This window comes from Paenibacillus hunanensis (assembly GCF_014645615.1).
Classification (GTDB): domain Bacteria; phylum Bacillota; class Bacilli; order Paenibacillales; family Paenibacillaceae; genus Saccharibacillus; species Saccharibacillus hunanensis.
Genome location: NZ_BMMB01000001.1, coordinates 519,043 through 576,713 on the forward strand (window position 1 = coordinate 519,043; position 57,671 = coordinate 576,713).

At 46.9% G+C, this 57,671-nt stretch carries 51 protein-coding genes (2 of these 51 only partly in view); 31 read left to right on the forward strand and 20 right to left on the reverse strand.

The genetic code is table 11. From position 1 onward, the window contains the following. The 3 genes in view from IEX62_RS02200 to IEX62_RS02210 are tightly spaced (at most 21 nt apart) and all read left to right on the forward strand, a layout consistent with a single transcriptional unit that may run on beyond the window. Positions 1-269, forward strand: the 3' portion of a protein-coding gene (locus IEX62_RS02200) for a DUF4261 domain-containing protein (RefSeq protein ID WP_188773758.1). The gene continues 709 nt to the left of window position 1, outside the view; only the last 269 of its 978 coding nucleotides appear in the window; its start codon lies off the left edge, out of view; it ends in the stop codon at positions 267-269. After that, entirely contained in the window at positions 269-769 is a 501-nt protein-coding gene (locus IEX62_RS02205; protein WP_188773759.1) for a hypothetical protein, read from the forward strand. The genes IEX62_RS02200 and IEX62_RS02205 overlap by 1 nt, the downstream gene beginning before the upstream one ends. 21 nt (positions 770-790) lie before the next feature. Further along, the gene (locus IEX62_RS02210) at positions 791-1,162 is read left to right on the forward strand and encodes an immunity protein PIM1 family protein (RefSeq protein WP_188773760.1); all 372 of its coding nucleotides are present in this window, start codon (positions 791-793) and stop codon (positions 1,160-1,162) included. 519 nt (positions 1,163-1,681) lie between these two features. Here the strand turns inward: IEX62_RS02210 and IEX62_RS02215 are convergent. Beyond that, positions 1,682-2,104, reverse strand: a complete 423-nt coding sequence (locus IEX62_RS02215) for a threonine/serine exporter family protein (RefSeq protein ID WP_188773761.1) — start codon at positions 2,102-2,104, stop codon at positions 1,682-1,684. Positions 2,105-2,142: 38 nt separating this feature from the next. After that, entirely contained in the window at positions 2,143-2,865 is a 723-nt protein-coding gene (locus tag IEX62_RS02220; RefSeq protein ID WP_229685591.1) for a threonine/serine exporter family protein, read from the reverse strand. Positions 2,866-3,397: 532 nt separating this feature from the next. Between IEX62_RS02220 and IEX62_RS02225 the strand changes: the two genes are divergently transcribed. The 3 genes from IEX62_RS02225 to IEX62_RS02235 all read left to right on the forward strand — a co-directional run bounded on the left by IEX62_RS02225 (position 3,398) and on the right by IEX62_RS02235 (position 7,018). Further along, entirely contained in the window at positions 3,398-4,105 is a 708-nt protein-coding gene (locus IEX62_RS02225) for a DUF4241 domain-containing protein (RefSeq protein WP_188773763.1), read from the forward strand. A gap of 263 nt (positions 4,106-4,368) precedes the next feature. Further along, positions 4,369-4,806 (forward strand): HD domain-containing protein, encoded by a 438-nt coding sequence (locus tag IEX62_RS02230; RefSeq protein WP_188773764.1) that lies wholly within the window; start codon positions 4,369-4,371, stop codon positions 4,804-4,806. A 328-nt stretch (positions 4,807-5,134) separates the two neighbouring features. After that, a complete protein-coding gene (locus IEX62_RS02235) occupies positions 5,135-7,018 on the forward strand; it encodes an S-layer homology domain-containing protein (RefSeq protein WP_188773765.1) in 1,884 nt (627 codons plus the stop codon). 218 nt (positions 7,019-7,236) lie between these two features. Here the strand turns inward: IEX62_RS02235 and IEX62_RS02240 are convergent, their stop codons facing one another. The 3 genes from IEX62_RS02240 to IEX62_RS02250 all read right to left on the reverse strand — a co-directional run bounded on the left by IEX62_RS02240 (position 7,237) and on the right by IEX62_RS02250 (position 11,297). Further along, a complete protein-coding gene (locus IEX62_RS02240) occupies positions 7,237-9,333 on the reverse strand; it encodes a YheC/YheD family protein (protein ID WP_188773766.1) in 2,097 nt (698 codons plus the stop codon). A gap of 149 nt (positions 9,334-9,482) precedes the next feature. After that, positions 9,483-10,478 (reverse strand): Gfo/Idh/MocA family protein, encoded by a 996-nt coding sequence (locus tag IEX62_RS02245; RefSeq protein ID WP_188773767.1) that lies wholly within the window; start codon positions 10,476-10,478, stop codon positions 9,483-9,485. 54 nt (positions 10,479-10,532) lie between these two features. After that, positions 10,533-11,297, reverse strand: a complete 765-nt coding sequence (locus IEX62_RS02250) for a class I SAM-dependent methyltransferase (protein WP_188773768.1) — start codon at positions 11,295-11,297, stop codon at positions 10,533-10,535. Positions 11,298-11,910: 613 nt separating this feature from the next. Between IEX62_RS02250 and IEX62_RS02255 the strand changes: the two genes are divergently transcribed. Further along, positions 11,911-12,573, forward strand: a complete 663-nt coding sequence (locus IEX62_RS02255; protein ID WP_188773769.1) for a cyclodeaminase/cyclohydrolase family protein — start codon at positions 11,911-11,913, stop codon at positions 12,571-12,573. A gap of 314 nt (positions 12,574-12,887) precedes the next feature. Here the strand turns inward: IEX62_RS02255 and IEX62_RS02260 are convergent, their stop codons facing one another. The 7 genes from IEX62_RS02260 to IEX62_RS02290 all read right to left on the reverse strand — a co-directional run bounded on the left by IEX62_RS02260 (position 12,888) and on the right by IEX62_RS02290 (position 19,898). Further along, positions 12,888-13,400, reverse strand: a complete 513-nt coding sequence (locus tag IEX62_RS02260; RefSeq protein ID WP_188773770.1) for a DUF6985 domain-containing protein — start codon at positions 13,398-13,400, stop codon at positions 12,888-12,890. 13 nt (positions 13,401-13,413) lie between these two features. Next, entirely contained in the window at positions 13,414-14,220 is an 807-nt protein-coding gene (gene speD, locus IEX62_RS02265) for an adenosylmethionine decarboxylase (protein WP_188773771.1), read from the reverse strand. A gap of 350 nt (positions 14,221-14,570) precedes the next feature. After that, a complete protein-coding gene (locus IEX62_RS02270) occupies positions 14,571-14,867 on the reverse strand; it encodes a SunI/YnzG family protein (RefSeq protein WP_188773772.1) in 297 nt (98 codons plus the stop codon). 127 nt (positions 14,868-14,994) lie between these two features. After that, positions 14,995-16,356, reverse strand: a complete 1,362-nt coding sequence (locus IEX62_RS02275) for a sensor histidine kinase (RefSeq protein WP_188773773.1) — start codon at positions 16,354-16,356, stop codon at positions 14,995-14,997. Then, positions 16,353-17,102 (reverse strand): response regulator transcription factor, encoded by a 750-nt coding sequence (locus tag IEX62_RS02280; RefSeq protein ID WP_188773774.1) that lies wholly within the window; start codon positions 17,100-17,102, stop codon positions 16,353-16,355. The genes IEX62_RS02275 and IEX62_RS02280 overlap by 4 nt, the downstream gene beginning before the upstream one ends. Positions 17,103-17,428: 326 nt before the next feature. Further along, positions 17,429-18,013, reverse strand: a complete 585-nt coding sequence (locus tag IEX62_RS02285) for a hypothetical protein (protein ID WP_188773775.1) — start codon at positions 18,011-18,013, stop codon at positions 17,429-17,431. Positions 18,014-18,662: 649 nt separating this feature from the next. After that, a complete protein-coding gene (locus IEX62_RS02290; protein WP_229685592.1) occupies positions 18,663-19,898 on the reverse strand; it encodes an APC family permease in 1,236 nt (411 codons plus the stop codon). A gap of 216 nt (positions 19,899-20,114) precedes the next feature. On the opposite strand from IEX62_RS02290, the gene IEX62_RS02295 reads away from it, so the two are divergent. The 5 genes from IEX62_RS02295 (at position 20,115) to IEX62_RS02315 (ending at position 26,981) form a co-directional block, all read left to right on the forward strand. Beyond that, positions 20,115-21,041: a LysR family transcriptional regulator gene (locus tag IEX62_RS02295; RefSeq protein ID WP_188773777.1), complete on the forward strand. Its 927-nt coding sequence runs from the start codon at positions 20,115-20,117 to the stop codon at positions 21,039-21,041. Positions 21,042-21,438: 397 nt separating this feature from the next. Next, entirely contained in the window at positions 21,439-22,836 is a 1,398-nt protein-coding gene (locus IEX62_RS02300) for a family 43 glycosylhydrolase (protein WP_229685593.1), read from the forward strand. A gap of 800 nt (positions 22,837-23,636) precedes the next feature. Then, positions 23,637-24,263, forward strand: coding sequence for a nitroreductase family protein (locus IEX62_RS02305; RefSeq protein WP_188773779.1), 627 nt, complete (start codon positions 23,637-23,639; stop codon positions 24,261-24,263). A gap of 280 nt (positions 24,264-24,543) precedes the next feature. Continuing rightward, positions 24,544-25,512 carry a homocysteine S-methyltransferase gene (gene mmuM, locus IEX62_RS02310; protein WP_188773780.1) on the forward strand — a complete coding sequence of 323 codons (969 nt, stop codon included), beginning with the start codon at positions 24,544-24,546 and terminating at the stop codon, positions 25,510-25,512. Positions 25,513-25,559: 47 nt separating this feature from the next. Then, complete coding sequence (locus IEX62_RS02315) at positions 25,560-26,981, forward strand: amino acid permease (protein WP_188773781.1); 1,422 nt, start codon at positions 25,560-25,562, stop codon at positions 26,979-26,981. Positions 26,982-27,336: 355 nt separating this feature from the next. Here IEX62_RS02315 and IEX62_RS02320 read toward each other — a convergent pair whose 3' ends face one another. After that, the gene (locus tag IEX62_RS02320; protein WP_188773782.1) at positions 27,337-28,683 is read right to left on the reverse strand and encodes a carboxypeptidase regulatory-like domain-containing protein; all 1,347 of its coding nucleotides are present in this window, start codon (positions 28,681-28,683) and stop codon (positions 27,337-27,339) included. Between the two features lie 267 nt (positions 28,684-28,950). Beyond that, on the reverse strand, positions 28,951-29,586 hold the full coding sequence (locus tag IEX62_RS02325) for a TetR/AcrR family transcriptional regulator (RefSeq protein ID WP_188773783.1): 636 nt from the start codon (positions 29,584-29,586) through the stop codon (positions 28,951-28,953). Between the two features lie 135 nt (positions 29,587-29,721). On the opposite strand from IEX62_RS02325, the gene IEX62_RS02330 reads away from it, so the two are divergent. Beyond that, positions 29,722-30,948 carry an FAD-dependent monooxygenase gene (locus IEX62_RS02330; RefSeq protein ID WP_188773784.1) on the forward strand — a complete coding sequence of 409 codons (1,227 nt, stop codon included), beginning with the start codon at positions 29,722-29,724 and terminating at the stop codon, positions 30,946-30,948. Positions 30,949-31,395: 447 nt separating this feature from the next. Continuing rightward, positions 31,396-33,264, forward strand: coding sequence for a DNA helicase RecQ (gene recQ / locus IEX62_RS02335; RefSeq protein WP_188773785.1), 1,869 nt, complete (start codon positions 31,396-31,398; stop codon positions 33,262-33,264). A gap of 262 nt (positions 33,265-33,526) precedes the next feature. Here the strand turns inward: recQ and IEX62_RS02340 are convergent, their stop codons facing one another. Beyond that, entirely contained in the window at positions 33,527-33,931 is a 405-nt protein-coding gene (locus IEX62_RS02340; protein WP_229685561.1) for a DoxX family protein, read from the reverse strand. A gap of 319 nt (positions 33,932-34,250) precedes the next feature. Between IEX62_RS02340 and IEX62_RS02345 the strand changes: the two genes are divergently transcribed. From IEX62_RS02345 to IEX62_RS02365, 5 genes are all read left to right on the forward strand, one after another. Then, positions 34,251-34,790, forward strand: coding sequence for a cupin domain-containing protein (locus IEX62_RS02345; RefSeq protein ID WP_188773786.1), 540 nt, complete (start codon positions 34,251-34,253; stop codon positions 34,788-34,790). Then, entirely contained in the window at positions 34,791-35,630 is an 840-nt protein-coding gene (locus IEX62_RS02350; RefSeq protein ID WP_188773787.1) for a hypothetical protein, read from the forward strand. Positions 35,631-35,658: 28 nt separating this feature from the next. Beyond that, entirely contained in the window at positions 35,659-37,428 is a 1,770-nt protein-coding gene (locus IEX62_RS02355) for a B12-binding domain-containing radical SAM protein (protein ID WP_188773788.1), read from the forward strand. A 249-nt stretch (positions 37,429-37,677) separates the two neighbouring features. Further along, the gene (locus tag IEX62_RS02360; protein WP_188773789.1) at positions 37,678-38,505 is read left to right on the forward strand and encodes a PP2C family serine/threonine-protein phosphatase; all 828 of its coding nucleotides are present in this window, start codon (positions 37,678-37,680) and stop codon (positions 38,503-38,505) included. A 90-nt stretch (positions 38,506-38,595) separates the two neighbouring features. Next, positions 38,596-39,381, forward strand: coding sequence for an HD domain-containing protein (locus IEX62_RS02365; protein ID WP_308422622.1), 786 nt, complete (start codon positions 38,596-38,598; stop codon positions 39,379-39,381). 343 nt (positions 39,382-39,724) lie between these two features. On the opposite strand, the gene IEX62_RS02370 is transcribed toward IEX62_RS02365, so the two are convergent. Then, the gene (locus IEX62_RS02370; protein ID WP_188773791.1) at positions 39,725-41,278 is read right to left on the reverse strand and encodes a glycoside hydrolase family 32 protein; all 1,554 of its coding nucleotides are present in this window, start codon (positions 41,276-41,278) and stop codon (positions 39,725-39,727) included. Positions 41,279-41,725: 447 nt separating this feature from the next. Beyond that, positions 41,726-42,649, reverse strand: a complete 924-nt coding sequence (locus tag IEX62_RS02375; protein ID WP_188773792.1) for a methyl-accepting chemotaxis protein — start codon at positions 42,647-42,649, stop codon at positions 41,726-41,728. Between the two features lie 1,063 nt (positions 42,650-43,712). Between IEX62_RS02375 and IEX62_RS02380 the strand changes: the two genes are divergently transcribed. From IEX62_RS02380 to IEX62_RS02400, 5 genes are all read left to right on the forward strand, one after another. Next, positions 43,713-44,315: a hypothetical protein gene (locus IEX62_RS02380; protein ID WP_188773793.1), complete on the forward strand. Its 603-nt coding sequence runs from the start codon at positions 43,713-43,715 to the stop codon at positions 44,313-44,315. Between the two features lie 51 nt (positions 44,316-44,366). Then, entirely contained in the window at positions 44,367-44,846 is a 480-nt protein-coding gene (locus IEX62_RS02385; RefSeq protein ID WP_188773794.1) for a DUF7716 domain-containing protein, read from the forward strand. 67 nt (positions 44,847-44,913) lie between these two features. Beyond that, a complete protein-coding gene (locus IEX62_RS02390) occupies positions 44,914-46,743 on the forward strand; it encodes an HSP90 family protein (protein ID WP_188773795.1) in 1,830 nt (609 codons plus the stop codon). After that, positions 46,740-47,825 carry a hypothetical protein gene (locus IEX62_RS02395; RefSeq protein WP_188773796.1) on the forward strand — a complete coding sequence of 362 codons (1,086 nt, stop codon included), beginning with the start codon at positions 46,740-46,742 and terminating at the stop codon, positions 47,823-47,825. Before IEX62_RS02390 ends, IEX62_RS02395 begins: the two co-directional genes overlap by 4 nt. 135 nt (positions 47,826-47,960) lie before the next feature. Continuing rightward, a complete protein-coding gene (locus IEX62_RS02400; protein ID WP_229685562.1) occupies positions 47,961-49,034 on the forward strand; it encodes a hypothetical protein in 1,074 nt (357 codons plus the stop codon). A 239-nt stretch (positions 49,035-49,273) separates the two neighbouring features. On the opposite strand, the gene IEX62_RS02405 is transcribed toward IEX62_RS02400, so the two are convergent. The 3 genes from IEX62_RS02405 to cypC form a co-directional block, all read right to left on the reverse strand. Beyond that, on the reverse strand, positions 49,274-51,028 hold the full coding sequence (locus tag IEX62_RS02405) for a methyl-accepting chemotaxis protein (RefSeq protein ID WP_188773797.1): 1,755 nt from the start codon (positions 51,026-51,028) through the stop codon (positions 49,274-49,276). 348 nt (positions 51,029-51,376) lie between these two features. Further along, positions 51,377-51,943 carry a hypothetical protein gene (locus IEX62_RS02410; protein WP_188773798.1) on the reverse strand — a complete coding sequence of 189 codons (567 nt, stop codon included), beginning with the start codon at positions 51,941-51,943 and terminating at the stop codon, positions 51,377-51,379. A 97-nt stretch (positions 51,944-52,040) separates the two neighbouring features. Then, a complete protein-coding gene (gene cypC / locus IEX62_RS02415; protein WP_188773799.1) occupies positions 52,041-53,324 on the reverse strand; it encodes a CYP152 family fatty-acid peroxygenase CypC in 1,284 nt (427 codons plus the stop codon). A gap of 304 nt (positions 53,325-53,628) precedes the next feature. Here cypC and IEX62_RS02420 point away from each other — a divergent pair, with 304 nt between their 5' ends. The 7 genes from IEX62_RS02420 to IEX62_RS02445 form a co-directional block, all read left to right on the forward strand. Beyond that, complete coding sequence (locus IEX62_RS02420; RefSeq protein ID WP_188773800.1) at positions 53,629-54,120, forward strand: GNAT family N-acetyltransferase; 492 nt, start codon at positions 53,629-53,631, stop codon at positions 54,118-54,120. Between the two features lie 177 nt (positions 54,121-54,297). After that, a complete protein-coding gene (locus IEX62_RS23910) occupies positions 54,298-54,423 on the forward strand; it encodes a hypothetical protein (protein ID WP_268239784.1) in 126 nt (41 codons plus the stop codon). A 243-nt stretch (positions 54,424-54,666) separates the two neighbouring features. Continuing rightward, positions 54,667-55,191: a peptide-methionine (S)-S-oxide reductase MsrA gene (msrA, locus tag IEX62_RS02425; RefSeq protein ID WP_188774037.1), complete on the forward strand. Its 525-nt coding sequence runs from the start codon at positions 54,667-54,669 to the stop codon at positions 55,189-55,191. 432 nt (positions 55,192-55,623) lie between these two features. Next, positions 55,624-56,361 carry a Bax inhibitor-1/YccA family protein gene (locus IEX62_RS02430; protein WP_188773801.1) on the forward strand — a complete coding sequence of 246 codons (738 nt, stop codon included), beginning with the start codon at positions 55,624-55,626 and terminating at the stop codon, positions 56,359-56,361. A gap of 173 nt (positions 56,362-56,534) precedes the next feature. Next, a complete protein-coding gene (locus IEX62_RS02435) occupies positions 56,535-56,822 on the forward strand; it encodes an antibiotic biosynthesis monooxygenase family protein (protein ID WP_188773802.1) in 288 nt (95 codons plus the stop codon). A 100-nt stretch (positions 56,823-56,922) separates the two neighbouring features. Then, complete coding sequence (locus IEX62_RS02440) at positions 56,923-57,420, forward strand: GNAT family N-acetyltransferase (protein WP_188773803.1); 498 nt, start codon at positions 56,923-56,925, stop codon at positions 57,418-57,420. Continuing rightward, on the forward strand, positions 57,407-57,671 hold the beginning of the coding sequence (locus tag IEX62_RS02445) for a LysE family translocator (RefSeq protein ID WP_188773804.1). It continues 371 nt past the right edge of the window; only the first 265 of its 636 coding nucleotides appear in the window; the start codon lies at positions 57,407-57,409; its stop codon lies off the right edge, out of view. The genes IEX62_RS02440 and IEX62_RS02445 overlap by 14 nt, the downstream gene beginning before the upstream one ends.

Here is a 57,671-nt window from a genome sequence, read left to right on the forward strand (position 1 = left end):
CGGATGTACAGTGCCATTTCTATGATATGGAGCCGGGTGAGGTTGCTCAATTTCTGATGAATGTCGCCGATTATGTGTATCATCAGGGCGATATTATTGCAGATGGCGAAACGATCGGTCTGCATGAGAATCAGCGCTGGCGTGTGGAGCATCAATATGCGCTGGTTATGCCGCGCCGCGTTGTGCTTGATCTTGATCCAGGCGAAACCTACTATGCTGGTCATCAGCAATCCCATCCATCCAGTGCTGGACAGGATCAGGTCGAGTAATGGAATATTATAAGCTGCGCTTTGAGGAAAGTCAGGAAAACTATTATTTTGAAGTCGATGATGAGCGCACCGTATTGCGTCAGGTCATAGAAGATGAAGGACACTGGATTGTCTCCTGCCGTCCAGATGAGGAGCTGCATTTTTGCCTGTTTGATCAGGTATTTGATCAAAGTATGGACGATGCAGAAGGACGAGATATTACACCAGAACAGTTTGAGGAAGCATGGACGATAGCGACACGTCCGTATCGTAAAGCATGGGAGCACACCAAGCAGCGCTTTACGATCGGAGCTCAGGTGGCTGGCATCGTAGAGGTATTTTATCCGCAAGGAACGATCCTCAGTCTACCCAGTGATGCGTACGGCATTTTGGACGACCGCGAATGTAATGGATCACCTGTAGCGGAAGCACGCGCACCCGGCTATATGCTCAAGGCGTATGTGATCGGCTGGGATGAGGTCAATATGTGGCTCAAGCTGTCATGCAGCCAGCCAAGCTAAATGAGTAAAGGAGAAGCAGACATGCTAGATGCAGTGATCAATTCTTTACAACAAAAGCTACAACAGCAACAGCTATTATCTGCAATGACCTGGGAAGAACTCGATGAAGCTGCCTATCTCGACTACCGCGATGGAGCTGATTTTGATACGGATTGGATTAATGCTTATCAAAAGCTGCGCCGAGAAGGCTTAACCCCAGCCGAGCAAGATCAGCTACAGGAATGGAGCCGCCTTGCCTTCGATGAAACGATCAAAGCCTCGGGAAGTGGCGATCTAGCCGCCTATGTCAGCGACGACATCGACCTCATCTTCAGCGCCCATCTGCTGGGCTTGAATGATGACTTTGTCAACTGGCTAGCGAGCTGTTACAATGAAGGCCGTTTGCCAGCTTGACGAAGCTGGCGACAACTAACAAGCTTACATTATAAAGCTATTTATCGTGAGTATGCTTCATATAATTAGCATGATTACAATGATGTAAGTAGGCGGCTTTCTATAAAGCTAAGATGCCAAAATACTAATTAATATTAACGTTCTATATGTGATTAAAGCATTTTTAAATTCACGTTGATACAAAGTTTAACGTATTAAGTGAACGCAGAGGATGCTTCTACAATTTTATTTTGAAGTATATACTTCAATCCATCCTGGATTATAAAGATGTTATTGCTCTTGAGCAAAACGATATGTTGCGATAAGCACAGAGCGAGGGCAAGGAAATAAGGGAAAAGGACGATTTTGGAGCCCGGGAATCTACCTTCACTCCTAATTCGTAGATTCCTGGGCTCCACCTAAGGACGTTCCCTTATTCCTTGCCAGAGCGGTGTGCCCATCACAAACTCGCCTGTTGCTTAAACCCACAAACATCTTTTTTAACTCCAAACAGAACAATTCAAATACGCCGTGCACCCATTATCGGGCAGCACGGCGTATCATTTGATTAAACACTTCCGATAGCACCAAACCCAGTGCAATCGAACCCGACAGCATCGCTGCCTGAGCCGCAAGCGCAGTAGCGGCGGCATAATCGTTTTCTACAAAATTACGCATCGAATTGTAAGCCAGTCCACCCGGTACGAGCGGAATTACACCCGCAACGCTGAAAATAATAATGGGCGTTTTGTAGATGCGTGCAAAAATCTGGCTAATCCCGCCTACGATAAACGTAGCGATCAATGTAGCCGCAATTGGATCAATATGGGTATATAGCAGCACATACACCATCCAGCCAAGCATTCCGGCGATGCCACATTGCAGCAAGGAGCGGCGTGGTGCATTGAAAATAATACCGAAGCCGACAGAGGCGATAAAGCTGGTAATAAGCTGAGCCAGCATAACAGAATTAACCTGCCTTTCTGTCCAGACAAGCTGGATTACATAAATGTTAAAATAATAGCGACTCCCGCGCCAATCGCAAAGGCGGTTAATAGGGCATCTGCGCCCTTGGAAATGCCGGACACCAGATGACCTGCCATCAGATCACGAATCGCATTCGTAATGAGCAGCCCCGGAACAAGCGGCATAACCGAGCCGATAATAATTTTGTCCAGCTCACGCCCGATATGGAACTCGGTAAAAATCGAGGCAAGCAAGCCGATACAAAAGGCAGCCGACAGCTCGGCGAAAAATTTGACCTGCACCCATTTATGCAAATACAGCATTGTCGTATATCCGAAAAATCCAGCTATCACCGAAGGCAGAAAATCATACCAGCTTCCTTGAAACATAATCGTAAAACAGCCACTCGCCAGCGCGGCGGCAATCATTTTCATCCACGGGGTGTATTCCTGTGGGCCTGCTTCAATGACTTTGAGCAGAGTGTAGGCTTCCGTAGCGGTCAATTCACCACTGCTGATTCGCCGTGAAATATCGTTAACCTGCGCAATTTTGTGCAGATCGGTTGTGCGCTCATCGATTCGTACGAGCCGTGCGCTCTCTGCACCGGTTGTCGAGAACATGATTGCGGTTGGGGTGACATAGCTATGCGCTCCAGGCATCCCCGAAGCGACGGCAATACGGGTCATCGTATCCTCGACACGATACGTTTCCGCCCCACTTTGCAGCATAATCTGCCCCGCCAGCATACACGTATCCATAATCTCGTTAATCGCCCGGCTGAACGTTGACGGTTGCTCCAAGCTTCTTCTCCATCCTCTCTTGAACATTCATCTCTCACATTATGCGTGATCTATGAAAATCATTCAATCCTAAAATCAACTTTTGCAAAAAACATCCTTTTGCAGAAACTCTAGCAAACAAGACAATATTGCACATCAATGCAGGTATACCTACGGAATCTGTTGCCCAATCCCAACGCTTTCTCACATTATATAGACAAAACCCAAAGCCAAAGTCCTATTTTTGGAAATTTGCAATAAAAAATCTTTCTTCTTGCGTATGAAAGCGTATAATGTTATTTAATCTACTATCCAGCGGCTGGTATGATCAGCGTCAACCTCTATACGTTCGACCTCACCACACGCAATAGTGGGATCGGTAGGATCTCTGTGAGCGCTGTGGTTGCTGGCAGCGATGCTCCAGTATAAGCACAGTTCGCTTCATATAAGACCTCCGAATTACCGCTCTGTCGGCATGGCTATAATTTTACTGCTAAGGGAGGAAAGAAGGATGGACAAGGTATTACATCACAGTAAGGTACTGGAGGATGTGTTCAAGGAAGGATTTCACCTGGAACAGGTCAAATTCTGGAGAGGACAACGACGAAATCTTGCTTTTTATACCGAGTCTATCGGAGAACTGCGCGTGACCACCGGCAAAATTGTTGCAGATGATCCGTACAGCCTGATTGAATCGACCCCTTTTGTGCAGGAGTTCCCTACAGGCTCTTTTCGAGTAGAGCTATCGATCGCAAGGATTACTGATCCTCAAGCCGATCGCGGACTGGCGGCAGATGAACGCGTAGCGTTTGCACGGATTATATTTAGCGATGCACCGGTAGTAAGCTGGGAAGGTGCAGAGCGCGAGTTCAGTCCTGAAGCAGACCCGAACAATCTGTACGAGCAAGCACGCTGGGGATTTGCCGTAGATTCTGGCACAGGCAGCTATCTGGATGCCAGAGGCTATCGCTGGCTTGCAGAGCAGCAGGAACTCGACAATCCTGAGCTGGCACAAGAGCTGATGGACGCCTGGGAAACGGCGGCAATGGACAATTTTCGTGCCAACCGCAGCTGGCTTATGACCGAGCTGGAAACCGGCGATAATATGGCAATATTCTCAAGTGGCTTCGGCAACGGCGTGTATCATAGCTACATTGGCTATGCAGCAGATGGAAGCTGTGCACAGCTGGTTACCGATTTTAATGTGTATCCTGATTAATAGGAGTAGCAGATATTAAGCTATTATGGTCAATATAAAGAGTACATCATAAAGGTGTGGCATGTTCTGTGCTACGAGGGGAACAGCTGGATGAGTAGATTCATCCGGCTGTTGCCGTGTAATAATACATAAAGCAAGCCTTGTACCTGTGTAGGAGTAGGTTGGCATGGGGAATAGAAGGTAAGGTAGTCAGATCATGAAGCTCAAGCAGAACAGTACAGGCTGGGCGACAACGTAATATCCAAATGAGGGGAGAGAGCAAGATGAGCAATCTGGATCGAGCGATTATTCTGGCAACACGCGCCCACTCCGGTCAGGTCGATCGGGCAGGGCAACCGTACATTTTACATCCATTACGAGTGATGCTGAAAATGAGCAATGAGGAAGCGCGCATCGTAGCTGTGTTGCATGATGTACTGGAGGATACCGAGGTAACGGCACATGATCTGGCAGCAGAAGGTTTTTCAGAGGAGATCATCGAGGCGGTGCAGGCGATGAGCCGACGTGACGATGAGGATTATGAAGCCTTTATCCAGCGTGCCAAGCAGAACTCGATTGCACGCACGGTGAAAATGGCAGATATCGAGGATAATATGGACCCATCCCGCAACCTGGAGCCATCGGTGAAGGATATGGAGCGTTTAAGCAAATATGGACGCGCATTGGATGAGCTAATGACAGAGGCGCAGGAATCGAATTAAGTAGGGGATATAAAGCAAGAAACGCACGATAAGCAGCAAAGAAAACAATCAATAAGAAAAGCGATGCAAAACGACTGCCATCACAAGGCAGTCGTTTTTTATACTGTTCATTTCCATATAAAAGAACATCCCCAGCGCAGCGATAATAAGCCATACATATGCAGCAAACAATAAAATATAACAGGTGTTACAGAAATAGCTAGATAAAGTAAGGGAATCGACAATAATCGTCAAAATACATCTAACCAAACTGAATTATGTAACCGATAAGTAGTTAAATACTTGTTTCTCCAAGTATATTGAAATATGTCCTTTGAAGGGGTTATAGATGATGGTTAAAAAAATAAAAGAAGCATCAAATGCCAAAAAGGTGATTCATTTCGCAGGAACATCGATTCTGGCAACAGGGCTTGTCGCTGCACCGGGATTGACATTAGCAGATGGTAATACGTCAGGTAGCGCAGCCTCCACACCAACCTCTTATCAGATTAATCAAGGCGCGCCAGAAGTGTATCAGGGCGATTCGATTGCTTATTTTCAACAGAAGTTTTTTAAAGGACAATCCTCTACACTGACTTCGGGTGAAAGTGGCTCCGCACCCATCGCACAGAGCTTGAACTTTGTGATCAAAAGATCCGCTATCTTCGCAGGTAAAGTGCAGGCTACTGATCAGGACGCCAATGATTCGTTATCTTATCAACTCGTAAGCCAACCGGCCAACGGCACATTAACACTTGATGCACAAACTGGAGAATTCACATATATCGGCTATGAAGCAGGAACCTATACATTCGCGTATCGAGCAATCGATTCGCATAATCTAAGCTCTGAACCAGCGACGGTTACCTTTGTCGTTGAAAAAGATAAAGATAAGGACAAGGATAAAAATCAATCGTCCACAACCGTTACACCAGCGCAGCCAGAGGTACAGCCTTCACAGCCAGCTGCTCCAGCAACGAATGGCGATATTACGATCGATGCGGTACACACCGACAACAACCAGAGCCCATCCAGCAATACGAGTGGACGCACACGTGGTGTAGCAACACTGTCCGCCACAAGCACAGAGCAAAATGCCGTACTGAACGTGCTTTATGACCGTATTGCTAATACAATCAAAGAAGCTCAGCCAAAGCAAAGCATCGCGATTGACGCGAGCATTTTGAAGGATAAACAGCAGTATCAATTGAATTTTGCAGGCAATGTTGTACAGGATCTGCTGAGCAAGCAAAATGGTCTGACGCTGCAAACTGGAGATATCAAGGTACAGCTCCCATCTTCTGTGCTGAGTCGTGTGACACAGCAGCAAAATCTGAGCACAAACGATGCAGCCACATGGACATTGACCGCGCAAAAGGTGGCAGCACCAGCCGCAACCGACTGGAACGGCACACCAATCCGTCCAGTAGTTAACACCGCATATCAGCTGAATCTTAATGTTGCTGATGCTGGCAGCAATATCTCACCAGCTACGTATGCAAATCGTTATGTGAAGCTCAGCTTCCTTGTGCCAGAAGCAACAGGCGATACCAGTAGCTATGTAGCACTTGCAACAGATGCAGCCGGGCATACGTATACGGTACCTGTAACGTTTGATGATCAAGGGCAGGCGACTGTGCATACACTGGAAGGCAGTACCGTACAAATTGTTAAAGCCGCTGCGCCAGTAACAAGCAGTAGTTCCCCAGCGATGCAGTTACTGGAGCAAAAGCAAATTGTCCCTACAGTAGATCGTGCGCCTCAAGCTACAGATGGCTCGTTAACCCGTGGTGAGCTTGCCCTGTATTTATCGCGTGCGCTCGGTGTGAATACAGCGACGGTTACCGGAAGCACCTTCACTGATCTAGGTACCGCTTCGGAGGAGAGCCGTGCGATCGAAGCACTGTTCAAGGCAGGCGTACTGAAGGGAATTAGCAATACGGAATTTGCACCGGATCGTGTGATCAGCAGAGAGCAGCTGGCGGTTATTTTGACTCGTGCCGCTGCGGCTTATGGACTGAGTGAAGACGGTGCTTCCGCTACAAACACAGCAACAGGTAGCTCCTCAAGCAAATGGGCACAGGATGAATTGCAGCAGGCACTTGCACAGGGTAATGATACCGGTATCCGTTCATCAGGTAGTGCATCGTTGACTGCACAGCCGGATATGAGTGAAAGCGAAGGTGCTCAGACGCTGGTAGACTGGCTGAAAAGCACGAAGCTGGTCGACTAATCGTACAGGCTTCATTTCATTATTTTGAAAGCCTGGCACTAGGTGAGTCCGGCAACAGAGCAACGCTGGAGTACCCATATTCGTAGGCTATATAAAGTGATGGGCAAGCTAGCCTGGCATAGTTATGCTTGTACAGCAGGATCAATAGACAACAGTAAAAGGAGCAGAGCGTCGATTAGACGTCTGCTCCTTTTTTTGTGTATAAATTAGGCTAATGCTTACGATCGATTCACCAGCGATACCGCAAATGGAATCGTGTATTTGGCAACCTCGAATGGGTGGAAGGAATTGCCGATTCGATTGAAGTTCGCTTCAAACAGCCAGACATTTTGCTCCTTATCAATACCTAGATCGATCGCCATCTCAGGAAAACGTTTATTCAAGCGTGGCTCCAGATACGTCGCAATCGCTATAGCGAGCTCGCGTACTCTGCGATCCATATTTCCATCAAGCGCTTCTCCATACTCTGCACTTAAAAACCAGCTCCACTTGGTGGATAAGCGTAAGGTTTGCTCATGATTCGTCACCTTACGATAGGTCGAGACGGCGATATAGGGCTGGATAAACACAACCTCCCAGCTCCCATCGACTTGCTTCATCATATGGGTGCGCAGATGAAACGGGTAGCCTTCACCCGTCGAGCTATTCACAAACCGCTGTAAAATATAGCCCTGTCCAATCGTCATCGCCACAAGCTGACGAAGCTGCTCTGCTTCGAGCGTGTGCAGATACGATTGGTCGAACACCTCATAGCTGTCCTTCAGTCGCGTAATATTAAAAATATGCTGTCCATGCGATCCCGCATCCGGCTTTAACACCGTTTCCTCATGCCGATCGATAAACGAAAGCACCTGTCCAGGCAGATGAGACTCATAAAATGGAATCAGTGCTGAACGAACATGCTCCGGTGCTTCCAGCAATAAGCGATAAATATGCATTTTGCTCATCGAGCCGCTTTTCAGCTCATGCGTAGCAGGGATATGTGTAAGTTCATTGTAAAATCGCGAATAAGCGGCAATGCCGCGCTTTTTCAACCGATCCAATAGCACATCTGGATAAGGGCATGAGTACGCGACCCATTCGGAATGTTCCCATACATAACCGAGCATACGCTGCTGTTTGTAAAAGACATCCTCAGCACGCATCCGCACAACTATCGCGTCATGCAGACGAGCAACTGCTGAGCAAGCCTCTACAAAAATCTCTTCACTTTCCTCAGCTGACGGAATCGCCAGCAATCCGATGATCGTCTGCTCCGTATTCAGCTCAGGCACCTGCTCCAGTATATGATGCCGATGAGCAAGATAACGAGCATAGCCAATCGTATGGATCGCCCGTTCTGCTTCATGCTCTCTCGTCTGCGGAGCGGTATTGGCTTCATAGAACCACCATTTGCCAGATGGGTCTACAGCTAGATCCAGACCTAGCTCATCCAGATTGTAATCGTAAAGCTCATCAATCGCATCCGCCAGCTGAATACCGGTTGCAGGCAAGTGCTGGATCGCTTGCTCAGCGGACTCGGGTCGATAGCGGCGAAGCCAGTCTGTCCATTCTGCCGTCTGACCACCCTGCTCCAGATTGCTAGTCACACGATCCTGCTCACCATAGCGAATATAGATACGTGTAATGACAAATTCACCCTGTTCATCGCGCTGTACATGAATTCGGCAATCAAAGGGCTGACGCGCATCATTCGTGCTATCAATATAGCGCTGGACGAGAAACGTCTGCTCTCCGGTCAAGGATTGGATGAGCTGCTGCAATTCAGCTACTGAAACACGCTGTATCGTATCCTCCAAGCGCCAGATAAAGTACTGATCGTCAGTCGCTGTAATCCGTGCAATCTGCTTACCCTGACGACCGTGATCGGGCTTGAGAATCACGTCCTTTTCCTGTTCCAGCATATTCAGCAGACTTTCCATGCCTGCATAAATGATCGTAGGAATGATGAGAGAAGACCACGTAGTCGACTTCTTCAGTTCATTTTGAATGCGCAATTTACCATGAATAGAATAGGAGGTGAAGGTGACGAGGCGATTGAGCTTTTGTTCGAGAGGAGAGCGTTCATGGGGAAGCTTGGGCATTTCATTGATCACGACATCAGGAAGTGGGTGAGTTTCCACCAGCCAGTTATCCGACAGGTCTGGATTGGGAACCATCGCCTGAATAGTCAGCTGCTGCGAATTGAAGCTAGCTTCATCAAAAAGAAGCAAACGCACATCGAGCTTCCTTGCTGCTTCGACCAGAGCCTGAATACGAGTAGGTGGTACTACGTTTAACGGATGAGCCGCGTGGTAGATCCCTATGTCTGTCATCGACATCCTCCTTTTATAAAATAGGTAGTCATAATAATAAACCATCCGGGACAGAACGTCCCGAATGGAATGTGGATCGCATGACAGATGAAATAAATATTACAGGATTCGATTGGAGCAGAATAGAGCGAGCCTATAGCAGAACTAGCTTACAGCGTAGCCTTGCTATCCGCAGGGAAGACAAGTCCTAGCTGCTTACGGGCTTCCTCCATCATCTCTGCGGCGATCAGTGAGCTTTCCCAGGAAGCGATCTCCGATTGCTGACGACCCTCGGCGATCAGATCAAGAAATTCGCGAATCTCATAATACATCGGTGGCTCATATTGAGTCACATGTAGATCCTCTGTATAGCCTCCACGATACGTCATCACGATCTGATTTGGCTCGCTGATCTTATCGATACGAATGCTACCCAGCTCACCCTGAATTTCGGATGGGAGAGAGGAGTCAGTGATTTTGGAATACATCACGACCGCATCCATATCGTCGTAAGAAGCGACAATGCTACCTTCGCCATCCACACCGGATTCCAGCATTACACCGGTTGCTTTCACCGCATTGGGACGACCAAACATAACTGCTAGCGGATACAGGCAATACACACCCAGATCCATCAGTGAGCCATTGGAAAACTCTGGACGGAACGCATTTTGTACATTGCCTTCCTTGTACGCATCATAACGGGAGGAATACTGACAATAATTCGCAAAATAGCGTCGAACCTGACCGAGCTTTGGCAGACTTTGCTGGAGTGCACGCAGATTCGGCATCAGCACCGACTTGATCGCCTCCATCAATGTCACCCCATTGCGCTGTGCAGCCTCGATCATCGCCTTCACTTCGGCAGTGTTGGAAGCAAGCGGCTTCTCACATAATACATGCTTACCATGATCCATACATTGAATCGCTTGCTCGGCATGCAGTGAGTTCGGGCTGGCAATATACACGGCGTCGACATGACCGCTATCCAGCATATCCTGTAGCTCGGTGAACAGATGTGGAATATCATGCTTTTGTCCAAACTGCTGTGCGCGTTCTTCTGTGCGTGAATAGAGAGCAGTCAGTTCAAAATCGTCATTACGTTTTGCGGCTTCAATAAAACGTTCTGTGATAAAGTTTGTGCCAATAATACCAAAGCGGACCATACCATCGCCCTTTCCTAGTCAATTGATTAGAATTCATCGCTCGCTTATGATGCGTTAGCCTCGTTCAGCGATCAGTAAAAATCGATCCTGTCTGACATCAAAATAGCCATGCGATGCAATATGCAAATGAATGGAGTATAGCTGCTCGATATACAGGGCAGGCTCAAATCCGGGGATTTGCCACTCAATTGCTTTTAAATAATAGATTAGAGCACCGATATCGTAGAAGCGCTGAATCGGGAATTGCTCCTGCTGGCGTATAATACGAAAACCTTGCTTCTGTAGCTGCTCTACGGCAAATGCCAGCGTCCAATGACGAAATTCATCATTATACGGCGCACCGAGTGCATCATTAATGCCTGTGCAATCCGTACCGCCAACCTGCTGGGTGATTAATCGTGCCCCGGGCTTCATAATCCGCCATAGCTCAGCAGGATCATATGACTCATGACGATTAATAACGAGATCAAACTGACCCTCTGTAAAGGGAAGATCATCATCTCGCTCCAATGCCGCTACGGTGATGCCCAGTGGCTCCAGACGTTTGCGTGCAATCGGCACATTCGGTGTATACGCTTCTGTGGCAAATACCTGTCTGGGAAGCGGACGTAGCATCGATAGCAGCTCGCCGCCACCTGTGCCCATATCCAGCATACAGTTGGCACTCGCCATCTGGCTTGTTAATAAACTGACATAAGACCAGTCGAGTGGTTCACTGTCAATACGTCCTGTATCATGAACCCATGCAAAATCCCAGCCAGCAAAGCTCTGCTCATAATCGGCAAAATACTGTGTAAATTCAATCGGATATACACTCATTCAAGAAAACCCCCTGTACAAGATTGGAAAGCTACATTTTAAACGCATAGCGCGAATCGCTAGCGTTCGGGAGGTCCTCGTTGAATCGCAGCATTACCAGCTGCTGAACAGCGTTGTCATATAGGATGTGTGGAAAAAGGAAGAGCTTGCTTATGCATCATGGTCTCTCCTGATCATCAGAATATAAACAGTTCCTGTAGATATCGTTTTCCTGCTTGTGACGAAGCCTGTCTTCCCTAAAAAGTGAAGTCGCTATTTATTATACCTGAGTGTGCAGGCGACTGACAAAGTGTTATTTGTTAACGTTTCCTTTTTTGTTGCTATATTTCGTTATGTAGCCGGGAAATATACGCTATCTATCCATAATATTCTGGATGTCATAATCGAAATTGAAGCTTGCTGCGTATAAATAGGTACGATTGCGATTTTGCGTTAGAAAAGAAAAGCTTCTCAAGTTAGAAAGTTAGATATTGCGCATCTATTCAGCCATTTTGGACATAGTGTTATGTGAAGAGTAGTTGTAAAATAAATATACCAACCGACGTTTTAACGATAGCAAGCTGCTGGTAAGTGGGTAATAATGGAATAATGCCTGTCAGAGGAGGGAACTCACATGAAGGTAGAACAAGCGGAATTGAATACTGTTTCATGGGACGAGCCGCTTCGGCGGATCATGGAACAGCTGGCACGCTCGGAGCCTACACCGGGTGGAGGCAGTGTTGCTTCCATCGTCGCTGCACTGGGTGCGGCAATGACCTCGATGACGGCAAACTTTTCACAGGGCGAAGGTTATGAGCAGATCCAGCAGCATGTCGCGCAGGCTCTGCAAGATATGGAATATATTTCGACTGCATGTGAATGGTTGATGGCAGAGGATATTGAAGCTTTTGGTCAGTATATCGAGGCGCTGAGTTTGCCCAAGCTCACGCCAGAGCAGCAGGAAGAACGAAGACTGACGATCTATGAGACACGAATTCAGTCGATTGATACGCCGCTACGCTTAATGGAATGCTGTCTGTACGGGATGTACAGCGCGGCACCGTTAATTGAAGTATGCAATCGTACCGTGCTATCGGATATAGGTATCGGCATCATTCTGTTTGAAGCAGCAGCCCATAGCTCCTTGTTAACAGTTAATATTAATCTGGTCACGTTAAAAGACGATGATCTCAAGCAGGCTTATGCGGGTCATTCGAGGGTATTAATGAACAAAATTACCGATCGCAAGATGGAGCTACTGGATCAGGTGCAGCGCCGCATTCATGAAGATGCTTGAAGTAGCAGATGGTGCATTCGTGATTCGGTATGATGGCTAGCTTCTATAGATTATATGCTAGTTCTCTAATTACAGGATCGATCATCTGTATGAAATGCGAACCGAAGCCTGGACGTTAATGCGCAGCGATTGCTATCATTTTATTCAGTTGATTTTCTTGATGTCTAACGAGTATGAGGACTGCACACACTTTTCATTAAAATAAGGCCATATGAATAGAAGCCGCTGATGCATCATAGCTAGTTACAATAGCTGTGATGCATCAGCGGCTTTATGTTGTAGCAGAGATCTAACAAGGCTGTATACTATCAAGCTTACAGCGTATTGCCAAATGCAAAATTACCTTCTAAATTGCGATAATACTCTTCATCCTTCCATTCCGGGAGCCCATCACAGCTGCTTACATACAAAATATCCTCTCCACGAATGAGCCAGCCCATGCCGTGTTCAATTTCCCAATCACAATCCATATGCAGATGGATGATCGGTGCAGCCGTTTCTGCATTGTATTCTGCTGGAAAGGCTGGAACCTGCATGCTGAGTGGAGAGAGATATTGCAAAATATCCTCCGGTCGTTCAATCGTCGGCAGCACCTCATCCGACCACTCGCAGCAATCGATATAATAATCGTAGCTACATTGATAGAGCTGCTGTAGTACTGCTGGGCTCAATGTGTTAAATGCCTGTGCGCAGCGCTCCATATAGGTTAGTGAAACCTCTGACTCAATGCCATGCACGGGAATGGGCTTTTTAAATAAAGTGCTGTCGAAGACGGCGCTCAGACAGCCTTGTTCTTCGATAATATTTTTTAATAATGTAGACGGCAACGCTGGTCACTCCTTAGCCCATGTTTTTAGCATAATAAATCTCGTTCATCTCTCGTGTCAAACGATCGGTAATATGCTGCTGTTCTTCTTCAGATAACGAATCGCTCCTATAGCCGAACAGATAGTTATCCAGATCGAATTCTTTTCGTTTACACTTCGTATGGAAAATGTTCTCTTGATAAATATTCACATCAATCATATGATACAGATCCTTCACTTCATCGGGAATAAAATTCTGAATGGAGCTAATATCGTGGTCGATAAACAGCTTGTTCCCTTTAATATCCCGTGTAAACCCTCGCACCAGATAGTCAATCGTCATAATGTCTGTATCAAACGAATGGATCATAAAGTTCAGTGCTTTGAGCGGTGAGATCTCGCCGCAGGTGGACACATCAATATCGGCACGGAATGTGCTAATGCCCTCGTCTGGATGATATTCAGGATACGTATGCACCGTAATATGACTTTTATCCAGATGGATCAGCACATGCTCAGGCAGCGGCCCGGGTGATTCCTCAAAGGAGGCATTTGGTGCTGTCTCGACAGGCTCTTCGGAGATCAGCATCGTTACGCTGGCTCCCTGTGGCTCGTAATCCTGCTTGGCAATATTCAGCACATGCGCACCGATAATATCGGACACATTGGTCAAAATTTTGCTTAATCGATCTGCATTGTATTGCTCATCAATATAAGCAATATAGGCTTCTCGTTCCTCACGTGTGCGTGTGTAGCAAATATCGTACATATTGAAGCTGAGTGATTTGGTCAGATTATTGAAGTTATGCAGTTGAATGCGCTCTTGTCTGGTCAGTCCCATAGCATTTCCTCCTATCATTCGATGGAATACGTAAATGTACATGGTGATTGCAATAGACGTGGACAAGCATATCAGGCAACTCATTTGCTATACCTTTACCCGATAACCCTCTACAAAAACAATACAGGTTCATTTCGAATCTGTCATGTTTCGCTCCTGTGTGAAGGGCAAGGTGACGGTATCAGGCTTTTAATTTATGTATAAGCGCCCGGGTAACGACAGATGGAGGCTGGCTACAGGGCAGACGAATACCCGCAACGCTGCATGACAGCCCCGCCGGGCAGAGGGCTGGCATGAGCGCTATTGCAGGACGATGCTCCAGCATGGACAACAGTACGCTATCAATATGATCAGGATGGCTGAAGCTGTGAAGAACGACGCTCCTGCGCTTGATCCTGAAGACGCGATTTGTTCAGTACGGTAATACGATCGCCGTTTAGCAGCAGATACGTATCCGTACCAGTTTGAATCATCACACGCTCGCGAGTGCCATAAGGCGTTTTGAGCAGAGCGGGATGGCAATCCAGCATAGGATATTCTTGATCCAGCGTTACGTAGACAGCTTCATTCAGAGGGATCTCCAGCTTGGATTGCTGCCAATCGATGATCAGTTGATCGTCGTCACGGGCAATCTTGATACCAGACATATCCATTCCTCCTTTGCGTAGTCACGCTGAAATAAATAGAGACTGCTTCATTACTGCTTATTCGCCCGGCGTCTAAACAATCATGAACAGTCTCTATATCATTAGATTACCCAACCTGTAGGGCGTGTCAAGCACCTTTTGCATTGCTAGCATTCGGCTCAGGAATGTAGTGTACGATGCTAAAGCGTGCACCGCCAAGTGGTGAATCCGCATAGGTCAGATCAGCATGAAGGCGTGTTGCAATCTGTTTACTGATCGCAAGACCGAGCCCGGTCACACCGTTTGTCCCTGTATAAAAGCGTCTGAAAATATGCTCACGCTCTCCTTCTGCGAGTCCAGGCCCATCATCATCAATGTGTATCATCCAGTCGATGCCGGTATTCGATTCTTCGGGTAGCTGCACAGTAATGTGGATGGTGGAGTCACAATGGCGAATCGCATTTTGTAGCAAATTAAGCAAAATTTGAAAAAGCTGCTCGCCAGCAATCTCGACCGTATGAGACGAGCCATGCGCCTGTAGCTCAACGCCCTGCTGACGTGCTGCGGGTTGCAGCAGATAGACTGCTTCCTCCGCCATACTTTTTAGATCAACCGAGGCGAGCGGCCATTCCTCATCCACACTTTCCAGCCGAGTCAGCTGTAGAAGCTTGCCCACCATATCGGTAAGGCGCTGGGATTGCGTGGAGATGATATCCAATCCCTGCTCCACTGGCATCACCTGATCCTGAATCGCATACACATAGCCCTGAATCGACATCAATGGTGTTTTCAGCTCATGGGATACATTTTGTAGAAATTCCAGCTGATACCGATGATGCTGCTCCAGCCGATCGGCCATAAGCTGAAATGTACTCATCAACTCGCCAATCTCGGTATGATCCGCCTGTAAAAAGGCTTGCCGATTCATCAGATGCGGTTCATACTGATTGACCGCTTCCTTTAAACGATTGAGCGGCTGTACAGTGCGCCAGACGGCGAACAGACCGATCAGCAAAATAACGATAAAGCTGGCTGCAATCGACAGTAATGTAGTCCGCAGCAAGGGGATATATAGCGCGCGCAGAGAGGAAAGTGGAGAATACAGGATCACACGGAAGGGCTGATGCACTAACCGAGCCTCACTATACAGCACCTTGTTGCCATGGAGCTGCATAATACCCTCGCGCTGAGTCGGAAAGTTCGCCATCGTCTTGCCCATTTCTCCCGCATTACTGGATGCAACGATCTGATCCTTCGTATCCAGGACAAAATAATCCGCATAAAACAGCGTATCCTTAATAAAGAAGCGGAAGCTATCACTGTCCAGTGTGTCCAGATTGTCCTCGTTCAGCATATGCACAGCCTTGATCGTCTGATCCTTCAACTGCTGCTTCACCTGATTCAGTAAAATATCGTCAAGCAAGCGAATGAAAAAGAATACAGTAATCGCCACTGTCACCAGCATACCTGCAAATAGCGCCACCAGCATTTTGCTGCGAATCGTCTTCATGATGTGTGTACCGCCGCCTTATAACCAAATCCCCAGACCGTATCGATCGTCAGGGTAGAATGCTGCTGAGACAGCTTTTTGCGAATCCGTTTGACCAGATCATCGACGACACGAACCTCGCCAAAAAAGTCGTAATTCCATACCTGCTGAATCAATTGCTCACGGCTAAACGGGCGATCCAGATGCTGCGCCAAAAACAGCAGCAATTCAAATTCACGTCCGGTCAGCGACAGCTCCTGTCCCTGCACATTCACACGCCGGAATTCCTCGGATAGCTGTACATTTCCTGCTTTAATATAGGCAATCGCTGGTGCTGCTGAGGCATTACCAGCTACGCCAACCTGCTCGATCACACCCGTCTCGCCACCAACAGCGATCCGGCTACTGCGAATCAGTCGCAGCATACTTTTGACACGTGCTACCAGCTCTCGTGGATTGAAGGGCTTACTTAGAAAATCATTACAGCCCAGCTCCAGTCCATTCAGCCGATCGACTTCCTCACCGCGAGCCGAGATAATAATAATCGGCATCTCTGTAAACGTGCGAAGCTCCGTCAATAGGGTCAATCCATCGATACCTGGTAGCATAATATCGAGAATGAGGCAGTCTGGATGCTCGGCGTGAACCTGCTCAACGAGATCACGTCCGTGCCCGAAGGCTGTTACCTCATACTGCTCTTTGCGTAAATACCCCGTAATTAGCTGGGCAATATAAGGATCATCATCAACGACAAAAATCCGGGTCATGGCTTGTCCACCTCTATTTTATAAATGACATAGTACTTCTCTAATGTAGCAGACGCAGTGGGTGCATTTCAAAGCATTCTTTACAAAGAAAATACGGTAATAGCAGAAATCTAGCGATAGAAACAAAAAGACGGAATCTCCGTAGAGTATTCCGTCTTTTCGCAGCAAGTTTTTGCAGGTGGGAGGGTGTGCTCCCGACCTTCAGCTTTGCCCTGGATCAAAGCTAAAGGCATTTGAATCAACATGAACGCAGGAGTTGAAGCTTATGCTGTCCGAAGGAATATCGGTTCAGCTGGTTGATTCTGGGGGAGAATCAATCCGAATTCTTATTTATGGGATGTTGTAGCTGCTTTTTTAGTTGCAGGAGCAGTTGTTGTAGCTTTTTTAGTTGTAGGTGCTTTTACAGAAGATTTTTTCACTGTTTTTGCAGCTGCTTTGTGGGACGCTTGTTTTGCTTTGTGAGCGGCTTTTTTGTGAGCAGCAGTTGCTTTGTGGCTAGCTTGTTTCGCTTTGTGAGCAGAAGCTTTTTTAACAGCTGCAACTTTGTGAGCTGCTGCTTTGTTTTTGTGAGCTACTACTTTTGTTTTGTGCGTTTTTGCTTTATGGGACACTTTTTTGTGCGTAGCTTTTTTATGAGTTGCTTTTTTGTGTGTAGCCTTTTTGTGGGCTGCTTTTTTATGAGTTGCTTTTTTAGCAGTTGCTTTGTGAGTGGAAGCGGCTTTTTTCGTTGGTTCTGCTTTTGTTGTTTTGGAAGCAGTTGTTTTTGCAGTTGTGCTTGTTGCTGGCTTGGAAGCTACTACCTTTTTAGCTGGAGTTGTTGTTGCTGGTGTAGCTGCGAATACGCTGCTTGCTCCACCCAGTACGCTAATTGCTGCTACCAATGCTGCTACGTTTTTTGTCCATTTGTTCATTTCAAGTCACCTCATTATAAGTTTGAGCAGTTCGCAGGTTCTCGGCTACCGTATGCGCGTCCGGCGGATGCTGTCGCTTCCGGACTCGGTAGCTTGTGATTGCTTGCTGCTGATGTAAGTTCATCTTAACAAGGGATTATGTGAGAACAATGGAATAGATGTGTGAAAAGTGTATGAAATAAAATGAGTGATTTGTGTGAGTGAAATAATGTGCTGGGAGTTCGACCACTCCGGGAAGGAATAAGGGGATGGACTCCGGTATCGCCCAGGAATCTACGAATGGGTAGTGAATGTAGATTCCCGGGCTCAAAGGTCGTCCTTTCTCCTTATTTCCTTCCCTTCGTTCCGAGCTCCTTGCATTCATTAGTTTGCATTCACACGAGTTTGTTTGCCGAAGTGGGAGATGGGAATAACTTCGATTTTTAAGTGTTGTTTACTTTTGTTTACTCTTTTTCTTATTCCTTTTAAACGTTGGTTTATTTATCTTTAGGTCTGAGTTGCTTTATAAAGTTACGTTTAGATGGTGCAATTGCATCATTGGCTTATTTGTGCTGTACAACTGGTTTATTTCTACTGTATAGCATTAACTTTACCTATGATACGGCTAAGGTGAGAGGTGAAGTGATCAAGGTAAAGTGCTTTGGCGCGTTTAAGGGGTTGATTTCGAATGTCTTTTCGCTCCTTTACGTGTGAATAGCCAGAATATGATGGTGATGGTTAATGGGTAGAGGATTGCCCAGCCGGTGAATGGGAATACGATTAGGGTGAACAGGAAAGAGATGCTGCTGATCCAGCGTCCTAGTTGTTCTTTCCATAGTAAACGTATGCCAGCTGCGCAGCCTGCCAGGTAGGTGAGGATGAAGGATGAGTTTGGCAATTGTAGTAGCAGCTCCAGCTTTAACAAGCCTGTGGAATACAGGGATAAAATGATGACAAAGCATAGTGCTAAAAAGCTGATCCCGACGATCGGTGTACGAAAGCGGGGAGAGAGGTGGCTGAAGCGGCGTGCCGCATATCCATTACGGGATAAGGCAAAGGCGACACGGGAAGCTGCGCCGATATAGGCGATACATGTAGCTGTACAGATACAGGCAGCGGTCAGACCGGACAGAATCGCGCCCCACCATCCGAGCCTGCTGCCAATCAGATGGGCAAGCGATGCGTCGGCTCCGCTCAGATAGCTTTGCGTTCCGATCGTAACGATCGCTGTGAGCAAGTACAGCAAGCCAACAATCGAAGCGGCGATAATAACACCGCGTACGGCTGCCTTTTGTGGATTTTCAAATTCTTCGGATAGATGGGATACCGCTTCCCAGCCGATAAAGCACCAGAATAGCATAGCTGCCGATTGACCGACCGGGAACCAGCCGTGCGGCATAAATGGTGTGAAATTAGCCACGCGCATATCCGGTAGTGCGACTATGATGGCGACACCGAGTACGACAATAATTGCACCGACGACAATGACCTGAATTTTCCCGGCAAGCTGAAATCCGACCCAGTTAATGGATAGGCTGATCAGTAGCAGGGCAGCAGCGATCAGAATACGGATCGGCTCGCTCCAGCCGAGTGCAGCGGTCAAATAGCCAGCCCCGGTCAAGGCGGCGACTGGCGCACCAATCGGGACAGACATCAGGAAAAACCAGCCGATCAGCGCGCCAATACGCGGCCCGAAGGCGAGCGATACAAAGTGAGATACACCGCCAGCATTCGGATAGCGTGCGGATAATAGCCCCATTGATAACGCCAGTGGCAAAATTAGCAATGCCATGCAGCCCCATGCAATGAGTGCAGACGGGCCTGCCATACGTGCGGTGATGCCAGGTGTGATCAGAATGCCAGAGCCAACGACAGCCCCGATATAGAGTGCGACTGCCTGCGGCATATTAATATGGCGAGTAAGCTGTGAAGTAGAGCTTGTCGTAGGAGTGGATGTACTGGCTGAACGTTCGCCAGCTACGGTGTGACGCGAAATGGTCATAATAAATGTTCCTGCTTTCCTTGTTATTTACCTTAGCGTAGCAGATAATAGATGCATCGGTAAAACGGATTATTCGAATGTTATCCATCGGAATTAGCGATGGGAAAAGGAGGAGATCAGATGGAATCGCGTCATCTGTTTACATTTTTAACCGTTGTGGAGACGGGAAGCTTTACGGCTGCTGCACGTAAGCTGGATTACGCACAGTCCAGTGTAACAGCGCAAATTCAGGCATTGGAGCAGGAGCTGGGCACACCGTTATTTGATCGTATTCATAAACGCATTCTACTGACGGACGCTGGACGACGGCTACAGCCCTATGCTCAGGAAATTGCACGGATGCACAATCTGGCACGCGAAGCAATCGGTGCTACTGGTGATCAGCTTGGTGGTGTACTGCATATCGGTGCACCGGAATCGCTGGCTGCGTTTCGTCTGCCGCCGATCATTAAGGAATTCCGACAGCTGTATCCAGCGGTGCAGATTATTTTGAAGCCGGGTGGCTGTAATGAATTGCAGGAGCTGCTTCGGCGTGGAGAGCTGGATATTGTCTTTTTGCTACAGGAGCGTATTGAGGATTATGAATTAAAGATCGATCTGCTAGTAGAGGAGAAGATGGCACTCGTCGCGCCGCCCGATCATAAGCTGACAGAGCTGTCTGTGGTAGAGCCCTCTCATTTGCGAGAGCAGACGATTTTGAATACCGAGTCAGGCTGTAGCTACCGTGTTTTATTTGAAAAGGTACTGAATCGACATGGTATTTTCCTTGATCCGAGCATTGAATTTTGGAGTAATGAAGCGATCAAGCAGTGTACGATGGCAGGCCTGGGATTAGCATTTCTCCCGTTCATAACGGTGCAGCGTGAGCTAGAGGAAGGCAAGATGGTTGCGCTGAACTGGGATGATACCGACCAGCGTGTATCGACTTATATTAGCTATCATACGAAAAAGTGGCAGTCGCCCGCGCAAAGTCGCTTTATCGAGATGGCACATAAGCATGCCGAGCATTGGCGGAAGTCGGCGGGGTTGGCGTACAGTCAGTTGTAGTTGTAGTTGTAGTTGTAGTTGTAGTTGTAGTTGTATATCCCTGATCAATTTATGTAAATCTCTTCTTAGTTCTATGGCACTTTCTCTATCGAAAACGAGGAAGATGCTATAAGCCACTGATTTATAAGAGTTAAACTGTGCATAGGAGCTTGGGCAAATGATATCAGGAGAAGATAGTAAGCATGGTACAGGCAAAATAAGCAAGCTATCTTCTCTTCATCGACTCTCCATTTATTTATAAAACCGTTCCATATTGTTTTATTGTAAACGCTTCCAATAATAACTAGAATGAGTGTGAAATCGTTATTAATCGACTTCAACCGATCTCAAGGAGGCGTATGATGTGGGTAAAGGCAAATGGAGTTCGCGTCAAATCTGGGCAACAAGCCTTGCGCTTTTGCTGCTGCTAACGGGTTTAGGATTAGGTGGGCATACTGCACAGGCAGCGAGTGTAACGATCACAAATGGCACCGACTGGAAGGATACGTCAGGGAATCCGATCCAAGCGAACAGCGGTAATATTCTCAAAGTCGGCTCCACCTATTACTGGTATGGCGAGCATGCAACCAATGGCACCTTTGATAAAGTAAATGTCTATACATCGACCGATCTGAAAAATTGGACATTCGGCAATAGCATTCTGACTAAAAGCTCGGCCACTGAGCTGAACTCCAGCAAAATTGAACGTCCTAAAGTCATTTATAATGCTGCTACTAAAAAGTATGTACTATGGGCACATTATGAAAATGGCTCCGACTATTCGCTTGCTCGTGTAGCAGTGGCAACGAGTGATACACCGGACGGCAATTTCGTGTATCAGGGTAGCTTCCGTCCGATGGGCTACGAATCACGCGACATGACCGTATTCGTGGATACTGATGGCAAAGCATATCTGATCACGGCTTCCCGCCAAAATAACGGCGGTGCCAACAATACGATGGCGATTTTCCAATTGACGGCGGATTATACGAATGTATCTTCTTTTGTCGGCTGGGTATTCGATAATGCGTATCGCGAAGCTCCAGCCGTGGTGAAAAAGGGTAGCACCTATTATCTGTTCACCTCCCAGGCATCCGGCTGGTATCCGAATCAGGGCGCTTATGCGACGGCATCGTCGATGACAGGCACCTGGTCGGCATTATCTCCATTTGGTGATCCTTCTGCCTATGCGACACAGATTCATTCGATCGCTACGATCAGCGGTAGCTCAGGCACCAGTTATATTTATATGGGCGACCGCTGGAATCCGCTCAATCTGAGTGATCACAAATTCATCTGGCTACCACTGACACTGAACGATAGCGCACGTACAGCCACACTGGACTGGTATAGTAGCTGGAATATCGATGCGGCGGCTGGCACAATCTCCACTCCAGCACGGACGAATCATGCACTCGGCAAAACAGCAACGGCAATCTCTGCCACGACTGCTAATCCAGCCTCCAATGCCAATGATGGCAACGCGCAAACTTCCTGGGCAGCAACCTCGTCATCCTGGCCTGCATGGTGGCAGGTGGATCTTGGTTCGGTAAAATCGATCAATGAGGTGGATATTTCGTGGTTTATGTACAAGGGGTCGGAAGGCTATTACAAATATAAAATTGAGTACAGTACGGATGGTGTAAATTATACGACGATTGATCGTACGAATAATACGACATATGGATTTACAACGGATCAGGTGTCGTTTAATGCGCGGTATGTGCGGATTAATATGGTGAATGCGGTACTGCATAATAATCCGAATAATTGGTATACGCCGACGCTGTATGAAGTGAGGGTGTTTGGGAATTAATCATGGGTTGTGAGCGTTAAGAATGCTTACTAGGTGGAAGAGGTAATTTTTGAAATTCGATAGGATGGATGGGGAGGTAATGGTGTTTTTTGTGCATCATGCACTCTGGGAAGGAATAAGGGGACGGACTCCGGTATCGCACAGGAATCTACGAAAGGGGAGAGAATGTAGATTCCCGTGCTCAAAAGTCGTCCTTACCCCTTATTTCCTTCCCTCCGTTCTGTGCGGATTGCAACAGAAGTACCTCTTTACTCGCATTCGCGAGTGTAATGATTTTATTCTTTAGTTGTGGAAGTAGAATTTGAAACGTTTAAAGATGTTGAAGCTTTTAAAGTGTCTGAAGTATCTTAAGTGCTTGAAGTGCTTGAAGTGCTTGAAGTGCTTGAAGTGCTTGAAGTGCTAATTTCCTTTAAATGTGTATGTAAAATTCCCAAATGGGATGTAGTAAGCAGAATTATGTAAATATAAATCGTGAACAAAAGCATCTGCAAATGACCTTAGGGTAGGGCAGATGTTTTTGTTATGGGTGCATGTATGGTGGATAAGCAATGGCTTCATCGCAATCGAGTGGGGGGAGCAGGTAAGGGAAAGTTATTTTCAAAGATTGCTTAATAACTTGTTGCTGCTGACCGATGATAAATAGGATACGTGACGTACATAAATTAGTAAGAGGTAATTGGATAAAATTAAATAGACTCTATTAGTAACTTTTTGTTGTTATTTTACTAAAAGTAAGTTATATTGTTTTTATCTTAATATCGAAACAATAATATAGCCAACTGAACGAGGGGACGATGACGATGAGTGAATTGACTGATGTAATGAAACAGAGAAGATCGGCGAATAAATTTATTCAAAATGTGGAAATCAGCCGTCATGAGCTGGATGAGATTTTTGAGCTGGTTAAATATAGTCCATCTGCTTCCAACTTGCAGCATGCCCACTATGTAGTTGTACAGGATGCAGATATGAAGCAGAAGCTTTATGAGGCAGCGTACAAGCAGTACAAGGTATTAACGTCTTCCGCAGTTATCGTGGTACTCGGGCATAAGGATGCGTATCTGAATGCACCGCAAATCTATGAAGGTCTGCTTCATCTGGGCGTATTGAATCAACAGGAATACGATCAGACGATCGAAATGGCACAAGCGCCGTACAAGCAGCAGGGCGAATCGTACCAGCATGACGAAGCGATCCGTAACGCCAGCCTGTCTGCGATGTCCTTCATGCTCGCTGCCAAAGATAAAGGCTGGGATACGTGCCCGATGATCGGTTTTGATCCGGAGGCAGTCAAAGAGGTTCTTTCTGTTCCAGACCGTTACGTTCCTGTTCTGATGATCACACTCGGCAAAGAAGACACCAACAGTCAGCGCGTTCGCGGCTACCGCAAGCCGGTCGGTGAATTTGTAAGTTATAATCAATTCTGATCGTTCAACAAGTAAGGTGGATCATCTGCTTGAGCTACTACTAATGATGTGGATAGCTCAGCATCGATATAGTTTAGCTATACGAAAGTACTTAAACGGCGCTAGCAACGTACATGTTGTTAGCGTCGTTTTGTATTGTAGGATAGTCGACGTATTCATCAAACAATGGTTTACAAATAACCAATAATCATCTAAAATACGTTCACAATAAAGTGACATCGTGAGACAGAACAAGGTGTCTGGTGACCGCCATAACTTTATGGCTTGAAAGGAGTAAAGCATGAATCATATTAAAAACATACTGGATCAATACCCGCTCATTATTTTGGACGGTGCGATGGCGACAGAGCTGGAAAAGGATGGTGCGGATCTGAACGATGATCTCTGGTCGGCACGTTTATTGCTCGATAATCCGCAGGCGATTGCAGGCGTGCATCGTCGCTATTTTGAAGCAGGTGCGGATTGTGCGATTACAGCTAGCTATCAGGCAACGGTAAGTGGATTTATGGAGCGTGGGTTATCGGCGGAAGATGCGACCGCGCTGATCGCTCGTTCAGTGCAGCTAGCTGTGCAGGAGCGCGATGCTTTTTGGAAAGGCTATACTGATGCAACGCCTGTACAAGACGCTGGTGGTCAGGCGCTAGCATCACGTCCACGTCCACTGGTTGCCGCATCGGTCGGACCGTATGGCGCTTATCTGGCAGACGGCTCTGAGTATCGTGGTGATTATGGATTGAGCGAGCAAGAGCTGTACGACTTCCATTATGATCGCATGCGCATATTAATCGAAGCAGGAGCCGATGTGCTTGCCTGTGAGACGATTCCTTGTCTGGTGGAAGCTCAGGCGATTGTCCGTGCGCTGGAGCAATTCCCGAATGTGTACGCATGGATTAGCTTTAGTGCGCGCGATGGTGCGCATATTAGCAGCGGCGAAGCGGTGACTGATTGTGCAGTCTGGCTGGATGGTCATGAGCAGGTCGCAGCGCTCGGAATTAACTGTACGGCGCTGGAGTATATTCCTGCTTTGATCGAAGCGATTAGTGCACATACGTCCAAGCCGATCCTCGTGTACCCGAACTCCGGGGAGCAATACGATCCGGTTACGAAAACATGGCACGGCACAGCCTGCGCAGGAAGCTATGGCGAGCATGCACGCACATGGTATGAGCTGGGCGCACGCTTGATCGGCGGTTGCTGTCGCACAACACCAGCGGATATTGCTGAAGTTGGAGCAGCGATACGCTCCTAAGTTGATACAGTACGGATTGATTATAGAAAGTGAAAGGTAGGAGTTCGATGTCGGTACAGCAGGATCAGGAGCACCCGGAATCCCGGGGAGGAGAGTTTCAACGCAAAATGAAAAGTCGCCATCTGGTGATGCTATCGCTAGGCGGCGTAATTGGTACGGGTTTGTTTTTAAGCTCGGGGTACACAATTAATCAGGCAGGCCCACTCGGTACGATTATTGCGTATCTGGTTGGGGCGCTGGTCGTCTATCTGGTCATGCTCTGTCTGGGCGAACTGGCGGTATACATGCCAGTGACGGGAGCATTCCATACGTATGCAGCACGGTTTATCGGCCCGGGAACAGGCTATATGATTGCCTGGATGTACTGGCTTACGTGGGCAGTAGCCCTTGGTTCTGAATTTACGGCGGCAGGTTTGCTCATGCAACGGTGGTTTCCCGACAGCTCGGTCTGGTTGTGGAGCGGTATTTTTGCATTACTGGTCTTTTTGTTAAATGCTTTCTCCGTGCGTTCATTCGCTGAGGCGGAATTTTGGTTCTCAGGGATTAAGGTAGCGGTTATTCTGGTATTTATCGTACTGGGTGGAGCAGCCGTATTCGGTCTATTACCGATGAAGGAATCGGGTGGTGCTCCATTGCTGTCTAATTTTACGAGTGATGGTGGGCTTTTCCCTAATGGGATTTTTCCGATTTTTATGGCGATGCTATCGGTCAATTTTGCATTTTCCGGTACAGAGCTGATTGGTATTGCGGCAGGGGAAAGTATAGAGCCGGAGAAAAATATTCCACGCGCGATCAAAGCGACGGTGGGGCGTTTGATTATTTTCTTCGTCGGCACGATCTTTGTATTATCGGCGCTGATTCCGTGGCGTCAGGCAGGTGTAATTGAAAGCCCATTTGTAATGGTGTTTGACCGGATCGGTATTCCGTATGCAGCTGATCTGATGAACTTTGTGATTATTACGGCACTGCTGTCCGCAGCGAATTCCGGCTTGTATGCTTGCTCACGTATGCTATGGTCGCTGTCGTCCGAGAAGCTACTTCCACCGGTATTCGGTCGTCTGACGAGAGCTGGCATTCCACTGAATGCGATGATTTTCAGTATGATCGGCGGCGGTCTGGCTTTGCTGACGAGCGTGATTGCGCCGGATACGGTGTATATTTTCCTCGTTTCGGTATCGGGCTTTGCCGTTGTCGTCGTGTGGATGGGCATCTCGGCATCGCACTATATGTTCCGGCGTCAGTATGTACGTGAAGGAAACCGAATTGAGGATTTGAAGTATCGCGCGCCACTGTATCCGTTGGTGCCGATCGCTGCCTTTGTCCTCTGTCTGGCGTCCTGCATCGGAATTGCGTTTGATCCGAATCAGAGTCTGGCGTTTTATTGTGGACTGGCATTTATGGTGCTATGCTATGTTGCCTATTTTATTCAAAACAGGTTGCAAAAGGGCAAGACCAGCAGTCACCATTGATCGAACATCGAACATCGAACATCGAACATCGAACATCGAACATCGAACATCGAACATCGAACATCGAACATCGAACATCGAACATCGAACATCGAACATCGAACATCGAACATCGAACATCGAACATCGAACATCGAACATCGAACATCGAACATCGAACATCGAACATCGAACATCGAACATTGGCATCACCTATAGAATTGTACAAAAAAGCACACGTATCCGAGTTACTTCGGAATACGTGTGCTTTTTATCATGTGTTCATCGATAGTAGCAGATCGAGCATGGCGAATCGAATGCTATTTCAGCAGCTGTATAGACGAATCGTCATCTGTTACGATCTCGATGTTCTCCATTAATTAATGCTGTATGCGTAGTGATACAGGCTGTTAATATCTGCATTCAATTGTTTGTTATTGCTCAGGAATACGATTGGAATGATATCAAAATAATGCGTCGATACCGGACCGCGATAGCTATATTGTCCAGCAGCAGGGCCGATATTCATTGGAATGGAGAAGTAGCCGAGACTGTCGGTATTTCCGTTCACCACAACGGTATTATTTCCTACTCGCGTCTGTACACCTACAGTCACGATGCCATTGCCAACCGGAACACCTGTTGCATCAAAGGCACGTCCTTTTACCGTAATGTTGTAGCCGACACGCCATTTTTTACCGTAACCATAGTCGATAAAGCCCTGTACGCCACGATCGGATGTAATTTCACTCACAGCGACACGAGCAATCGCTGCATTTTGATAATTCACGCTTAATGTGTATGGTGTAGTGATATCAAAGGTCGACGGAGCATACACCTGAATATAATAGCTACCTGCGGGCAGGGTGATCTGTCCGTCTGCATTTTGAGCAAGGGAACCGAGGCTTTGTAGATTAGCATCCCACAGCTGGATCACATACGAGCCGTTGGATGACGTATTATTCAGACGCAAATTCACTTTACTTTGAGCATTCAGTGTAATTTTCGTCCAATCCTCATCCAGCAGGTTATCTATATTTTGTTGGCTGATGAATGGAGCAGTACCGCGATCCTTGGCAAAGAATGGATTGTCGTCTGGCTCGTTCTGGTCATAACTGTCTGACAGTGTCGTGAATAATACGAATGGATTCGTCGTATCAGAACCTTGATACGAGGTTACACTAATAAAATAATATCCCGGTGTTGCCAGATAGCTAAGCAGCTCATATTGTCCTGCACCTTTGCTAGAATACGATACTTGCTCCAGTGTGGAGGTAGCGGTGTTCAAGCGATACAGGGCGAGGTCATAGTCTACATTGCTCGTTCCGGTCGACAGAAACGCAGTCAATTTTAATGAGCTAGTTACATTCGTATAATACCAGCGTGCTCCGCCCTGCTGATCGATATAACCGGGAATCGTTGTGTCTGTACTAATCTCTTCTGCGGTGCCAGGCGAAGTATTGCTGCCGTATGTATTATCTGTCGCTGTCACAGCGGCGAAGCTACGAGCAGAGGCTACATCAGATAGAGGGATATGTTGTGCCGGAGCGGATTTGCTGTTATGTACAGTGGCAGGTTGGACTTGCGCGGCAAGTGGCTGTAACGTCTGGTTTTTTGGGAATGCGGCGGTGCCGGAGCTACTTTGTGCCATTGCACCTGGATTCATCCCTGCCATACCGATGGATAGCGCGAGTGCAGCCATTCCTACAAATTTCAATTTCATGTATTTATCTCCTTTATATGGATTTAATAACGGTTTTAGTATAAAGCTAAATAACTAGATGTCAACCTAATTTTATACTTTAAGTCCCTTATTATCCGATTTATGTCATATGAATCTGATGCTTTAGTAATAGTTACAAAGGCTTGAATCATTTCATGAGAAAAAGCACAAACGATTGCAAGGCTAGCAACCGTTTGTGCTTTTTCATCTGTGTGCTATGCATCAGTTCAGCATCGTTTGATTTTTCATTTTCAGTTCTTTGCGAATTTAATTTCGATTGAGCAGTACCAGCGGCAGGAAAATATAATCGACAATTTCGGTTACCGTCTCTGTAGTTAGCATCTGCTGCTTGATCAAAAATTCATACCGGATCAGATCAAACGGTAGAGATACAATACGTGATCGGATCGCTTCCGGTGCGACTTCGCCCCGCTTCACAGCATGCTGTAAAATATCTCGCATAATCGAATTCAGGCTATCATCCTGTACCTTTTCCTTAAAATCCGCTAATGAACCGAGAATGGTGCGATCTCCATAGTCTGCTAGAATGCCAAACACCGTTTCAGCACCGACCATCTGGATCGTGTCTGTAATTTGCAGCAGAAAGGTAAGCACATCATCGCGTAGATTACCTGTATCCGGTGCCTTCATGGCAGGGCGGGGCAGATATTTAATAATAGCTGCAATAACAAGCTCACTTTTGCTTGGCCAACGGCGATAGAGCGCATTTTTATTCGTCTGGGCGCGCGCAGCCACGCCATCCATCGACATCTCGCTATATCCGACTTCGTTTAATTCATCCCATGCCGCTTGTAATAATGCATTTTCCAACACTTCGCCGCGTCGGCGAGTGTTTTTGGTGGATGTGTCGTTCTGCTGATTTGGTTGTTTATTTGTATTCATCGCTGTGCACCTTCCGAATATAAATATAAATATAAATACATTGCCTGTTTATAGTTGTTTTTTAGCTACACCTATAATATCATATTCAAATAAGGTACTATTAGTACCTTAAATAAATGAAAAGAAGGTTATCCGATGACGAATAGACTGATTTCTAAAATTTCGAAGATCTTGATTTCCGGTGCAAGCATTGCTGGACCTACACTGGCGTACTGGTTAGCAAGATATGGATTTGATGTGACCGTAGTCGAACTATCCAGAGCAGTCAGAAGCGGTGGCTATCCGATTGATGTGCGTGGAACTGCTGTGAATGTTGCGGAACAGATGGGGATTTATGATCGTTTACAGCAAAAAAATATTCATTCGGAAAAGGTCACTTTTTTGCATCCAGATGGCAGCGTAGCAGGAGTGATAAAACCGATCATGCTCACAGGTGGTTCAGCGACAAGAGATATCGATCTGCCGCGTGGTGAATTGACTGCGGAATTGTACAATTTGACGCTGAAGCAGCCGATCCAGTATCGTTTCGATGACTCGATCGTGGCGATGCACGAAGACGAGAATGGGGTTCAGGTACGTTTTAAAAGCGGTCACCAGGATACATTCGATATCGTCATTGGCGCGGATGGAATGCACTCCAATACACGTCGTTTGGTGTTTGGGGATGAAGCGCCATTTACGCGCTATTTAGGCTACTGTTTTGGTGGCTTTACTGTACCGAATACGATGGGGCTTGCTTATGAATCCGTCGTGTATGCGTTGCCTGGTCGCTATGCTATTTTGTCGGTGGTAAAGGACAGTGATACGATGCACGCATTTTTGAATTTTGCGACAGAGGACATGCCGGATATCGATCACCGGGACACAGAGCAGCAGCGTAAACGTATAGCGGATTGTTTTGCCGGAGAGGGTTGGATCACGTCTGAACTGGTACAGCATATGCTGCATGCAGACGATTTTTATTTTGATACCGTGAGTCAGATTCATCTAACGAGCTGGCATAAAGGACGTGTGGCATTTGTAGGCGATTCGGCGCATGCACCTTCTTTTCTAACCGGACAGGGCAGTAGTCTTGCGATGGTCGGGGCGTATATTCTGGCAGGAGAGCTGGCTACTCATGAGCATTACGAGGATGCCTTTGTCGCTTACGAACAGATGATGCGACCATTTGCCGAGGCGAATCAGGCACTGGCGAATAACGCTTCCTTTATGATGCCACGTACAGCGGACGAGATCATTGCAAGGAATAGATTGCTGGATGCGATGAATGAGGGCGGCAAGCTAACATTGCCTGAAGGAGATTCTGGTGATGTGCATAGTTCCCTGCAACTGCCTGACTATTCCAGCGTATTGCAAAAATAAAAAGAAGTATAGTACGCTCATGATTTCCTTTGTAAAATCCGGCGTATGGAGTAATATGTGCTTATAAAATGCACAGATGGAAGAGAATGATCGTGTATCAGTTTATTTTTGAACGATATGTGATAGTGAAGAATGGTATTTGTAATCGATGAATTTCTATTCCTTAGAAAGTCGTGCATAATCACCGTAAAGGCTGGGAAAATAGCAGCTCATCAGTTATAATAGAAGGAAAGAAAGCAGACCAGGCAGGTACTCCTACTTACTGGGCTGCTTTTTGCCGTCTGTGCGGTGTGCATGTTTTTGTACACTTTGTATAGAGGTACACTATCGGTAGTACCTATTATTACGTTTATCTATGACAACCTACCCTATAGAAATAGAAGCCTATGAATTGAAATATGTAACATGTGAAGCTCGTTAAGTTCAGATAGACAGGAGTTTTGAAGAATGAGTATACAGGCGCCTGTAATGCAGCAGGCTCAAGAATTGCTGCAAAAATATTTTGGTTATGAGGATTTCCGAGAAGGTCAGCGTAAGATTGTAGCGAGTCTGCTGGATCGTCAGGATACACTCGGTATTATGCCAACCGGTGGCGGTAAGTCGATCTGTTATCAGATTCCAGCGCTGGTGCATGATGGAGTGACGCTTGTGATCTCGCCACTGATCTCCCTGATGAAGGATCAGGTGGATGCGCTGGAGGCGGCGGGTATTCCGGCTGCCTATATTAACAGCACACTGAGTGGACGTGAAGTGAATGAACGTATTCGCGCGGCACGTCGTGGTGAGCTGAAGCTGCTGTATGTTGCACCGGAGCGGCTGGAGCTGGACTGGTTCCGCGATGAGATGAACAGTGTGAATATTACCTGTCTTGCGGTCGATGAAGCACACTGTGTATCGCAATGGGGACATGATTTCCGCACAAGCTATCTGGAAATTGCGCCATTTGTCGATCAGATGCCAGAGCGTCCGATGGTAGCTGCGTTTACAGCAACGGCGACACCGGAGGTGCGTAGCGATATTTTGCGTCTGCTCCAGCTACGTCACCCGGAGGTATTTATTACCGGACTGGGACGGGATAATCTGTCGATGTCGGTACTGCGGGGCACGCAGCGTAAGGAATTTGTTATTGATTATGCGCGTACACATGAGAATGATTCCGGTATTATTTATGCAGCGACACGTAAGGATGTAGACGATCTGTACAGTCGTCTGCTAAGCAGCGGTGTGCAGGCAGGACGTTATCATGCAGGTATGAGCGATGAGGAGCGCGACCAGAGCCAGGAAGCCTTTTTGTATGATGATGTGCGTGTGATCGTAGCGACCAATGCGTTCGGGATGGGGATTGATAAGTCGAACGTACGCTATGTCATTCACTATAATATGCCGAAAAATATGGAGGCTTACATTCAGGAGGCTGGACGTGCCGGTCGTGATGGCGATCCGAGTGAATGTATTCTTTTATTTAGTCCACAGGATATTATGACGCAAAAGTTCCTGCTGGAGCAAAATATGAATGAAGGCGATCGCAAGCATAACGACTATCGTAAAATGCAGCAGATGATCGACTACTGCTATACAACCAAATGTCTGCGTAATGCGATGCTGGATTATTTTGGCGAGCAGCATTCCGGCGAGACCTGCGGTCAATGTAGCTCCTGCCGTGATAGCCGTGAGCTGGTGGATACGACGATTGAGGCGCAAAAGATTTTTTCCTGCATTTATCGACTGCGTGAGCGTTTTGGTGTATCGGTCGTTGCACAGGTGCTCAAGGGCTCACGTAACAAAAAGATTCTACAATACAAATTCGACGAGCTACCAACACATGGTCTGCTGTCACATCTGACGGAAAAAGAAATCTCCGAGCGCATCAACGTGCTGGCAGCAGAAGGTTATCTACTGCTCACCGAAGGTCAGTATCCTGTCGTCAAATTACAGCCGCTTGCTGCTGAGGTGCTCAAAGGGCAGCATAAGGTCATGCAACGTGCGCCATTGCCAGTAGCGACACCAGCTGGACGCGCATCGAGTAGCCGTTCTCGTGCTGGCAGTGAAGAGCTATCCGCCGTGAACGAAACGATCTTCGAGCAGCTGCGCCTGATTCGCCGCGAGCTTGCTTCGCGCGAAGGCGTACCATCGTATATTATTTTCAATGATGCGACCCTGCGCGAGATGAGTGTGATCGAGCCACAGAGTGAGGGCGAGATGCTCACGATCAAGGGTGTCGGTGAAGTGAAGTATCGTAAGTATGGCGAGCCGTTCCTTGCCTTTTTCCAAAAGAAATCGATGGAAGAGAACAGCACGTATGGCGATGAATATTAAGACAAGATGATCAGTGTGAGAACGATTAGCATCAAAACGATATACACAAAAGGGAACCTCATCTATGGAGGTTCCCTTTTGTGTGTATAAAGCCATCGTCCATCGCTGTAAAAATCATGCTTCTACTTCATGCTGTAATCATAGCTGATCACCAGTTGCAATCGTAGCTGTTTATTGTTAATGGAATTCATCCATACTGCAATCATTTGAACGCGATGAAGTAATCGTGCAATTGATAGATCGTCGATTGGTGTTGATAGAATTACGCTGTTTTACGACGGAACAGCATTTGATCCAGCGAGAAGCCCGTGTTATTGGTCACTGCCAGATACAGAGCTACCAGCATGAACGACAGATCCAGCTCGTAACCCGCCATTTGTCCATTCCCCATCAGACCCGCAGACAGCTTCACCGTGAAGACCGCTCCGAGTAGCACGATAATCAGCAGAATAGATACATAACGTGTGAATAAGCCAATGATGAGCAAAATACCGCCAACCAATTCGATTGGAGAAACGACATAAGCGAGGAAGCCGGGAATACCTACACTTTGGAACCAACCAGCTACGCCGTCCATACCCATCTGAAACTTACTGATCCCGTGAGCCAAAAATAGAATACCAAGCACAACCCGCATAATCGTCGATACTACTGTTAATTTCATCATGAATCACTCCCTAAATAAATTGATTACTAAAAGTAATTTACACCCTCTTTATTAGTGTGTCAATAAAAATATTACATATGTTTATATATTATTCTCATTGGTAATATTTGTTGCGCTAAGTAAACACCGCTTCGTTATCATGAATATCTGCAATAGTATAGCCAAAAGGAGTCGTCTTATTTTTTATGGATTGTTGTGAGCAAAATGCTAATTCATCGCTTGTACGGCACAATTTCATTTGCACGATCCTGCTACACGCCTGTATGATGGAAACTACCAGCAACACGCTGATTTATCGATAGCAAGGAGAATAATCACGATGGAAATCGGTTCGATGATTCGTGCCATTCGTAAACGGAAAAACATTACCATTGCTCAGATATGTGAACAAACTGGATTGTCGCAGGGATTCATGAGTCAACTGGAAAATAATAAAACCTCACCTTCACTTGCTACACTGGAGAGCATTGCTGCGGTATTGAACGTATCGCTCGCTCATTTGCTGCTTAGTCGTGAGGAACGTATCAACATTGTGAAAAAGGATGAGCGTCCACTCACCTCGATCGGTCAGCAGCCGATGAAGGTATATGAGCTAGGCATTACGCGCAATATGCGTGTTACGCTCGTGGAGCTGCCAGCCGGATACTCTAGCTCGGACAAGATGATCGCTCATGAAGGCGAAGAGATTCATACGGTGGTCGAAGGACGAGTTCGTGTCGAATATGGCGCTGAGGTTACGGAGCTGGATGCAGGTGATAGCTTTAGCTGGAATGCGGTTGTACCGCATCGCGTGACGAATATCGGTGAGCAGTCTGCGACTATTCTGATTGCGGTATATCGTGAGCGGGAGTGGATGTGAATGAGCGGCAGAGCGTCGCTATTTCACACCTATATTGGAATCGATTACTCAGGTGCGGAGAAGCCTGATTCTCGTATTAAAGGATTAGCAGTCGCGGTGGCTAGAGAAGACGAGCCATTTCAGCTATCATTGCCACCTGTATCGAATCATCGCTCTATACCACCTGTAGCTGCCGCGAAGCAAGCGCTCTGGTCGAGACGTCTTGTGTATGAGTGGCTGTTGCATGAGCTTTATTATAGCGACAAGCGCATAATCGTTGGACTGGATCATGGTCTATCGTATCCGCTATCTCAGCTACAGCGACTCGGCTTGCAGGACTGGGATACTTTTTTACAGTGGAGTCAGCGTACATGGCAGACTTCGCGGCTGACGATGAAGCAGAGTAAGGAACAGGCAGACTATATCAACTCCACCGATAAGCGTCTGGTCGAGCGTGAATTCATCCCATCGACGAAGAGTGTGACCGATCTGGATCGTGTATCCGGTATGCAGGGAGCGGTGTCCTATTCGACACATACAGGCTTACCATGGATCTACCGCCTACGAAAATGGCAACGGCGCGGACTGAAGATTCACTTTTGGCCGTATGATGGTCTGGTCGTGCCGGAAGATCGTCATGTGATTACCGAGGCGTACCCGTCACTATATCGCAGACGTATTCAGCCTGATTCGGCTTATGAGCCGCTTAGTGAGCATGAACGCGATGCCGCTTATATTGCCAACTGGCTACAGGCGCGAGATCGTGCCGGAGCCTTAATGCCGTATCTGGAGCTGGCTACACTGAGTCAGCAGGAGCAACAGCTTGCCTTGCTGGAAGGCTGGGTACTTGGTTGTCTATAACGTATAGAAGCAAAGGAGCGGATCATCCATGAAGGTTGTACTGTCTACATTGAATGCCAAATATATTCATACCTCGCTTGCCATTCGCTGTCTGAAGGCATATAGCGAGAAGGAATTTGATATCGAGCTGGCAGAGTATACGATCAAAGACCCGGTGATGAATATCGTGTCCGATCTGTATCGCAGACAACCGGATGTGATCGGATTCTCCTGTTACATCTGGAATATCGAGGAAACGATTCGTGTACTGGAAGTGCTTAAAAAAGTCATGCCTGCTACACGTATCGTGCTCGGTGGCCCAGAGGTATCGTATGATACCGAGCAATGGATGCAGCGTCTGCCTCAGGTTGATTTTATCGTGATTGGCGAAGGAGAAGAGACGTTCCATCAGCTGCTACAGGAGATCGAAGGCGCGGGGAAATATCACTTTATTTACGGTGTAGCCTATCGCAAGGGTGAGGAGATTATCGTCATGCCGGGCAGACCGAAGCAGGATCTGAATGAGCTGCCGAGTCCACATCGTTTTCCCGAGGATATTCCGCATCTGGCGAAGCGAGTCGTTTATTTTGAAACGAGCCGTGGGTGTCCGTTTAGCTGTCAATTTTGTCTGTCGAGTATTGAGGTTGGGGTACGATACTTTGATATCGAGCGGACAAAGAGTGATATTTTATACCTGATCGAAAATGGTGCAAAGCTGATCAAGTTCGTCGATCGTACGTTCAACATTAAGCGTGATTATGCGCTGGAGATGTTTCGCTTTTTGATTGAGAATCATAATGGTTGTACGTTCCAATTCGAGATTACAGCCGATATTATGCGTCCAGAGGTACTGGATTATTTGGCAGAGCATGCGCCGCCCGGGGTGTTCCGCTTTGAGATCGGAGTGCAGTCGACGAATGATCCGACTAATGAGCTGGTCAAGCGCCGACAAAATTTTACGAAGCTGAGTCGTACCGTCAACACGATCAAGCGCTCCGGTAAAATCGCGCAGCATCTGGATTTGATCGCAGGGCTACCGCTGGAGGATTATGCGACCTTCCGTAAGACATTTAATGACGTGTTTGCGCTGGAGCCCGAGGAGCTACAGCTGGGCTTCCTCAAAATGCTACGCGGCACCGGACTTCGTCTTGATGCGGAAAAGTATCAGTACACATATATGGATCATGCACCGTATGAGATTCTGGGCAGTCATGTGCTATCCTTTGAAGATATTGTGCGCTTGAAGCGGCTGGAGGATGTGCTGGAGAAATACTGGAATGCGCATCGGATGGATCATACACTTGGGTATTTGATGCAGCATGAATTTGAGTCACCGTTTGACTTTTTCCAGGCGTTTGGCGATTACTGGGAGGAGCAGGGCTGGCAAAAGATCGGGCATCAGCTGGAGGATTTGTTCACCCGTTTGCAAGCCTTTTTACAGCAGCACGGATTGAAGCAGCCAGATCGGGTGTATGGCTTGATGAAGCTCGATTATTTGCTCAATCATCGTCAGAAGCCGCGTAAAATCTGGTGGGACGATGCGCCAGATCGAGATCGAGTCCATCGTTATTTGCAGTATATCGCTCAGCTTCCAGAGGGAGAGGGATTGCCTGCTGCATGGACAGGCTCGCAGCTGAACGAGCGTGAGCTGCACAAGCATATCGTCGTAGAGCAGCTTCCATTTCGTCTGGATGCTGTGCTAGCAGGTGAGCTAGCGTTGGCTTCAGCAGATGGAAGTGTACTGCTGGTGAACTACCGCCAGCAGGAGCAGTCAAAGCCGGAGTATATTATTTTGCAGGAGCAGCGCGATCGCGTATGAGCTAGTAGAGTGTAGGAGGCAGGATGGCTGCCCCATATTCCGTTATAATCGAACCGTCAGTTTATCTGTACGGTTCTATTTTTTGCTAGTGAGCGTATTCTTACACGCTGGTAATCTATTATGCTGAATGTTCACATGAGATTGGAAGCGAGCAGGCTTCATCTATAAAAATAAAACTAGCGAGCATGACTCGACATCAACGATCGATCGTATACCATAATACATGTCAATAAACAGGAGGGTGCCGATATGAGTTACAGCTGGGTAGGCAGTCGATATATGTTTCTGGATGAAATCTCGGTGACCGAGCAGAAGGGCATCCATATCGGACGCTACGGTGGGAATACACTGAGCGGTGCGAGTAAGAATGAGGATGGATTAATCGTTTTACAGAGTGAGGCAGGCAACGGTCGACTGGCAGTGGTGCTGGATGCGCATTATAGTGCTGAAAGTGCAGAGCTGGTAGTTGATCAGCTACTGGATCATAAGGATGATCTGGTCGCCTTGATGGAGCGAGAGGATGCGTTCCAACAGATAGAGCCATACATAATAAGCCTGTTATCAGATGTTGCCTTTCGTGCTGCCTGTCATCAGGTCAAGGGAGAAACAGCACTGCTGATCGTCTATCAGCGCGATGAATATGTATGGTGGTTCTCCATTGGCGATTGTATCGCTTATGTGCTTCATCCCGAGCTGGCTAAGCTCGGTCAATATGCACTGAACCAGCGTCAATTTTACGAATGGATCGGTCAGGTGAACACATTGGATGGGCCGGTTCCTTGCTATAGTAGCGGTCGCCGTCAGCTACGGAGTGGACGGAATATGATCGTGCTGCTCACGGATGGTATTGTCGAGGGAGCGGATCGAGAATATGAGCATGCTCCAGCATTGTATGATTCGCTGTATAATGAGCATAGTATGAGTGTGAATCTGCATCGTCTGCTCAACCATCTGCATACGACAGGCGCGTATGATAGTGCAACGATTATATGCTGGGAGTATGATCATAATGGAGAAGCCGCTATGCCATCCGATCAGAAGCCGCCTATGCAGGCAGCAGATGGAGAGGAAGGATAAGCCAGGCTGACGAGGGCTATATTTCACCAGTAGCATAGAGATGAGCATAATAAAATAGTGACAACGCGATAAATGAAAGGAACGATCACATTGACCCAATCTAATTCTATCCATTCTACCGCTTCACACGAGTCAGATTGGATAAGCCAGGAAGTCTCTTCAAATGCAGACTCCACTGCATCAACACCGATTCCACCAGCACCAGCCGCAGAGGTACATAGCGATCTATCCCAGGAGAAGCAGCGCATTCTAGCGAATACGTATACCTTTGTGAAGCAGGAGCTGAGCGGTGAGACGAGTGGACACGACTGGTGGCATATTCACCGTGTCGTACAGATGGCACGGCGGCTGGCACTGGCAGAGGGAGCAGACGACTATATTTGCACGATGGCAGCCTTGCTGCATGATATCGCTGACGAAAAACTAAATCCATCCAAGGAAGTCGGTATGCAGCGTGTCAACGATTGGCTGGATCGTCAGCATGTACAGACTGAGGATCGCGAGCAGATTACGTATATTATCGCGAATATGTCGTATAACGGAGGGAACAATCCACCATTGCCCACAATCGAAGGCAAAGTGGTACAGGATGCTGACCGTCTGGACGCGATCGGCGCGATTGCAATCGCCCGTACATTCGTATATGCAGGTCATGTCGGTGACATGATGTATGATCCTGATTTGCCGGTACGAGAGCAGATGAGTGCTGAGGAATACCGTAACGGTCGCAGCACAGCGATTAACCATTTTCATGAAAAGCTGCTCAAGCTCAAAAATCGAATCAACACTCCATCCGCACGCCAGATTGCTGAGGAGCGTCATCAGTATATGGAGCAGTATGTACAACGCTTTTACGAGGAATGGGAAGGTCGCTAAGTGACGAGGAGTAGCTAGTATAGAGGATCGGATGCTCACAGCGATATCCGCTTATTAAAGCTACTCATCTACACACGATACGTCAGAAATTAGTTAATCCCCGTTGAAGCTAATTAGAGCTATAAATCTCTAACATTAACCATCAACAACAGCCCACACCAAAAACCGCCCGATGCACGCAGAATCCTATTCGATCCCGGCATCAGGGCGGTATATCCAACTCACTCAATAACTCCTACCTCATCGATTCCTACGTTCTGCATTCATCGGAATGGATCGCATCATTAATTGCCAAAAAATACCAAAAGACGATTCATAGCAATACACCAGCAGTTAACCTTATTCATCCTGTATAAATAAAGCTATCATACAACCGCGCATCTCCACCTCGTGACTGTATAACAATGCGCTGGCATGCCTGATCCGGGAAAATTAAGCTTGTGATCGCGTACATCCCATCCCCAGCAAATACCTCAACCGAGCAGCTATCGAGCACAATTCGTAGATTCAGATGACTGCTATACGGAATATGCACCTGCTGACCACGAGCGAACAACGGATCAAAATCACTCCGCCCGGAATGCTCACGCCGTACACTCAATAGCTCGCTAGTTGCATGATACCCGATCGTCGTATATTGCTCTGCTGTATGATGAATCGTAACCGTTAGCTCATCCAATCCATCATGCTGTGCGCGAAGCCGAATATCCGCAATCGCTGCCGCAGTGATCAACTCATACGGCTGCTTATTACTAACCGTAATGCCAGATAGCTTATGCTTTTCAGTAAAATATCGATCCAGCTCAGCGACCGGACGCTGGCAGATCAGCAATTGATTTTTCAGAGGTCGCAGACATAGCGTGCGTGGAAGCGTCATCGCTCCATTCCAGTCACCTGCTGGCAGCTCACGCGCATAGCGCCAGTTATTCATCCAGCCCATATAGATGCGCCGACCGTCCTGCTCCGGGATATCGGAGAAGCTAACGCCTGCATAATTATCTCGCCCATAATCCAGCCACTGAATGCGATTGTATTCTGGCATGAACTGCCTGCCATCAAAGGAACCGACAAAATACTGTGTCCGCGAGCCATTGCCCAGCTCAGGCTGATCGCCTGTACTCACCAGCAGCACCCATTTCCACGATTCTGTGCCTTCAATCGGCAAGCGGAATAGATCCGGGCATTCCCATACGCCCTCATGAGAGCCAAAGCCTTCCCCAAACCGACTTTCCAGCTTCCAATCCAATAGATTACGCGACGTATAAAAGGATACATTCTGTCCTGTAGCAACGACCATCACCCAGTAGCCTTTTGGACGATACCAGAATACCTTTGGATCACGAACATCACGATCCGTACTGCTAGTCAGCACCGGATTGCCCTCATACTTCGTCCATGTCCGTCCACGATCATGACTGAAGGCGATGCACTGACCGTCCAGATAGGGTGGAGCGGATACTGTATCTGGCGCAGCAGTCGAGAAGACCTCGCCACCTGGATTCTCATGACCCATCGATTCGGTCTGCTGCGTGTACCGATCGGTCTGCTGTGAGTTCCTGTCAATTGGCTCCAGATGACTCGTATAAATAGCCACCAGACCCGGCTCATCTGGAAATAGCCCGGAGGTATTATTCCAGTCCACGACTACACTGCCAGAGAAGATCGTCCCCTGTTCATCAGGATGCAGCGCGACATCAAGCTCCTTCCATTGAATCAGGTCGGTGCTTACAGCATGCCCCCAATGCATCGTGCTCGATACCGTAGAATGCGGATGATACTGATAAAATAAATGATATTCTCCCTCAAAATAAACCAGCCCATTCGGATCATTAATCCAGTTTTGCCCTGGTGAAAAATGAAGCTTTGGCTTGTAAAGCTGCACATCGAATGTTTCCATCGTGTACCCACCCCTTTACGAGAGATCACTGCGGAATAAATTGATAGCGTTTACATATAACCGAAAGCCTAGCCTGTTGTTATTGACATCCAGCTCCTCATGACACGTTTCATATGCTTATGATTTCTGGAAAAGTAGATTCTATTCGGGAGCATGAATGGAGGTCTTAACTTCATTTTATCCAAACAACGTCAGCATAGCTATACTTACTTTTTCAAAATATTGGATATTTCGATGTGGAAATGATGTGAAAATGACGAGAAGAAATGTGCATGATTCCACAAGCAAAAAGCCAGAATCTATCCGGTGCATCGGATGAACTCTGGCTGTGACATACCATGATACATCAGGCTTTTTGAGGATTACGCTTTTAATGATTAAGCTTGTAATGAGTAAAGTGATAATGTGCGGGGTGCTACGTAACAGATGGATACCAAACAGGAACGGTTAGACGATACTGGAGACTTTACGTGCTTGCACATCGAGCTGCTGAGCAGAAGAGGCGAGCAGATTGAACTCTTCCAGTACCGATTCAATCTGTTCCCGGCTTTCCTCAACATTCTGGTGTACATCCGTTGTACCATTGGAAATTTTGTTGATTTCTTTGGCGATCGCATCCGCGCTGCTTTTCACTTCACTGATCGAAGATTCAACCATACCGGAGAGCTTACGCACCTCTTTGGCAACGATATCAAAGCCACGTCCGAATTCGCCTGCATGAGCAGCCTCAATCGCTGCATTGAGGGCGAGCAGCTGTGTCTGTGAAGATATCTCACGGATCGTTTTGACTACATTTTGAATAGCCTGTGCCTGTTGCTGTAAGTTATTTAGCATTAACGTATTATCCGAAGCGACAGAAGCAATTCGCTGAATGCTGGAAAGTATATCACTGTTACGTTTGATCCCATCCTCAGCACGACGGGTCAGATCATCCGCCATCTCCTGCATGTCATTGACAACAGTCGTAATATTCGTTTGACGAGCGGTAATATTCGTTGCGATTTTGCAGACGCTGACTACGCGTGTGCCTTCTTCATTGTAGACAGGCATATATGTCGCTTCAAGCCAGATTGGATTACCGAAAGCATCTTTGCGCTTAATTTTGTCCTGATAGCTACGACCGGAGAATAATCCTCTCCACATCGTTTCGTATTCGGTTGATTGTGTTAGCTCAGGAAAGCAAAAAAGCTGGTGCTTCATACCGAGCATTTGTTCAGCTTTATATCCCATCGCATTCGCGAAATTATCATTTACATAAGCGACCTCACGATTACTATTAAAACGGATGATCGCAAGATTCTGATTGAGTGCCTTCATCACAAGCTGGTCATTGACTTCCACATGATGGTTAGTTGGAATGTAAGTCGACATATAAGTCCTCCATAGTTCAAACTTTAAATAAAACATATTTAGATGGATTATTGTAGGTGTAGATCCCTTTGTATATTAAGAGAGTAAGTTAATATGCTGTATACTTATTTATCGTATACGAATCAATTTTTGATTAGGTATTTTACACTATTTTCATTAAAAATCTCAAAATTATATTTAACAAAATTAAATTTATATCAAAATAATTCTTTTGCTTATAGAAGTATACATAAATGGGAATGAATTGGGCGAGATGACTAAGGCTCGAAGACTCGAAAATCTCTTCTTATGCACAAGCTGGAATTGCTTATACATAGCGCTATAGTGGTAGAAAGCGAAGTGTACAGCATATATACAATGATCTGCTTGATCGATAACTATATGGTGTATATATGTAACATAGGAAGCAAGCTAGCTGGGTATAGCTTTAAGCTGGAATGCTAGCTTTATTATGAAGCGCCAATCACCTCCGCATAAGTAATGGTCTTGTCTTACAACGCTACCTCGACGAGCGTTACGAGTAAAATTCGCGATTTTAAAGCTACTCACCTACATCTTATATACGACTATAGATGCAATTTGGATCTATCGAACGATGTCGAATTTGAGTCTGTAGAACGGTATGCTGATAGTTCCTATCATGCAGTATCTTAACTGTGTATTACACACAAATCATGCGTCTGATTCATGCACGAAAATAATTTCTTTTATGCGCACGTTATAAGCGATTCGTGTGAAGCTCAATAGGTGTCGATTGTAATTGATGCGGAGGTCTTGTTGTTCTCATTGGATGGGAACGCTATACTTAAAAGTAACGTCTCCTCACTCCTTCATAGACGATGGGTTAGACCATAGGTCACTCGATATCAGTCGGATGGAGTAGAGATGGAGCTTTTTACTTTTACATATAGCAGGTGTTTAGAATGTAATACTTTAGATTTAGTAGATTGAAAAGATAACAACCGTCACTCGTCTCATAGCGGCATCAATGATAACCTATGTTCGTTTCACATTCCACGAACAAAAGCCATTATCGTGTGCCGATGAAAGGGGAGAGAAAGCAATGAAGCGCTTTGTCGATTATGGTGGAGAGCCGTATGCATTGTCATGGATTTTACCGAGTCCTGAAGGAATTGCTGTGAGATGTGATTGTGGCAGCGAGGGCTCGATTCGCTGCCGGGATGGTGAGCTCATCTTTACGTGCAGTCAATGTATGCAGAAGAAAATATATGAGCAGGAAGCTGTCTATCGTGTATCGGGTCATTGTAACCAGTGTGATCGCTGGTTCAATGAGCAACTACACGACAAAAGACAGTACACACACAAGATTGTAAATTATGCTTGTCCGCATTGCGGAACGATGCAGGCTATGCCTGTGAAGAAACGTTTCGACGGTGTGTATTATAATTTAGGCATTCGTGATGGACGTGAGCCGTATTTTGGCTTGGAACTGTACTTTTTGTCCTCTTATCGCGGTAAGCCAGTATGGGCGATTAACCGCGCGCATTTGAACTATTTATTAACTTATATCGCTGCCGATCAGCGTCAGCGACCAAGCTATGCCTATACGCGTACTGCTTCCTATCGTTTGCCACGGTATATGAAAGATGCGAAAAATCGCGAAGGTATGATCAAGCTACTCACACGGATGCAAAATCAAACCTGATAAGCTGCACGCTCCACCTGCTTATCTTTACGATCTAAAGGAGTGAAGCGCATGAGCCGTTACGAGGATCGGTTGAATGATTATAATCGCCGTCAGCATGCAGACAAGCTTATCTTCCATACACTGGGTGAGCTGGTGGCGATGTGCGGAAAGCTGCACAATACCTGGTTATACACGAATGTGGACAAATGGGAGCAAGACCCGCTGCATACGCCGATCTATTATTTTAATGAGGAATGGCTCGAGGATCAGCTAGCGGAAGGCCAGGCGACTGAAAATGAGCGGGGCGACATTGTTACTCATGAGCTACGAGATGCAGGCTTGCAGAGCTGGTTCGAAATGGCGACCTTTGAAGATGTGGTTGAGGTGCTACACGATGCAGGAGAGCCTGTAACCTTACCGATGATTGTGATCGCACTCAAATATTATTATGAATATGACGCATTTCTTGATTATGACGATGTGGAAGCAAGGCTACAGCTACACGATGTGTTGAAGCAGGTAGCCGATGAGCAAACGTCCGAATCATGAGCATGAACAGAATTGATGATGAACAGATAGGGAACCATAACAATGATGCACGAAAGGATGAACCCTAATGACTAATAAAGATACATACCGCTTTCAGGTTAATTTGAGCGGCATGATTAATATTTTATCGAATCATTTGTATAGCAATCCACGCGTATTCCTGCGCGAGGTGATGCAAAACGGGGTGGATGCAGTTACTGCACGCACACAGATCGAGCCCGATCATACAGGGCATATTCATATTGAACTGACTGGAGATATCACCAATCGTACATTGATTATTGAGGATAATGGGATCGGTCTGACCGAAGAGGATATTCATGAATTTTTGGCTCAGATCGGTCAATCGTCCAAGCGTGGCGAGGCGGCATTCACAGGCGAGACGTCCTTTATTGGGCGCTTTGGGATCGGGCTGTTATCCTGCTTTATGGTCAGCGATGAAATTGTGATGGTTACACGCTCAGCGAAGGGTGGCCCCACGCTGGAATGGCGCGGTCAACCGGATGGTACGTATAGCATTCGTAAGCTGGATACCGAGCTATCGCCAGGCACCAAGGTATATTTGCGTTGTAAGCCAGGCAGTGAGATGTATTTTGATCCAGAATATCTGGCAGAGGGTCTTTATTACTACGGTGCCTTGCTGCCATATCCGATCACGCTTCAGTATGGTGAACAGTCGAAGGTGATTAATGATCAGCGTCCGGTATGGCTGCACGAGCCAGAGCTGGCACGCAGTCATCGCGATGAGGTGCTGGACTTTGGTGAGCGCTTGATGGGCGAGCGATTCAAGGACTTTATTCCGCTGCGTACGTCTTCCGGTCGCACTGGAGGAATTGCCTTTGTATTGCCACATTCGGTCAATCTGAATGCGAAGCGCTCGCATCAGGTGTACTTGAAGTCGATGCTCGTATCGGATAAGGCGGAAAATATTTTGCCGGACTGGGCGTTTTTTGTAAAATGTCTCATCTGGACGGATGAGCTACAGCCAACGGCTTCGCGTGAGCACTTTTATGAGGATGAGAAGCTACAGCAGGTACGTGAGGAGCTGGGCGATTCGATTCGTAGTGAGCTGATGCGAATGGCAGATTATGATTCTGATCGGTTGCAGCATATTATTCAGCTGCATGTGCTGTCGATGAAGGCACTGGCAACGGAGGATGAGCAATTTTACCGGATTATTCATCGCTGGTTGCCATTTGAAACGACCTTTGGTCGCCGTACACTGGGCGAGATGCTGAAGGAGCATGATACGATCTATTTCACACTCACACTGGACGAATATCGTCAGATTACCCATGTGGCGGCAGCGCAGGCACTGCTTGTCGTGAATGGTGGCTATATTTATGATGCAGAGCTAATGTCGGCTTTGCCGCTTGTCAATGATGCGGTGAGTACGAATCGTTTGATGCCAGAGGATGTATCGCTATCCTTTGTTGATCTGACACCGGATGAGCGCCGCGCCTATTATGAGCTGACTCGAACTGCGGACACTGCCTTGCAGCGTTTCCGTTGCCAGATTCAGTTGAAGCGTTTCAAGCCATCCGAGCTACCTGCCCTGTTCACCTTGTCCAAAGAATCGTCTGAGCTGCGTTCGCTGGAAGCGGCGAAGGAAGTCAGCACGGATACGCTGTCTTCTATTCTCGGTAGTCTTGGCTCGGCAATGGAGCAATCTGCGTATTCGACGCTGTATCTGAATCTGGATAATCCAGTCGTTAGCAAAATTTTCATGCCAGGCAATGAAGCGATGATGGTTGTCGCTGTAGAGATGCTGTATGTGAATGCGCTGATGATGGGGCATTATCCGATGAATCGTCAGGAGCTGGCTACACTGAATCAGGGTATTCTACGCTTTATTGAACTGGGCTTGTCCGCAGGAGGAAGCGGGGAGGCGCGATGAGCGAAATCTTCACCGATCCCGAATGTAAGCAGTTGTTTTGGCAGGCGCGCGGACTTCCAGATGGACCTGCGAAGCTACAGCTGTTAGAGCAGGCTGTACAGCTTGCCGATGCACTAGGCGATGTACAGGCAGGGTATCTAATTCGAGAGGATCTGGTAGAGGCAGCTGTATTTAATGGGTTTGCGCTTAAAGCGATCACCCATTTCTCGTGGCAGCTCGGTCAGTTTGATCGCAATCCCGATCTATATAATGAACAAAACCTCTTATGGTCTTATAAATGGATCATTAGCAATGCGATGCATTTTCCACAGATTAGTACGCAGCAGCTCATGGAGCTGCTGTCAGATATGCGTGATCGCTATCTACATGCGGGTTATAGTGAGCGTACGTATTACAGTAATCGGTTTACGTTATATTTGCATACAGGCGAGTTTGAGCAGGCAGATGAATACTATAGCAAATATAAGAAAATGAAGCGCGAAGATATCAGCGATTGCACTGCCTGTGATCAGAATGAAATTGTAGGCTATTTTGCTAGAACTGGACGATATAAGGAAGCGCTAAAAGCAGCCAAGCCGATTATTGATGGTAAGATGCGTTGTGCGGAAATTCCACACCTGACGCTGGCAGAGCTACTTATGCCCCTATATCAGCTAGGAAGGCAGGAAGAAGCGACCGATTATCAGCAAAAAAACTATCCGATGATTCAAAGCAATCGTGATTTTTTGCGTAGTATTGGACAGCATATTGCTTATCTGGCTCACGTTGATCCGTTCAAAGGGCTGGAGCTGTACGAGCGCCATGCAGCATGGTCGTTTGATTGCGAAAGCCCGCTGGATCGGATGTACTTTCTCGCTTCGGCAGCTGGTTTGTTTACTGTACTGGCACAGGAAACGACCGATTTCCAGATTCGTTTACCCGAGCAGTATCCTTATCCCGAGCACAGCCAGCAGGTATCATTGATTGCAGAGCAGTTGAAAATGATGGCACTGGAGTTAGCGGAGCAATTCGATCGCCGTAATGACACCTCATATTATGTTGAAGCGATGACGAAGCTGGCGGAGGGGTTATCGGTAGCGTGACCGCATAGGTCTGTAGAGTGAACGGATACAACGGGAAATGATTGCAACTCAAGACATATCGCATCGATTACAGGACAGCCTTATAAAGTGTACACATAACAGGAATAGTATAGACCAGTATAGGAGGAAGAATAGATGAGCATGAATACCGAACGTGACTATGAGGAATTGTTGGACGAAGCATATGGCTTGCCGAATGGGCACGCCAAGCTACAATTGCTGGAGGAAGCAGCTCGTATCGCTGATTCACTTGGAGAAGTGGAAGCAGGCTACGAGATTCGCGGAGAGATTGTGGAGACAGCATCGTTCAGTGGTTTTCCGCGTACAGCGTTAGTCGCTTTCTCATGGCAGTTAGGACAATTTGATAAAAATCCAGATATGTACGACGAATGGACATTACTCTGGTCGTACAAATGGATTCTCGGAAATGTTGCGGCTTTCCCAGAAATCGAGCGTGCTCAGATTGATTCGTTGCTGGAGGATATGCGTCGGCGTTATTTGGAAGCAGGCTATAGCGATTATGCTTACCACTACTATCGTTTCGTACTGGCTATCGATTATGGTGAGCTGGATGAGGCGGAGCAGGCACTGAATCAATTAAAGACGATGGAACGCGACGAAATGGCAGATTGTGATGCCTGTGAGCAAAATGAATTTGTCGATTTCTGGGCACAGCGTCAAAATGATGAACAGACGATCCAAATGGCGCAGCCGATTATCAAGGGCAGAATGTCCTGTGCCGAGGTGCCTCATGTGACGCTACCCAAGGTATTGATGCCGTTATATCGTCAGGGCAAGCAAGCCGAAGCCGACAAGTATCAGAAGAAAAGCTACAAATTGATCCATGATAATACTGACTTTGTACTGTCGATCGGTGAGCATATTGGCTACCTGACAGCGACAGACCCATATAAAGCGTTAGAGCTGTTTGAAAAGCATGCGCATTGGACCGATCTGAATGAAGCGCCAATCGATAAGATGCTATTCCATGCCTATACCAGCGGAATGTTCAAGCGTCTGGCACAGGAAACCGTACAATTCAACGTGAAGCTGCCTTCATCCTATCCACATCCTGAGCATGCAACTGATGTGAATCGACTCGCTGCATATTATGGCGAGCTGGCAACCGATGTCGCACGTAAGCTCGATCTTCGTAACGGAAATAGCTATCAAAGCGAGCATGTGAAGCGGTTGATGGATACGGTTTGATGTTTGAATATAGATTAGCAGATGTATAGCTAAGCAAGTATATGACAAAGCGTGTATACGCTATGAGTTAAATAAAAACCATCGGGTCACTTCCTTTTCTGCACGAAGGAGAGGAGGACTCGATGGTTTTTTGTTATTAATCTGATCTACTGACTATCGTTGTCTGGATTATATAGGATGCTGGCGATGATGACCTTCATCCTTAACATATAGATGCAGCTTACAGGCATCTCCATAGCTTATACCTGCACGCGCTGTACCGCTTCATTCATTGCACCTGTCTGTGCATTTAGCTCGCTAGACATATCGGTAATCTTATGGAACATGGAGGCTTGCTCCTGTACGAGATGATAGATTTCATCGGAGTAATCGGAGACCTCGGATGAGATGCGTGAGATCGTCTGTACCGATGCCGCTGCTTCTTCTGTACCCGCAGTAATCTGCTCGGCTGCGGCAGAGATTTCCTGAATGCGATCAGTCACGGTCATAAATGCCTCGACCACACTCGTAAATGCACGCTCCGCATCAGCAGTCATCGTCACGCCCTGCTTGATCTCGCCTGCTGTCTGATTCATCTGTGTACCGATCTGAACGGCTTCCTGCTGAATACCGAGTAGTAGGGTAGAGATCATCTGAACTGATTCGTTTGATGCTTCTGCCAGCTTACGTACTTCATCGGCGACAACGGCGAAGCCCTTGCCATGCTCACCTGCATGTGCCGCCTCAATCGAGGCATTCAGGGCTAGCAGCTTGGTCTGTGCGGCGAATTCTTTTACCGAATGTAATGCACTACCAATCTCCTGAGAGTAGTTGTTAAGCGTGCCTACCATCGTAGACACCTGTGCAGCAGCTTGAGAGATATGATCCATTTGATCGCGTACATGACTCATGCTTTGTTGCCCTGTTTGCGCGGTGTGCAGTGCATCTGTTGCAGCATCCGACACAGCAGAGGAGGATTCGGAAATATTCGTAATTCCGCGTGCGATTTCTTCCATAGCATTAGAGCTATCCATCACGCCCTGCTTTTGCGTATGAGCGCCTTCGCGAATCTTCTCCATCGCGCTGTGAACAGTCGAGTTCATCTGCTGCATGCCGTCAGCATCCTGTCGGAACTGAACCGCTGATTCGGTCAGGATGGAGGTGGTGGTGGATACGCCAGATACCATGCCACGTACCATATCATTGAGATTGCCCGACATATGCAGCATCGCTTTGTAGGTACTACCGATCTCATCATCGTTACGTACATGGCGGGTGGATAATAGGCGATGCGCTTCGGCAAGCTGACCATCTGCCATTTTGAGTACACTGGACTTTAAGGTGCCCAGCGGACGCAATCCACGAATAATAAACCACATCACAATCGCGATTCCAAGCAAGGTGAATACGAATAGCAAAATATACAGAATCCAGCTCGATTTCAGTACATTAGCTTCAATCTGATCAATAACAGCAACGGAGGTATCGATACCAATCACACCAAGCAGCTTACCGTTACTATCTAAAATGGGAGCGTAGGAGGAGATATAGCGACCGTACTCTTCATTATTGATGATCGAAGAGCTGGCACTATGTCCTGCCTGGAGACGTTGAACCGCATCGGCAGGAATATCAGTCACTTCATTGATAGCAGATGCTTTCGCAGGGTCTTTCATTCCATCCACCATCATGAGCGGTGTTCCTTTGGAGTCGATTTTTACAAAATACACATACATCGCGCCAATACGCTGACGGAATTGGTCCAGCTCATCACGAATCGCGAAAAAGCTCGCATTTTCCTGAGGATTCTGGGAAAAGCGAATGTAGCTTGCTGCATCCAGCTGCTTGACATAATTCTCAGCAATCTGAACGTTATAGCTGGAGATTGCCTCCTGCGCCGTCAGCTTCATGTTCGCCAGTTGCAGCAGCAGGCTACCCGCCGCAATCAGCATCATCACAAGTGTTACAATAGCAACAATGCGAATGACCAAATGATTTTTGAAAAAACGAACCATCCCATCCTCTTCCTCTCGCTCACCAACAGTTATATTTACGTGCTACAGACCATAGAATCAGGTTTTTAGCACTATGTAATTGTGAAAATCGTAGCTGAATTTGTCGTTTTTTGCAATAGATTATGACGGAAATAATTAACTTTTATTATGTCATTTTCCGTTTAGAGTCATTAAGGGAATTAGTGGATATGAATTGTGATGATGGACGCTTAGCTCATGTAAAGGATGTGGAATAGAAATATAAATAGAAATAGAAATAGAAAAGCCTATCCATGATCGGATAGGCCTTTTTACTGTTCAGCTATACTCTGACGAAGCTCAATTCACCAGAGAGCATCCCATATCATTTTATGACCGATCTGACGATGCATTCTTGTCCCGACCTGATGCTGTATCACCTGCAACGCGCCAGCGGCGGCTGAACTTGCTCAGACGTGGATGCAGCTGCTGTGGCTCCTCGGTTAATACCAGACTAATTTTGCTAATCCATTCCTCAAAAATAGAGAATGAAGCAAATTGATTCGCCATCTCCGGTGTCATGAGTAAAAAGTAAGGCGATTCGTAATGATCGATCAGCGTGCGTAACGCTGCTTCCATCGGTGTGTACTTTTTACGCTTGCCATCCCAGCCTTCAATAATGACTGCACGATGAGCGTTATGCTGCTTCCAATCCTGCAAGCGTCGTTCACGCTGATAAAAGGGAGCAACCGATTCCTTGGACATCCGTTTGACCGTCTGTTCATGCAGCGGATAGAGCACGAGCCGTGAGAAGTTCATCTGCTGCATCGTTATCAGCGCCTGCTCTAGCTCGCCATCTGATGTATCCTGAAAGGAATCGTAGTAGATCAGTGTGCCGCGTGTAGAGGACGGCGGTGGCTCATAGCCATAGGGGACACGCTGAGTAGGCTGTGGCATGCTGCATGCTCCTTTCGAAAGCGATCTATCACTTACAGATCGCTGTATTTCTTCCTATTGTACTCGTCCAGATGCAGCACTGACCAGCACCGATTGATCAGAAGCGCGAAGAAGAACTTTTCGGACGAGCATGACTCATAATGAAGCGGCTCGCAGGAAGGGCTGGCATACGTGACAGATCGATCGACAGATCCTGCTCGGGCACTTCGTATTCAATATGACCTGCTAGAAATTCCAGACTCACTCGCATCACATCAATGGTCAGCCATTCACCAGCACAGCGATGATCCTGACGATGATCGCCACCACCCTGCGGAATCAGATCAAATGGACTTCCATCCCAATCTGCGAAGCGCTCTGGACGGAATTGCTGCGGCTCATCCCATAGCTTGGGATCATGCGTTGTACCATACACATCGAGTAGCACCGTCGTGCCTTCGGGGAAATGATAGCCTTTCCACGTAAAGTCCTTACGCACGCTGGCACCTAGAATCGGCGTGAACGGATACAGGCGACGTACCTCCTGTACAAACCACTGGCTATACGTATCATCTCCATTTTCAAACGATTCGATCAGCTTCTGATGGGTTTCTGGATACGTATGCAGCGCATGAGCGCTAAATACAACATAATAAGCGATCGCTACAATCGGACGAATAATGTTGATCAGCTCGACAGCAGCGACTTTAGCATCCAGCAGCTCGCCATTCAGATCGCGATGCCAGGAGATCACATGTGCAGCTGTATGCTCATCGGTCTGTACACGCTTTGCACGAATCAATTCCACCAGCTCGGTGACCCATTGTTCTGTACGCTGTCTAGCATCTCGGCCTTCTTTGTATCGGTCGCCTATCGCACCAAAGGCATCCACCATGCTCGCAAGATCGTCAGCGATCGTCTTCATGTCCTGTTCACGAAGTGGTATGCCTGCCCACTGACACGCTGCACGGCACATCACCTGCTGTGCTTCGTCTACCAGCTCAAGCTGTACGGTGCTTTGCCAGCGAAGTGCGGCAGATTGCCATTGCTGCCGTACAATATCCTGAATCATTTGCAGTCGATCTGGTGTCATAAGTGACATGAACATCTGTTTACGATGAGCATGAGCCTGACCATCCAGCGTCTGCACGCCCTTTTCACCAAATAGCGATTTTTGAATGCGTTTCGGGATCGCTCCCCCACGCTGAAACAGCTCGCGATCATAGAATAGCTCTGCCGCCTCCTTGCCACCTATGCAGATGGCAGGCTGACCAAGCAGACGAGTCTGGAAAATATCCGATTGCAGCTTTTGCCTACGGTCAAAGGCATATGTATACCCTTCTGCCAGCAGGTTAATGCTACCATCAATTGTATGATCGCGTGGAATGTCGAGATTTTTCATTCTAATCGCTCCTTTTTGTATGCTGTAGTGGATGTGCTATACTACTTGAGATCAGTCTGGATCATATATCTATACTGAAATTCATTACCTCTAATCACCTCGGGAATAACAGATTTTGTATAAAATGATAACCAGATACATACAGTTCGTTGTTAGCTTCCGCATTACTTTTAAGACTGCTTTACAAGTTTGAACTTGATAGACAAAAGAGAGACACAGAAGATACTCCAGCAATACAAAAGGGAGATAGCAAGGCAACCCTATACTACCAATCTAATAGACCGCATGGATAAAGGAGCTTCCTATGTCAGTTACATTTATTCGATCAACACCTGAGCAGCTTACCGAGGAGCTAGCTATTATTAATTCCAATCCCGACTACAATCTGCTGAGTCATGGCAAAGCGGTACTGACTGCCGGTGAACTACAGGAAGAACATCTTCAGGCGCAGCAGCTCGGCGCAGAGCGCAAGCTGATTATGCAGGATGATACGCCAATCGGCATTGTAGAATTGCTACCACTCTATCCACAGGATGGTTACCCGTGGCTGGGCTTGTTTATGATTAACGGAAGCAAGCGTCGCAGTGGATATGGCGCGCTAGCCTGGCAGGCTGTAGAGCAGATGCTGCTCCAGCGCGGTATTCACGAATTGCGCCTGGCAGTCATTGCAGAGAATGAGCCTGCTCATGCCTTCTGGAAAAAGCAACAATTTCACTATGTGAAGCCATCGGTTAACCATACAGGGCTGAACGTGATTATTTATGAAAAACAGCTGGATATACCTATACTTTCATAACGTTTCGTACTTGATATGATAAAGTGATCATATACAATTGAAGATTTAAATATGCGTTAACAAATGATCGATTTTTTCGATAATATTTTACAAACTTAGCGATTGACACCTGTAGTACCTGCCCTTAAAATTTGTTTAAACCGCAAGGTTTATTCATTATTCAGGGGAGGGACCCTCATGCTGCAAACCATTCAAAAAGTGTTCGAATGGCTATTTGTTCACCGTAACGGCGTATATCATTTCGGTGATGTGTATTGTGAAGACAGCGGCTTCATCGTCTACATCCCTAGAGAAGAAGAATAACTTCGGCGTATAGACTATATGACCTTATCCATAGGCTGCAGCGCACGGTGATTCCGTGTCTGCGGCTTTTGTTTGTTTTCGCATAGATGTGGTAACGGTGAACGAGTGAGATACATGGATGGAATCGGGAAAGCACGGTATAATAGAAAGGACAGGCTTAACGTTAGATGGCATATGCCAGCGTCAATTCGCAATGTACTTCATTTGAATCTATAGCTGAAAGGATGCATGACTATGGCACAATTGCAAAAGGCAACATTTGCAGGCGGCTGCTTCTGGTGCATGGTGACACCATTTGAAGAACTGCCCGGTATTCACGGTATTGTCTCCGGCTACACCGGTGGACATGTGAAGAATCCAACCTATGAGCAAGTAAAAACAGGCAATACCGGTCATTACGAAGTCGTTGAAATTACATTTGACCCGGAGCTGTTCCCGTATGAGCGCTTGCTGGAGCTGTACTGGCCTCAAATCGATCCAACCGACGACGGTGGGCAATTCCATGACCGCGGCTCCCAGTACCGCACAGCGATCTTTTACCATAACGAGCAGCAGCAGGAGCAAGCGCTGCAAACGAAGTCAGACGTAGCGGCGAGCGGTCGCTTTGGCGATAAGCCGATCGTAACTGAAATTCTGCCTGCTGACGTGTTTTATCCGGCAGAAGAATACCACCAGGATTACCACAAAAAGAACACAAAGCATTACAAAGAAGACCGCGAGAAATCAGGTCGCGACGAGTTTATTACGGAGCATTGGCAGGAATCCTGATCTTCTGCACCGAACCACATAGGGCAGCTACAATCCGGATAGGAGCGATTCTGTTCGGGTTGTTGTCTGTTTAGCATCAGAACGTATACTACAATCCAAACAGCAGGAGGGTTGTTCCGATTGAGAAATCATACATACGATGCGGAATGTAGATCATGGCCGCACGGGATTCGATCAAAGCAGAATTAGAAATCGAGCGGGAAAGAATACGATCTTCCTTTACTGCACCTTTAATGCACAGGGGAATCATTGTCGGTTATGTAGCAGATTCTAGCCCTCAGTGTTCTGATACTTTTCCAGCAGAAGCACTGGAAGTGTTGTTTATGAAGCTGGGTACGAAGCAACTACAGGAAATCAATATTCGTTGAATTCAGGCAATGAAGCTGGGCAATATAATGAAGCATGAATCTAACCATGAAAAGGATGATCCCTATGGCACTACGCAACCCGGTAATCTACGGCAACCGATTTGAGCGCTCCCCTGATCACGATTACGGACAATCGATGACGTTGGCTGGAGCCGCGGGTAAAGCGCTGATTTTAACGATTTTACTTGTAGCCTCGGCTGCATACACCTGGTATTTGTTTGTCAACGGTGAGGATGTGAGTGGATTTTTGAAGGTAGGCTTGATCGGCTCGTTAGTCATCGCATTGCCTACTATATTTTTTCCGCGTATCTCGCCGTTTACCGCACCGCTGTATGTCATTGTAAATGGTCTATTGTATGGCGCTGTATCCGCGATGGGCGAATATCTGTATCCCGGTGTTGTGATGAACGCGATTCTGATCACATTATCGCTATTTCTGATCACACTATTCCTGTATGCGACACGTATTATTCGTGTAACGCCGGGGCTGGTAGCTGCGATTAGTATTGCTACACTCGCAATTGCTTTAACGTATCTGGTCAATTTGGTATTGAGCTTTTTCGGTATGAGCGTGCCGTATATTCACGATACGGGCTGGGTTGGCATCGCGATTAGCGCTTTTGTTATCGTGATTGCGACTTCTAATCTGCTGATCGATTTTAGCAATATCGAGCAGTACGCTAACGAAGGTCGTCCGAAATATATGGAATGGTATGGTGCATTTGGTCTGATGATAACGATCATCTGGATGTATTTCGAAATTCTGCGTCTGCTGACCAAGCTGGCTTCTAGCCGTAACTAATTCATAGCATGCCGTCTGTTCGCTTATGGCGAAGGGCGGCATTTTTATTTTTCTATATTGCCCTTATGCAATCATAGCGATAAGGCAACAAGACAGAAATGGATAAAAGGCTAGCTGTGTGGCAGAAGTTGCGTTATAGTATTTTTTATATTTATTTGGAGGAGGGTTCACGGATGATACTTGAAGTCGCGATATTGAATGTAATTCCAGGACAGAGTGAAGCATTTGAAGCAAGCTTCCAGCAGGCTCAGCAGATTATCGCAGGCATGAAGGGTTATATCTCGCACGAGCTACAACGCTGTATGGAGGTGGAAAGCCAGTACATTTTATTAGTACGTTGGGAGACACTGGAGGATCATACGGAGGGCTTCCGTGGCTCAGCCGAATATCAGCAGTGGAAAAAGCTACTTCATCATTATTATGATCCGTTCCCGGTCGTTCATCATTATGAGCTCGTGTGATACTCTACGTTCACTAGCTAGCACCAGTTCAACCACTCATCTACATAGAATAAACAAATGAGGCTATACCCAGTACAGGATTAGTAGAGGAGAGAAAACCATGAGTATAATTACTATTCAACAGCGTACTGCCCAGCATGCTGATCTACGACAGCTAATTGCAGAGCTGGATGAGGATTTACTGCTACGTTATCCGCCAGAGCTGATTCATGGTATGGATCTGGATCATCCCGATGTGGAGAACAATACCTTTATGGTCGCTTATGTGGATGACCAGCCCGCTGGCTGTGGCGCGATTCGTAAGCTAGATGAGCAGTATACAGAGCTAAAACGGTTTTTCGTTCGTGGTACGTATCGTCGGCAGGGCATTGCCAGTCGATTGCTGCAAGCGCTGGAGTCTGCGGCAGTAGAGCAGGGCTTTATGGGAATCCGTCTGGAAACTGGAATCAAGCAGCAGGAAGCGATGGCATTTTATGAGCGGAATGGATACGTGCCGATTGAGCTGTTTGGCGAGTATATTGGTGAGGAGCAGAGTCGTTGCTATGAGAAAATGCCACTTCAACCGATAGGGGATGATGTTCAGCATGTGGGGAATTGAGCATTACTGGTTGTTTATACTATCTAGCATTTTGCTGAATATTACACCGGGCAGTGATACGATCTATATTTTAAGTCGAAGTGTGTTTCAGGGGAAACAGGCAGGCTTGATGTCAGTCTATGGGATCATTGCAGGCTCATGCGTGCACACCTTGCTGGCAGGCTTAGGCTTATCGTTGATTCTGATGCAGTCAGCATTTGCTTTTAATCTGGTGAAATGGATTGGTGCAGGTTATCTGATCTGGCTCGGTA

Bases quoted from the DNA above. Each gene is read 5' to 3' on its own strand.
- IEX62_RS02360 (WP_188773789.1), top strand. From the start codon at position 37,678: ATGAGTTACAGCTGGGTAGGCAGTCGATATATGTTTCTGGATGAAATC.
- IEX62_RS02355 (WP_188773788.1), top strand. From the start codon at position 35,659: ATGAAGGTTGTACTGTCTACATTGAATGCCAAATATATTCATACCTCG.
- IEX62_RS02420 (WP_188773800.1), top strand. From the start codon at position 53,629: ATGTCAGTTACATTTATTCGATCAACACCTGAGCAGCTTACCGAGGAG.
- mmuM (WP_188773780.1), top strand. From the start codon at position 24,544: ATGAATCATATTAAAAACATACTGGATCAATACCCGCTCATTATTTTG.
- IEX62_RS02225 (WP_188773763.1), top strand. From the start codon at position 3,398: ATGGACAAGGTATTACATCACAGTAAGGTACTGGAGGATGTGTTCAAG.
- IEX62_RS02405 (WP_188773797.1), bottom strand. From the start codon at position 51,028: ATGGTTCGTTTTTTCAAAAATCATTTGGTCATTCGCATTGTTGCTATT.
- IEX62_RS02385 (WP_188773794.1), top strand. From the start codon at position 44,367: ATGAGCCGTTACGAGGATCGGTTGAATGATTATAATCGCCGTCAGCAT.
- IEX62_RS02325 (WP_188773783.1), bottom strand. From the start codon at position 29,586: ATGAATACAAATAAACAACCAAATCAGCAGAACGACACATCCACCAAA.
- IEX62_RS02350 (WP_188773787.1), top strand. From the start codon at position 34,791: ATGAGCGGCAGAGCGTCGCTATTTCACACCTATATTGGAATCGATTAC.
- IEX62_RS02275 (WP_188773773.1), bottom strand. From the start codon at position 16,356: ATGAAGACGATTCGCAGCAAAATGCTGGTGGCGCTATTTGCAGGTATG.
- IEX62_RS02410 (WP_188773798.1), bottom strand. From the start codon at position 51,943: ATGCCACAGCCTACTCAGCGTGTCCCCTATGGCTATGAGCCACCGCCG.
- IEX62_RS02220 (WP_229685591.1), bottom strand. From the start codon at position 2,865: ATGGATACGTGTATGCTGGCGGGGCAGATTATGCTGCAAAGTGGGGCG.
- recQ (WP_188773785.1), top strand. From the start codon at position 31,396: ATGAGTATACAGGCGCCTGTAATGCAGCAGGCTCAAGAATTGCTGCAA.
- IEX62_RS02240 (WP_188773766.1), bottom strand. From the start codon at position 9,333: ATGACAGACATAGGGATCTACCACGCGGCTCATCCGTTAAACGTAGTA.
- IEX62_RS02345 (WP_188773786.1), top strand. From the start codon at position 34,251: ATGGAAATCGGTTCGATGATTCGTGCCATTCGTAAACGGAAAAACATT.
- IEX62_RS02250 (WP_188773768.1), bottom strand. From the start codon at position 11,297: ATGAGTGTATATCCGATTGAATTTACACAGTATTTTGCCGATTATGAG.
- IEX62_RS02285 (WP_188773775.1), bottom strand. From the start codon at position 18,013: ATGAACAAATGGACAAAAAACGTAGCAGCATTGGTAGCAGCAATTAGC.
- IEX62_RS02320 (WP_188773782.1), bottom strand. From the start codon at position 28,683: ATGAAATTGAAATTTGTAGGAATGGCTGCACTCGCGCTATCCATCGGT.
- IEX62_RS02435 (WP_188773802.1), top strand. From the start codon at position 56,535: ATGATACTTGAAGTCGCGATATTGAATGTAATTCCAGGACAGAGTGAA.
- IEX62_RS02210 (WP_188773760.1), top strand. From the start codon at position 791: ATGCTAGATGCAGTGATCAATTCTTTACAACAAAAGCTACAACAGCAA.
- IEX62_RS02255 (WP_188773769.1), top strand. From the start codon at position 11,911: ATGAAGGTAGAACAAGCGGAATTGAATACTGTTTCATGGGACGAGCCG.
- IEX62_RS02395 (WP_188773796.1), top strand. From the start codon at position 46,740: ATGAGCGAAATCTTCACCGATCCCGAATGTAAGCAGTTGTTTTGGCAG.
- IEX62_RS02235 (WP_188773765.1), top strand. From the start codon at position 5,135: ATGATGGTTAAAAAAATAAAAGAAGCATCAAATGCCAAAAAGGTGATT.
- IEX62_RS02280 (WP_188773774.1), bottom strand. From the start codon at position 17,102: ATGACCCGGATTTTTGTCGTTGATGATGATCCTTATATTGCCCAGCTA.
- cypC (WP_188773799.1), bottom strand. From the start codon at position 53,324: ATGAAAAATCTCGACATTCCACGCGATCATACAATTGATGGTAGCATT.
- IEX62_RS23910 (WP_268239784.1), top strand. From the start codon at position 54,298: ATGCTGCAAACCATTCAAAAAGTGTTCGAATGGCTATTTGTTCACCGT.
- IEX62_RS02245 (WP_188773767.1), bottom strand. From the start codon at position 10,478: ATGGTCCGCTTTGGTATTATTGGCACAAACTTTATCACAGAACGTTTT.
- IEX62_RS02340 (WP_229685561.1), bottom strand. From the start codon at position 33,931: ATGATGAAATTAACAGTAGTATCGACGATTATGCGGGTTGTGCTTGGT.
- IEX62_RS02380 (WP_188773793.1), top strand. From the start codon at position 43,713: ATGAAGCGCTTTGTCGATTATGGTGGAGAGCCGTATGCATTGTCATGG.
- IEX62_RS02305 (WP_188773779.1), top strand. From the start codon at position 23,637: ATGAGTGAATTGACTGATGTAATGAAACAGAGAAGATCGGCGAATAAA.
- IEX62_RS02375 (WP_188773792.1), bottom strand. From the start codon at position 42,649: ATGTCGACTTACATTCCAACTAACCATCATGTGGAAGTCAATGACCAG.
- IEX62_RS02295 (WP_188773777.1), top strand. From the start codon at position 20,115: ATGGAATCGCGTCATCTGTTTACATTTTTAACCGTTGTGGAGACGGGA.
- IEX62_RS02315 (WP_188773781.1), top strand. From the start codon at position 25,560: ATGTCGGTACAGCAGGATCAGGAGCACCCGGAATCCCGGGGAGGAGAG.
- IEX62_RS02390 (WP_188773795.1), top strand. From the start codon at position 44,914: ATGACTAATAAAGATACATACCGCTTTCAGGTTAATTTGAGCGGCATG.
- IEX62_RS02430 (WP_188773801.1), top strand. From the start codon at position 55,624: ATGGCACTACGCAACCCGGTAATCTACGGCAACCGATTTGAGCGCTCC.
- IEX62_RS02290 (WP_229685592.1), bottom strand. From the start codon at position 19,898: ATGCCGCAGGCAGTCGCACTCTATATCGGGGCTGTCGTTGGCTCTGGC.
- IEX62_RS02215 (WP_188773761.1), bottom strand. From the start codon at position 2,104: ATGCTGGCTCAGCTTATTACCAGCTTTATCGCCTCTGTCGGCTTCGGT.
- IEX62_RS02330 (WP_188773784.1), top strand. From the start codon at position 29,722: ATGACGAATAGACTGATTTCTAAAATTTCGAAGATCTTGATTTCCGGT.
- IEX62_RS02440 (WP_188773803.1), top strand. From the start codon at position 56,923: ATGAGTATAATTACTATTCAACAGCGTACTGCCCAGCATGCTGATCTA.
- IEX62_RS02270 (WP_188773772.1), bottom strand. From the start codon at position 14,867: ATGTCTGGTATCAAGATTGCCCGTGACGACGATCAACTGATCATCGAT.
- IEX62_RS02230 (WP_188773764.1), top strand. From the start codon at position 4,369: ATGAGCAATCTGGATCGAGCGATTATTCTGGCAACACGCGCCCACTCC.
- IEX62_RS02370 (WP_188773791.1), bottom strand. From the start codon at position 41,278: ATGGAAACATTCGATGTGCAGCTTTACAAGCCAAAGCTTCATTTTTCA.
- speD (WP_188773771.1), bottom strand. From the start codon at position 14,220: ATGGGACTGACCAGACAAGAGCGCATTCAACTGCATAACTTCAATAAT.
- IEX62_RS02400 (WP_229685562.1), top strand. From the start codon at position 47,961: ATGAGCATGAATACCGAACGTGACTATGAGGAATTGTTGGACGAAGCA.
- IEX62_RS02205 (WP_188773759.1), top strand. From the start codon at position 269: ATGGAATATTATAAGCTGCGCTTTGAGGAAAGTCAGGAAAACTATTAT.